The organism is Streptomyces sp. NBC_00239 (genome assembly GCF_036194065.1).
GTDB lineage: Bacteria > Actinomycetota > Actinomycetes > Streptomycetales > Streptomycetaceae > Streptomyces.
The window spans coordinates 2,748,167-2,805,837 of sequence record NZ_CP108095.1 but is presented as its reverse complement, the minus strand read 5'-3'; the positions used below and the strand labels follow the sequence as shown (position 1 = coordinate 2,805,837).

48 protein-coding genes and 3 riboswitches (2 of these 51 running past the window's edge) are annotated in these 57,671 nt (G+C 72.7%); of the genes, 30 read left to right on the top strand and 18 right to left on the bottom strand.

Features of this window, described 5'->3' with window-relative positions:
• Window positions 1-634, bottom strand: partial view of an ABC transporter ATP-binding protein gene (locus OG764_RS12170; protein WP_443055904.1) — the beginning only. 1,181 nt of this gene lie to the left of the window's left edge; the window shows 634 of its 1,815 coding nt (coding positions 1-634); its start codon is at window positions 632-634; the stop codon falls past the left edge of the window.
• Complete coding sequence (locus tag OG764_RS12165; RefSeq protein WP_328968437.1) at window positions 631-2,502, bottom strand: ABC transporter ATP-binding protein; 1,872 nt, start codon at window positions 2,500-2,502, stop codon at window positions 631-633. Before OG764_RS12165 ends, OG764_RS12170 begins: the two co-directional genes overlap by 4 nt.
• A 67-nt stretch (window positions 2,503-2,569) precedes the next feature.
• Between OG764_RS12165 and OG764_RS12160 the strand changes: the two genes are divergently transcribed.
• Window positions 2,570-3,793, top strand: a complete 1,224-nt coding sequence (locus OG764_RS12160; protein ID WP_328968436.1) for a hypothetical protein — start codon at window positions 2,570-2,572, stop codon at window positions 3,791-3,793.
• A 32-nt stretch (window positions 3,794-3,825) separates the two neighbouring features.
• Here OG764_RS12160 and glgX read toward each other — a convergent pair whose 3' ends face one another.
• The gene (gene glgX / locus OG764_RS12155; protein ID WP_328968435.1) at window positions 3,826-6,117 is read right to left on the bottom strand and encodes a glycogen debranching protein GlgX; all 2,292 of its coding nucleotides are present in this window, start codon (window positions 6,115-6,117) and stop codon (window positions 3,826-3,828) included.
• 324 nt (window positions 6,118-6,441) lie between these two features.
• Here glgX and OG764_RS12150 point away from each other — a divergent pair, with 324 nt between their 5' ends.
• From OG764_RS12150 to OG764_RS12115, 8 genes are all read left to right on the top strand, one after another.
• A complete protein-coding gene (locus OG764_RS12150; RefSeq protein WP_328968434.1) occupies window positions 6,442-7,662 on the top strand; it encodes a L,D-transpeptidase in 1,221 nt (406 codons plus the stop codon).
• Between the two features lie 143 nt (window positions 7,663-7,805).
• A complete protein-coding gene (locus OG764_RS12145) occupies window positions 7,806-10,070 on the top strand; it encodes a choice-of-anchor A family protein (RefSeq protein ID WP_328968433.1) in 2,265 nt (754 codons plus the stop codon).
• A 360-nt stretch (window positions 10,071-10,430) separates the two neighbouring features.
• Window positions 10,431-11,219 carry a L,D-transpeptidase family protein gene (locus OG764_RS12140; protein WP_443056206.1) on the top strand — a complete coding sequence of 263 codons (789 nt, stop codon included), beginning with the start codon at window positions 10,431-10,433 and terminating at the stop codon, window positions 11,217-11,219.
• Window positions 11,220-11,439: 220 nt separating this feature from the next.
• On the top strand, window positions 11,440-12,678 hold the full coding sequence (locus OG764_RS12135; protein ID WP_328968432.1) for a L,D-transpeptidase: 1,239 nt from the start codon (window positions 11,440-11,442) through the stop codon (window positions 12,676-12,678).
• Between the two features lie 153 nt (window positions 12,679-12,831).
• Window positions 12,832-13,599, top strand: coding sequence for an enoyl-CoA hydratase/isomerase family protein (locus OG764_RS12130; protein ID WP_328968431.1), 768 nt, complete (start codon window positions 12,832-12,834; stop codon window positions 13,597-13,599).
• 229 nt (window positions 13,600-13,828) lie between these two features.
• Window positions 13,829-14,335, top strand: a complete 507-nt coding sequence (locus OG764_RS12125; protein ID WP_328968430.1) for an ATP-binding protein — start codon at window positions 13,829-13,831, stop codon at window positions 14,333-14,335.
• A 406-nt stretch (window positions 14,336-14,741) separates the two neighbouring features.
• Window positions 14,742-15,524 (top strand): polysaccharide deacetylase family protein, encoded by a 783-nt coding sequence (locus tag OG764_RS12120; protein WP_443055902.1) that lies wholly within the window; start codon window positions 14,742-14,744, stop codon window positions 15,522-15,524.
• Window positions 15,521-16,708 carry a YVTN family beta-propeller repeat protein gene (locus OG764_RS12115; RefSeq protein ID WP_328968429.1) on the top strand — a complete coding sequence of 396 codons (1,188 nt, stop codon included), beginning with the start codon at window positions 15,521-15,523 and terminating at the stop codon, window positions 16,706-16,708. The genes OG764_RS12120 and OG764_RS12115 overlap by 4 nt, the downstream gene beginning before the upstream one ends.
• Before the next feature lie 75 nt (window positions 16,709-16,783).
• Here OG764_RS12115 and OG764_RS12110 read toward each other — a convergent pair whose 3' ends face one another.
• Both OG764_RS12110 and OG764_RS12105 read right to left on the bottom strand, forming a co-directional pair.
• The gene (locus OG764_RS12110) at window positions 16,784-18,022 is read right to left on the bottom strand and encodes a cytochrome P450 (RefSeq protein WP_328968428.1); all 1,239 of its coding nucleotides are present in this window, start codon (window positions 18,020-18,022) and stop codon (window positions 16,784-16,786) included.
• Window positions 18,003-18,800, bottom strand: a complete 798-nt coding sequence (locus tag OG764_RS12105) for a tRNA-dependent cyclodipeptide synthase (RefSeq protein WP_328968427.1) — start codon at window positions 18,798-18,800, stop codon at window positions 18,003-18,005. The genes OG764_RS12110 and OG764_RS12105 overlap by 20 nt, the downstream gene beginning before the upstream one ends.
• 257 nt (window positions 18,801-19,057) lie before the next feature.
• On the opposite strand from OG764_RS12105, the gene OG764_RS12100 reads away from it, so the two are divergent.
• The gene (locus OG764_RS12100) at window positions 19,058-19,270 is read left to right on the top strand and encodes an EF-hand domain-containing protein (protein WP_328968426.1); all 213 of its coding nucleotides are present in this window, start codon (window positions 19,058-19,060) and stop codon (window positions 19,268-19,270) included.
• Between the two features lie 41 nt (window positions 19,271-19,311).
• Here OG764_RS12100 and OG764_RS12095 read toward each other — a convergent pair whose 3' ends face one another.
• From OG764_RS12095 to gcvT, 10 genes are all read right to left on the bottom strand, one after another.
• Complete coding sequence (locus OG764_RS12095) at window positions 19,312-19,911, bottom strand: PadR family transcriptional regulator (protein ID WP_328968425.1); 600 nt, start codon at window positions 19,909-19,911, stop codon at window positions 19,312-19,314.
• Window positions 19,912-20,023: 112 nt separating this feature from the next.
• Entirely contained in the window at window positions 20,024-20,857 is an 834-nt protein-coding gene (locus OG764_RS12090) for an energy-coupling factor ABC transporter ATP-binding protein (RefSeq protein ID WP_443055901.1), read from the bottom strand.
• On the bottom strand, window positions 20,854-21,603 hold the full coding sequence (gene cbiQ, locus OG764_RS12085) for a cobalt ECF transporter T component CbiQ (protein WP_328968424.1): 750 nt from the start codon (window positions 21,601-21,603) through the stop codon (window positions 20,854-20,856). Before cbiQ ends, OG764_RS12090 begins: the two co-directional genes overlap by 4 nt.
• A 3-nt stretch (window positions 21,604-21,606) precedes the next feature.
• Window positions 21,607-21,981 (bottom strand): energy-coupling factor ABC transporter substrate-binding protein, encoded by a 375-nt coding sequence (locus OG764_RS12080; RefSeq protein WP_328968423.1) that lies wholly within the window; start codon window positions 21,979-21,981, stop codon window positions 21,607-21,609.
• A complete protein-coding gene (locus tag OG764_RS12075) occupies window positions 21,978-22,679 on the bottom strand; it encodes an energy-coupling factor ABC transporter permease (protein WP_328972966.1) in 702 nt (233 codons plus the stop codon). The genes OG764_RS12080 and OG764_RS12075 overlap by 4 nt, the downstream gene beginning before the upstream one ends.
• Window positions 22,680-22,709: 30 nt before the next feature.
• Window positions 22,710-22,932, bottom strand: a riboswitch (cobalamin riboswitch).
• A gap of 125 nt (window positions 22,933-23,057) precedes the next feature.
• On the bottom strand, window positions 23,058-23,609 hold the full coding sequence (locus OG764_RS12070) for an AMIN-like domain-containing (lipo)protein (RefSeq protein WP_328968422.1): 552 nt from the start codon (window positions 23,607-23,609) through the stop codon (window positions 23,058-23,060).
• A 187-nt stretch (window positions 23,610-23,796) separates the two neighbouring features.
• Window positions 23,797-25,179, bottom strand: coding sequence for an L-serine ammonia-lyase (locus tag OG764_RS12065; RefSeq protein WP_328968421.1), 1,383 nt, complete (start codon window positions 25,177-25,179; stop codon window positions 23,797-23,799).
• A gap of 292 nt (window positions 25,180-25,471) precedes the next feature.
• Window positions 25,472-26,728 (bottom strand): serine hydroxymethyltransferase, encoded by a 1,257-nt coding sequence (gene glyA / locus OG764_RS12060; protein ID WP_328968420.1) that lies wholly within the window; start codon window positions 26,726-26,728, stop codon window positions 25,472-25,474.
• A gap of 28 nt (window positions 26,729-26,756) precedes the next feature.
• The gene (gene gcvH / locus OG764_RS12055) at window positions 26,757-27,131 is read right to left on the bottom strand and encodes a glycine cleavage system protein GcvH (protein WP_328968419.1); all 375 of its coding nucleotides are present in this window, start codon (window positions 27,129-27,131) and stop codon (window positions 26,757-26,759) included.
• A 76-nt stretch (window positions 27,132-27,207) separates the two neighbouring features.
• Window positions 27,208-28,323: a glycine cleavage system aminomethyltransferase GcvT gene (gcvT, locus tag OG764_RS12050; RefSeq protein WP_328968418.1), complete on the bottom strand. Its 1,116-nt coding sequence runs from the start codon at window positions 28,321-28,323 to the stop codon at window positions 27,208-27,210.
• Window positions 28,324-28,367: 44 nt separating this feature from the next.
• Window positions 28,368-28,494: riboswitch (glycine riboswitch) on the bottom strand.
• Window positions 28,495-28,603, bottom strand: a riboswitch (glycine riboswitch).
• A 173-nt stretch (window positions 28,604-28,776) separates the two neighbouring features.
• Between gcvT and OG764_RS12045 the strand changes: the two genes are divergently transcribed.
• The 3 genes from OG764_RS12045 to OG764_RS12035 all read left to right on the top strand — a co-directional run bounded on the left by OG764_RS12045 (window position 28,777) and on the right by OG764_RS12035 (window position 31,388).
• Entirely contained in the window at window positions 28,777-29,529 is a 753-nt protein-coding gene (locus tag OG764_RS12045) for an AAA family ATPase (RefSeq protein ID WP_443055900.1), read from the top strand.
• Window positions 29,530-29,793: 264 nt separating this feature from the next.
• Entirely contained in the window at window positions 29,794-30,552 is a 759-nt protein-coding gene (locus tag OG764_RS12040) for an enhanced serine sensitivity protein SseB (protein ID WP_328972964.1), read from the top strand.
• Window positions 30,553-30,647: 95 nt separating this feature from the next.
• A complete protein-coding gene (locus OG764_RS12035) occupies window positions 30,648-31,388 on the top strand; it encodes an enhanced serine sensitivity protein SseB C-terminal domain-containing protein (RefSeq protein WP_328968417.1) in 741 nt (246 codons plus the stop codon).
• A gap of 26 nt (window positions 31,389-31,414) precedes the next feature.
• Here the strand turns inward: OG764_RS12035 and OG764_RS12030 are convergent, their stop codons facing one another.
• On the bottom strand, window positions 31,415-32,398 hold the full coding sequence (locus OG764_RS12030) for an ArsR/SmtB family transcription factor (protein ID WP_328968416.1): 984 nt from the start codon (window positions 32,396-32,398) through the stop codon (window positions 31,415-31,417).
• Window positions 32,399-33,082: 684 nt separating this feature from the next.
• Here OG764_RS12030 and OG764_RS12025 point away from each other — a divergent pair.
• The 8 genes from OG764_RS12025 (at window position 33,083) to OG764_RS11990 (ending at window position 42,200) form a co-directional block, all read left to right on the top strand.
• Window positions 33,083-34,078 carry an ABC transporter permease gene (locus OG764_RS12025; protein WP_328968415.1) on the top strand — a complete coding sequence of 332 codons (996 nt, stop codon included), beginning with the start codon at window positions 33,083-33,085 and terminating at the stop codon, window positions 34,076-34,078.
• Window positions 34,079-34,144: 66 nt separating this feature from the next.
• Window positions 34,145-35,926, top strand: coding sequence for an ABC transporter substrate-binding protein (locus tag OG764_RS12020; RefSeq protein ID WP_443055899.1), 1,782 nt, complete (start codon window positions 34,145-34,147; stop codon window positions 35,924-35,926).
• Window positions 35,927-36,051: 125 nt separating this feature from the next.
• Window positions 36,052-37,050: an ABC transporter permease gene (locus OG764_RS12015; RefSeq protein WP_328968414.1), complete on the top strand. Its 999-nt coding sequence runs from the start codon at window positions 36,052-36,054 to the stop codon at window positions 37,048-37,050.
• Window positions 37,047-38,144, top strand: a complete 1,098-nt coding sequence (locus tag OG764_RS12010; protein WP_328968413.1) for an ABC transporter ATP-binding protein — start codon at window positions 37,047-37,049, stop codon at window positions 38,142-38,144. The genes OG764_RS12015 and OG764_RS12010 overlap by 4 nt, the downstream gene beginning before the upstream one ends.
• Window positions 38,141-39,241, top strand: a complete 1,101-nt coding sequence (locus OG764_RS12005; protein WP_328968412.1) for an ABC transporter ATP-binding protein — start codon at window positions 38,141-38,143, stop codon at window positions 39,239-39,241. The genes OG764_RS12010 and OG764_RS12005 overlap by 4 nt, the downstream gene beginning before the upstream one ends.
• Window positions 39,242-39,358: 117 nt before the next feature.
• Window positions 39,359-40,015, top strand: a complete 657-nt coding sequence (locus OG764_RS12000; protein ID WP_328968411.1) for a trimeric intracellular cation channel family protein — start codon at window positions 39,359-39,361, stop codon at window positions 40,013-40,015.
• A gap of 69 nt (window positions 40,016-40,084) precedes the next feature.
• Window positions 40,085-40,939 carry a thioesterase family protein gene (locus OG764_RS11995; protein ID WP_328968410.1) on the top strand — a complete coding sequence of 285 codons (855 nt, stop codon included), beginning with the start codon at window positions 40,085-40,087 and terminating at the stop codon, window positions 40,937-40,939.
• Window positions 40,940-41,036: 97 nt separating this feature from the next.
• Window positions 41,037-42,200: a cysteine desulfurase family protein gene (locus OG764_RS11990; RefSeq protein WP_328968409.1), complete on the top strand. Its 1,164-nt coding sequence runs from the start codon at window positions 41,037-41,039 to the stop codon at window positions 42,198-42,200.
• A 328-nt stretch (window positions 42,201-42,528) separates the two neighbouring features.
• Here OG764_RS11990 and OG764_RS11985 read toward each other — a convergent pair whose 3' ends face one another.
• The gene (locus OG764_RS11985) at window positions 42,529-43,185 is read right to left on the bottom strand and encodes an N-acetylmuramoyl-L-alanine amidase (RefSeq protein ID WP_328968408.1); all 657 of its coding nucleotides are present in this window, start codon (window positions 43,183-43,185) and stop codon (window positions 42,529-42,531) included.
• Between the two features lie 64 nt (window positions 43,186-43,249).
• Here OG764_RS11985 and mnmA point away from each other — a divergent pair, with 64 nt between their 5' ends.
• Window positions 43,250-44,380, top strand: a complete 1,131-nt coding sequence (mnmA, locus tag OG764_RS11980; RefSeq protein ID WP_328968407.1) for a tRNA 2-thiouridine(34) synthase MnmA — start codon at window positions 43,250-43,252, stop codon at window positions 44,378-44,380.
• Between the two features lie 64 nt (window positions 44,381-44,444).
• Here mnmA and OG764_RS11975 read toward each other — a convergent pair whose 3' ends face one another.
• Window positions 44,445-45,407 carry an NADP-dependent oxidoreductase gene (locus OG764_RS11975; protein WP_443055898.1) on the bottom strand — a complete coding sequence of 321 codons (963 nt, stop codon included), beginning with the start codon at window positions 45,405-45,407 and terminating at the stop codon, window positions 44,445-44,447.
• 107 nt (window positions 45,408-45,514) lie between these two features.
• Here OG764_RS11975 and OG764_RS11970 point away from each other — a divergent pair, with 107 nt between their 5' ends.
• The 8 genes from OG764_RS11970 to OG764_RS11935 form a co-directional block, all read left to right on the top strand.
• The gene (locus OG764_RS11970; RefSeq protein ID WP_328968406.1) at window positions 45,515-46,504 is read left to right on the top strand and encodes a GlxA family transcriptional regulator; all 990 of its coding nucleotides are present in this window, start codon (window positions 45,515-45,517) and stop codon (window positions 46,502-46,504) included.
• Window positions 46,505-46,647: 143 nt separating this feature from the next.
• Window positions 46,648-50,040: a S8 family peptidase gene (locus OG764_RS11965; RefSeq protein ID WP_328968405.1), complete on the top strand. Its 3,393-nt coding sequence runs from the start codon at window positions 46,648-46,650 to the stop codon at window positions 50,038-50,040.
• A 233-nt stretch (window positions 50,041-50,273) separates the two neighbouring features.
• Window positions 50,274-50,618 (top strand): DUF1330 domain-containing protein, encoded by a 345-nt coding sequence (locus tag OG764_RS11960; RefSeq protein WP_328968404.1) that lies wholly within the window; start codon window positions 50,274-50,276, stop codon window positions 50,616-50,618.
• An 89-nt stretch (window positions 50,619-50,707) separates the two neighbouring features.
• Complete coding sequence (locus tag OG764_RS11955) at window positions 50,708-51,397, top strand: SDR family oxidoreductase (RefSeq protein ID WP_328968403.1); 690 nt, start codon at window positions 50,708-50,710, stop codon at window positions 51,395-51,397.
• Entirely contained in the window at window positions 51,394-52,377 is a 984-nt protein-coding gene (locus tag OG764_RS11950; protein ID WP_328968402.1) for a methionine synthase, read from the top strand. Before OG764_RS11955 ends, OG764_RS11950 begins: the two co-directional genes overlap by 4 nt.
• A gap of 22 nt (window positions 52,378-52,399) precedes the next feature.
• The gene (gene ligA / locus OG764_RS11945) at window positions 52,400-54,616 is read left to right on the top strand and encodes an NAD-dependent DNA ligase LigA (RefSeq protein ID WP_328968401.1); all 2,217 of its coding nucleotides are present in this window, start codon (window positions 52,400-52,402) and stop codon (window positions 54,614-54,616) included.
• A 282-nt stretch (window positions 54,617-54,898) separates the two neighbouring features.
• Complete coding sequence (locus OG764_RS11940) at window positions 54,899-57,091, top strand: putative bifunctional diguanylate cyclase/phosphodiesterase (protein ID WP_443055896.1); 2,193 nt, start codon at window positions 54,899-54,901, stop codon at window positions 57,089-57,091.
• Between the two features lie 96 nt (window positions 57,092-57,187).
• Window positions 57,188-57,671, top strand: partial view of a CAP domain-containing protein gene (locus OG764_RS11935; RefSeq protein ID WP_328968400.1) — the 5' portion only. Its footprint extends 224 nt past the window's final position; the window shows 484 of its 708 coding nt (coding positions 1-484); its start codon is at window positions 57,188-57,190; the stop codon falls past the right edge of the window.

The following is a 57,671-nucleotide window of genomic DNA, read 5'->3' as shown; positions in this document are numbered from 1 at the left end:
TGGACCGCTCCGAGTAGATCTCGCCCGAGCGCCGCCGGTAGGCCTGCACCAGCAGGTACAGCGGCACGAAAGAGAGCGCGGCCACCCCGCCCAGGCCCAGGTCCAGCCACAGCAGCAGAGCGGTGATGAACACGAACGACAGGATCACGCCCAGCAGTTCCTGGAGGCCTTCGCTGAGCAGCTCGCGCAGCGACTCCACGTCCGTGGTCGACCGCGAGATCATCCGCCCCGAGGTGTACCGCTCGTGGAAGTCGAGGCTGAGCGCCTGCGACTGCCGGAAGATCCGCCCGCGCAGGTCGAGCAGCACGTCCTGGTTCACCCGCGCCGCGGCCCGGATGTAGCCGTACTGGAAGCCGCCCGTGCCCAGCGCGCACAGCAGGTACCCGGCGGCGACGGCGATCAGCGGCCCGTGGTCGCCGACCCGGAAGGCCGGCACCCCGCGGTCGATGGCGTACGCCACCAGCAGCGGCCCGCCCTGCGCCGCGGCCTGCTGCAACAGCAGCAGCAGGGCCGCCAGCAGCACCCCGCCGCGCCGCTCGCGCAGCAGCGACCCGAGCAGCGCCCGGGTCGCCCCGGCGGGCGCCTCCAGTTCGTCCCGCTCGATCGCGTCGGAGCCTTGCGTCACCGCGCTCACCGTCCGTTCCCCCCACGTTCCGGTACCGGCCCGTCCGACCTGTCCGGCACGTCCGGCCCGTCCGAAGGGCCGGAGGAGCCCGACGGGTCCGACGAGCCCGACATCAGCCACGCGTACTCCGGGTTGTCCCGCAGCAGTTCCTGGTGCGTGCCCACCGCCGTGACCCGGCCGCCGGACAGCAGGGCCACCCGGTCGGCGAGCAGCACGGTCGACGGCCGGTGCGCCACCACCAGCGCGGTGGTGTCCGCGAGCACCTCCCGCAGCGCCGCCTCGACCAGCGCCTCCGTATGGACGTCGAGGGCCGACAGCGGGTCGTCGAGCACCAGGAAGCGCGGGTTGCCGGCCACCGCCCGGGCCAGCGCGAGCCGTTGCCGCTGCCCGCCCGACAGGCTCAGCCCCTGCTCGCCGACCTGGGTGTCGGCCCCGTCGGGCAGTGCGGCGACGAAGCCGGCCTGCGCGGTCTCCAGCGCCCGGTCGAGGTCGGGCCCGCCCATGCGGACGTTCTCGGCCACGGTGGCGGAGAACAGCGTGGGCTCCTCGAACGCCACCGACACCAGCTCGCGCAGCCGTTCGCGCGGCATGGCCCGGACGTCCTCGCCGTCCAGGGTGATCCGCCCGGCGGTCAGCTCGTGCAGCCGCGGCACCAGCGCGGTCAGCGTGGTCTTGCCGCTGCCCGTGCTGCCGACGATCGCGAGCGTCTCCCCGGGACGCACGTGCAGGTCGACGCCGTCCAGCACCGGAGTGCTGCCGGGGTCCGCGTCCGGGTACCGGAAGCGCACCCCCTCGAAGCGCAGCCCGCCGCCACCGCCCGCCTCCCCGGTCTCCGAGGCGTCAGGTCCGCCGGCGTCCCGCCCGTCACCGTCCGGCCCGGCGGTCTCCGGCAGTTCGTCGAGCACCTCGAAGTACCGCTGGGTGGCCGTCGCGGCCTCCTGGCACAGCGCCAGCAGGTAGCCGAGCGAGTCCACCGGCCACCGCAGCGCGAGCGCCGTCGACAGGAACGCCACCAGCGTGCCGGCCGACAGCACCCCGTCCGCGACCTGCACGGCGCCCAGCACCAGCGCGGCGCCGATCGCCAGCTCCGGCAGGGTGCTCATCACCCCGGAGATCCCCGCGAGTAGCCGCGCCTTGGTCAGCTCGGTGCCGCGCAGCTCCTCGGCCAGCGTCCGGAACGCCCGGGCCTGGCTGCGGTGCCGACCGAAGCCCTTGACGATCCGGATGCCGAGGACGCTCTCCTCGATGACCGTGGTCAGATCGCCCACCTGGTCCTGGGACTGCCGGGACACCACCGCGTACTTCCGCTCGAAGGCGCCCGCGAGGAGCAGCAGCGGCACCACCGGCAGCAACAGCACCAGCCCCAGCGTCCACTTCTGCATCAGCAGGATCACCGCGCCGACCACGATGGTGACGCCGTTGACGACCAGGAAGGTCAGCGGGAACACCAGGAAGAGCCGCAGCAGCATCAGGTCCCCGGTGCCGCGCGAGAGCAGCTGGCCCGAGGCCCACTTGTCGTGGAAGGCCACCGGCAGCCGTTGCAGGTGCCCGTACAGATCGCCCCGCATGTCCGCCTCGACCCGGGACAGCGGCCGGGCCACCAGCCACCGCCGGAAGCCGAAGAGCAGCGCCTCGGCGAGCCCGAGCAGCAGCAGGTACAGGGCACCGAGCCAGACGCCCGCGGTGTCCCCGTCGGCCACCGGCCCGTCCACGATCCACTTCAGGACCAGCGGGATGACCAGACTCAGACAGGACGCCACGACGGCGACGACGGCCGCGCCGAACCAGCGCCCGCGCACCGGCCGCACATAGGGCCAGAGCCGGAGCAGGGTCCGTATCGCGGACGGATGAGTGGAGGTTGCACCTATTGACGACATCAGGCGTGAGCTTACGATTCGCTCCTGACGCTGCCCAGCGAATATTCAGTGGACATCCGGGGGGACCATGAAATGGCTACGGCGTGCCGTGCCCGCACTGCTGCTGGCGCCGCTGCTGGCCGCATGCGGCGGCGACGAGGACCAGGGCGCCGCCGTGTTCGGCAAACCCCTCGCGCAGCAGCTGAAGGCGGCCGTCGCCGAGACCCGCGCCGCCGGGTCGGCCCGCTTCACCGCGACCGTCGAGTACAACTCGCCGACCACGACGGCCCGTCACCTCGCCACCGGCACCCTCGATTTCGCCCGCGGCACCGCGCAGGCCGAGTTGACCCGTGAGGTGCCCGCCGACTTCCCCGCGGACGCCGCGCCCCGCCTGGACCGCAACGGCGTCACCTACCCGCAGACCCTCGCCACCGCCGGCGCCGACGTGTACGCCCGCGGCGTCGACGGCGTCTGGCTGCACTGGCCGGCCGCCGCCCGGGCCGCCCTCGACCCCAAGGGCGACGCCGCCGTCTCGCTGCACGCCCCCGGCAGGGTCCTCCCGTTCGGCGGCACCCTCGCCGAACTCGTCGCCGCGGCCGTGCCGCAGCAGGAGCCGATCCGCCGCGAGGACGGCGGCCGGGAGTACGCGGCCACCGTGCCCCTCGGCCGCGCCCAGGACCTGCTGCCGTCCCGGATCGGCCCCAAGACCGACAGCAAGGCGTACCTGGAGGAGCCGCTGCCGCTCACCGTCGTCCTCGACGCCCGGGGCCGCCTCCTCTCCGCCGACGTGGACATGGTGCTCGTGCTGGAGCAGATGAACGGCAGCAGCCACCAGAGCATGCAGGGCCTGCCCGGCGTCACCGGCCTGCACGCCACCCTCACCATGGCCGGCTACGGCGAACCCGCCGGACACCGCAGCCCCGCCGGGCCGCGGACCGCGGACGCCCGCCGCTCCGCCACCGACACCTTCTCCCTGCGCAAGGGCACCTGCGCGGTGCCCACCGCGGGACTCGGCGACGCCACCCGGGTCCGCGTGGTCGGCTGCGACCGCCGGCACACGATGCGGTTCTTCGCCCAGGGCGCCACCGAGGACGCCGGGCAGGTCACGCCCGCGCAGTTCACCGAGAACACCTGCGCCGGCCCGTACGCACAGGTCCCCGCCGCCTGGCGGCGCGGCGCCGAGAAGGCGTACGGCCAGACGCTGCGGATCGACATGGGCTCCTTCAAGTTCCGCTTCGACGGGAACGGCGAGATCACCGGCCCGCCGCCGAAGACGGCCATGGACGTCGCCTGCTACGTCTCGACCCCCTGAGCCACAGGCGCCCGGCCACTTCCTCACGCCCCTCACGCCACGACCCGCAGGAACAGCACCGACCGGGCCGGGACCGTCACCGCGGTCCCGGCCCGCAGCACGGTCCCCGGCGCCGCCGCCTGGTCCTCGCGGGAGGTGTCCACGAGGAGTTCGTACCGCTCCGCCCACGGCGGACCCGGCAGCACCCACGACACCGGCCGGTCCGAGGCGTGCAGCAGCGCCAGGAAGCTGTCGTCCGTCACCTGCTCGCCGCGGGCGTCCCGGCCCGGGATGTCCCGCCCCGACAGGTACAGGCCCAGCGCCGCCGCCGGCGCGTACCAGTCCCGTTCGGTCATCTCCGCGCCCGCCGGCGTGAACCAGGCCAGGTCCCGCAGCCCGTCCGCGCCCTGCGCCCGCCCCGAGAAGAACGCCCGCCGGCGCAGCACAGGATGGGCGTGGCGCAGCGCGATCAGCCGGGTGGTCAGCTCCAGCAGCGGCCGCCAGGCCGGGTCGTCGGCCAGCGACCAGTCCACCCAGCCGGTCTCGTTGTCCTGGCAGTACGCGTTGTTGTTGCCGCCCTGGGTGCGCCCCAGCTCGTCGCCCGCGACCAGCATCGGCACGCCCGTCGACAGCAGCAGCGTCGTCAGCAGGTTCCGCAGCTGGCGCCGGCGCAGCGCCAGGATGCGCGGGTCCGTGCCCTCCGGGGGATCGCCCTCGACCCCGCAGTTCCAGGACCGGTTGTCGTTGGTGCCGTCCTGGTTGGCCTCCCCGTTCGCCTCGTTGTGCTTGCGCTCGTACGAAACGAGGTCGCGCAGGGTGAACCCGTCGTGCGCGGTCACGAAGTTCACGGAGGCGTACGGCCGCCGCCCGCCCCACGCGTACAGGTCGCTCGACCCCGACAGCCGGTAGCCCAGGTCCCGTACGTCGGGCAGCGCGCCCCGCCAGAAGTCCCGCACCGCGTCCCGGTACCGGTCGTTCCACTCCGTCCACAGCGGCGGGAACGCGCCCACCTGGTAGCCGCCCGAGCCCACGTCCCAGGGCTCCGCGATCAGCTTCACCCGGCGCAGCACCGGATCCTGGGCGATGACCGCCAGGAACGGCGAGAGCATGTCCACGTCGTGCATGGAGCGGGCCAGCGCCGCCGCCAGGTCGAAGCGGAAGCCGTCCACCCCCATCTCCGTCACCCAGTACCGCAGCGAGTCCGTGATCAGCCGCAGCACGTGCGGGCGGCCCGCGTGCAGGGTGTTCCCGCAGCCCGTGTAGTCCGCGTACCGGCGCTGGTCGGACTGCAGCCGGTAGTAGCCGCGGTTGTCGATGCCGCGCAGCGACAGGGTCGGGCCCAGCTCGCCCGCCTCCGCCGTGTGGTTGTAGACCACGTCGAGGATCACCTCGATGCCCGCCGCGTGCAGCGCCCGCACCATCCGCTTGAACTCGCCGACCTGCTGCCCGGCCGTCCCGGACGCCGAGTACCCGGCGTGCGGCGCGAAGTAGCCGATCGAGTTGTAGCCCCAGTGGTTGCGCAGCCCGCGCCGCAGCAGGTGGTCCTCGTGCGCGAACTGGTGCACCGGCAGCAGCTCGACCGCCGTCACCCCCAGCCGCGTCAGATGGCCGATCGCCGCCGGATGGGCCAGCCCCGCGTACGTGCCGCGCAGCTCCGGCGGCACCTCCGGGTGGCGCATCGTGAACCCGCGCACGTGCAGCTCGTAGATGACCGAGTCCGCCCACGGCGTCTTGGGCCGCACGTCGTCCGCCCAGTCGTCGTCATCGTGGACGACCACCCCCTTGGGCACGTGCGGGGCCGAGTCCCGGTCGTCGCGCACGGTGTCCGCGATGTACTGCTGCGGCCAGTCCCGGACGTGCCCGTACACCTCCGGCGGCAGCGCGAAGTCCCCGTCCACCGCCCGCGCGTACGGGTCCAGCAGCAGCTTCGCCGGATTGAACCGGGCGCCCGTCCACGGGTCCCAGCGACCGTGCACCCGGAACCCGTACCGCTGTCCCGGCCGCACCCCCGGCACGAAACCGTGCCAGATCTCGTGCGTCAGCTCCGGCAGCGCGCAGCGGGTCTCCGCCCCGCGCTCGTCGAACAGGCACAGCTCGACCCGCTCCGCGCCGCCGCCCGCCCACAGCGCGAAGTTGGTGCCCGCCACCCCGTCCGGGCCCACCCGGAACCGGGCCCCCAGGGGCGTCGGCGCGCCCGGCCACACTGGTCGGCCCGCCGGCTCCGGCACGGGTCCGGCTGCTCCGGCCGCCCCGGCCGGCCGCGTCCCGGCGCCGCGCCGCGGTGCGGGCGCGGCCGGGCCGTCCCGCACCGCCCCCGCCGTCTCCTGATCTGCTGCGCTCGACACCGTCCGGCCTCCCGCGGCTCTCGGTACCTGCGGGGGTCCAAGCGGTCTCGGGGAAGTGAGGCACGGCCCGGCGCCGCCCGGCACGCACTCTCGCCGCACCGGCCAAGACCCGAGTACGTCCCGTACGAGGGCCTTGGGCCGGCACGCCGATCGCACGCACCGGGCGACGCGGAACCGCACCCCACTTCCCCGAGGCCGCTTGGGGGCCGCGGCGTCCCGGCCGCGGCCCGCCCCCGTCTGATCGGTCTGGTCCTTCCCCCTGTTCTGCCCGCAACCGGGCCCGCACTCACGTTTCCCCCGGAGGGCCGCACTCGTTGCAGGTGCGTGAGCTATCTGAAGAGGCGGCTGCTGGCCGCCACGGTGGTGTGGGCGGGGCTCGTCGGCGGGGCGGCCGGGTGCAGCGGACAGAGCGCCCCCGGCGTCGAGGTGGAGATGCCGGGCAAACCGAGGTCACCGCGCGAGGCGATCCGCATCACCCCCGAGGACGGTGCGAAGGGGGTGCCGGCCGGCGGACCGCTCACCGTCTCCGTCCCCGAGGGCCGGCTGGAGCGGGTGGTCGTCACCAAGGTCGAGGACGCGCAGGCCGAGGAGGTCCCCGGCAGCATCGCCGGCGACGGGCTCAGCTGGAGTCCCGACCCGGCCGCCGGGAAGCTCGCCCTGGCCGCCAAGTACACCGTGGACGCGGTGGCCCTCGACGGCCACAGCCGCCGGCAGGCCCGCCACACCAGCTTCACCACGTACGTCCCCGAGGAGCGGTTCATCGGCTACTTCAAGCCCGAGAACCGCTCGACCGTCGGCACCGGGATGATCGTCTCCTTCAGCTTCAACCGGGCCATCCAGAACCGCGCCGAGGTGGAGCGCGCCATCACCGTCACCGCCGACCCGGAGACCGAGGTGGCCGGCCACTGGTTCGGCGACGAGCGCCTCGACTTCCGGCCCCGCCGCTACTGGAAGCCGGGCACCGAGGTCACCGTGACGATGAAGCTCCGCGACGTCGAGGGCGCACCCGGCTCGTACGGCATCCAGAGCAAGACCGTCCGCTTCACCGTCGGCCGGCACCAGGTCTCCACCGTCGACGCGGCCGCGCACACCATGGAGGTGCGCCGCGACGGGAAGCTGCTCTCCACCGTCCCGATCAGCGCCGGCGCGCCGAAGAACACCACGTACAACGGCAAGATGGTGGTCTCCGAGCTGTTCGACGTGACCCGGATGAACGGCCAGACCGTCGGCTTCGGCGGCGAGTACGACATCCCCGACGTGCCGCACGCCATGCGGCTCACCGCGTCCGGCACCTTCCTGCACGGCAACTACTGGGCCGACCCCGCCACCTTCGGCTCCCTCAACACCAGCCACGGCTGCATCGGCCTGCGCGACGACAAGGGCGGCGGCTCCGACACCCCGGCCGGCTGGTTCTTCGACCGCACCCTCGTCGGCGACGTCGTCGAGGTCGTCCACTCGAAGGACAAGACGGTCGCCCCGGACAACGGGCTGGGCGGCTGGAACCTCAGCTGGGCCGACTGGACGGCGGGCTCCGCGCTGACATGAGCGCACGTCAGGACACGCGCCGGAGCGCACGGAAGGGTGATTGTGTGATCGGAATGCCGTAGCGGGGAGTGTCGTCCCGCGGCCCTTCCCACCCCTCCGTCCAGCCTGTCAGGGCACAGCGGACAGGCTAGGGACGGAGCGAAATGACAGGTAGGACGGCGAGGGGCATCCCCCTCGGTCTCGCGGTCGCGGTGGTGCTGGCGGGGGTGACTCCGGTGTCCGCCGCCTTCGCCGCGCCGGCGGCCGTACGGGCGGCGGCGCCGCTTCCCGGCGGCCTCGGCCCGTGCGTGCCGGGCGACTGCCCGCAGACGTGGCCCGAGCCGAACAACATGGACCCCACCGGCACCGACAACGCCGTCAACGTCTTCGTGGGCGGCGACTTCCGCGTCCGGGAGCGGGCCGCGGAGGCCGAGGGCAAGGTCGTCGTCATGGGCGGCTTCGACATGGCGAAGGCGGCCGCCGCCAGCTCCGTCTACAACATCGGGATCGTCGGCGTCGGCTCCCAGGTCCGGCCGCCCGCCGGCTCCGACTTCCTCGCCACCGGCGGCAACGTGAGCGTCGCCCCCAACCAGACCCTCCTCGCCGACGGCGGCGTGGTGCGGTACGCGGGCACCCTCACCGGCAACGTCACGGGCACCAAGATCCCCGACGCCAACGCGGTCGCGCGCTACCGCGGACTGCGCGAGGAACTGACGGCGGCGAGCAAGTGCTACGCCCGGGTCGACGGGCGGCCCCGCCCGGCCACCGGCACCGTGGAGAACCTCGGCTACGAGACGCTGTTCACCGGCGACGGCGCCGCCTCGCTCCAGGTCTTCAACGTCACGGGCAACCTCGCGGGCCGCGGCGACGTGCAGCAGTCCCTGCGCTTCGCCAACATCCCGGCGAACGCGACCGTCCTGGTCAACGTGCTCGGCACCGCCCCGATCGTGAACACCTCCAGCGGCGTGCTCGCCGGGGTGTCCCGGGACAGGCTGCTGTGGAACTTCCCCGACGCCGCGACGGTGCGGCTGATCGGCACCGGCCAGTTCCAGGGCGCCACCCTGATCGCCGAGCCGGGCTCCGAGACCACCGTCCAGCTGCCCGGCATGAACGGGCGCTTCTTCACCTCCGGCAGCCTCACCCACACCAGCGCGGCCACCGGGGGCGGCGGCCAGGAGTTCCACTCCTACCCCTTCAACGGCGACCTGCCCGCCTGCGGCGGCCTCCCGCCCGTGACCGGCGACGTCAGCGTCCTGAAGGTGGACTCCGAGAGCGACGAGGTCCTGCCCGGCGCGGTCTTCGAGCTGTGGAAGGAGACCAACGGGACGCCGGGCCTGCAGACCGGCGCGACCGGCGGTGACACCAAGGTCGACGACTGCACCACCCCGGCGACCGGCGTCTGCTCCAGCTCCCAGGCGCTCGGCACCTACTACTGGCGGGAGACCGCCCCGCCGGCCGGCCACGACCTCCCCTCGGACCCGGTGTTCGGCCCGCTCGTGCTGACGGCGGAGAACGCCTCCGCGGGCGTGTCGGTCCGCGCGGCGAACACCGCCACCGTGGTGCCCCCGCCGACCGGCACGGTCTCCGTGCGGAAGGTGGACTCCGAGACCGGCGAGGCGCTGCCGGGCGCGGTCTTCGAGTTGTGGAAGGAGACCAACGGCACGGCGGGCCTCCAGCCGATCGGGATCAACGCCGACACCAAGATCGGTGACGACTGCACCACCCCGGCGGACGGCACCTGCACCCGCACCGTCCCGGTCGGCACCTACTACTGGCGCGAGACCACCCCGCCGGCCGGCCACGACCTGCCCGCGAACCCGGTGTTCGGCCCGCTGGTCCTGACCGAGCGGAACCTCGCGGTCGGGGTCGAGGTGACCGCGCCCAACGAGAAGACGACGAAGCCGCCGAAGCCCCCGTACACGGGCGGCATCAAGGTCGTGAAGAAGGACGCCAAGACCGGCCGGCCGCTGCGCGGCGCGGTGTTCGACGTGTGGCGCGAGACCAACGGGGTCGCGGGCCTGCAGACCACCGGGAACCGCCGCGACCGCCTCGTCGAGCCCGGTTGCGCGACCGACCGGCACGGCACCTGCACCTTCGACGGCCTGCCGGAGGGCGACTACTACCTCCGCGAGACCGACGTCCCGGAGGGCTACGTCCTGCCGCCCCGTCCGGTCATCGGCCCGCTGCCCGTCTCCAGGCACAACGAGGAGAGGTGGCTGACCGTGCACGTCAAGAACAAGCGCACCGAACACGGCAAGGGCAAGGACGAGCACGGGCGCGGCGAACACGGCGAGGGAGAGCACGGCGAAGGAGAGCACGGCGAGGGAGAGCACGGCCATGACGGCCAGGAAGGCGACCACGAGGACGGTCCTGAGGGCGGCCACGAGGACGGCCCGGAGGACGGCGGCTGGCGTGGCCACCGCCCCTGACCCGTCCGGGCCGGGTGCCCCTCGGTCCTGACCCGTCCGGGCCGTACGCGCGTCGGGCCTGACGCGCACGGACGGGCGCCCCCGGGGATCGGCCCGTACGGGCCGAGCGTGCGCCGGGCGAGTGGCGTCGTCACCGGATCGGCGCACGCGGGCGCGCCGCGCGGGGCCGGGCTCTGTTTGCTGAGAGGCAACGGAGCCCGGCCCCGCGGGCACGAGGAGACCACCATGGCGATACCCCCGATACCCCCGATACCCCCGACCCCCGCCGTATCCCCGCCGCCCCCGCACCGGGGACCGGCACCGGCGGCCCGGGCCCGGCCACGCCGGACGCCCCCGCTGCCGGCCGTGGCGGCGGCCCTGCTGGCCCTCGCCCCGGCCCTCGCGCTCACGCCGGCCGCCACCCCGCCCCGCCGCCCGGCCGCGACCGCGGCCCCCGCCCCCGACCGGACCGCGCCCGACCCCGCCGCCGCGCCCGACCGGACCGCGCCCGACCGGACCGGATCCGCCGGGACCGGCCCCGCCCGGCCCGCCGCCGCGCCCGCCCCCGCGGAGCCCGAGTGCACCGCCCGGACCGGCCCGTACCAGCGGGAGCTGGAGGAGTACCTGAAGCGGCCGGTGGACGGCCGGCAGTCCACGGCCGACTGCGTCGCCATCCGCACCTTCCAGCGCACCCACCGCCTCGACCCGGCCGACGGCTACCCCGACCTGCCGACCTACCGCACGGTGGTCGCCGTGAAGGCCCGCGCCAACCCGAACGCGGCCGGCCACTGCCCGGTCCGCCCGCACCGCGTGACCTGCGTGGACCTGGAGCGGCAACTGCTGTGGGTGCAGCGCGACGCCCGCGTCGTCTTCGCGCCCGTACCCGTGCGCACGGGCGGCGACGGGGACGAGACCCGGCCCGGCTGGCACGAGATCTACTGGCGCAACCGCGACCACGTGTCCACGCTGTACGAGGATTCGCCCATGCCGTACGCCCAGTTCTTCGACGAGGGCCAGGCCCTGCACGGCCGTCCCGGCGACTTCCTCGACAACGGCGGCTCGGCGGGCTGCGTCAACCTCACCGTGCCCGACGCGGCCCGGCTCTGGGACCTGCTCACCGAGGGCGACGCCATCTACGTGTGGGGCACCCGCACCGGCACCGACGACTGAACCGACGACCGCACCGACACCGCACCGCAGACCGCACCGACGACCGGTCCGCCGCCGCCCGCTGCGGCCGCCGCCGGGCCACCGCTCTCCCCGCCGCCGTTCCGCCCCAGTTGGGACGGAACGGTGACAACTCCGTTGCTTGCCGTGATCCTCCCGTGTGATTACCTGTCGACATGCGCGCGACTGCCCGCGCGCGGGGGACACGGGGAGAACAGACAACGTGAACGTGCAGCCGATACCGGCCGCGCCGCGCGCGCGGCGCGGCCGAGCCCGTACCGGGGCGGCCGCCCTCCTGCTGAGTGCGGCGCTGCTGCTCACCTCCGCCTGCAGCGGCGGCGGTGACACCGGAGGCGACAACGGCAAGGGCGGCGACGGCGGCAAGGGCGGTACGGAGGCCTCGCAGGCCGTCGTGACCATCGCGCCCGCCGACGGCGCCAAGGAGGTCGCCACCAGCGGCATCCTGAAGATCACCGCGGCCAACGGAAAGCTCACCACCGTCACGGTGGCGGACACCAAGGGCAACGCAGTGGACGGCAAGCTCGCGGCCGACGGCCGCAGTTGGGAACCCGCCCGGCACCTCGGCGCGGCGACCGAGTACAAGGTCCACGCCGTCGCCAAGGACGCCTCGGGCCGCGAGTCGGCGAAGGACGTCACCTTCACCACGCTCACCCCGAAGAACACCTTCATCGGCCACTACACCCCCGAGAACGGCGCGACCGTCGGCGTGGGCATGCCGGTCTCGATCAACTTCACCCGTGGCATCACCGCGCCCGAGGCCGTCGAGAAGGCGATCACGGTCACGGCCGAGCCGTCCGTGCCGATCGAGGGCCACTGGTTCGGCAACGACCGCCTCGACTTCCGCCCGGAGAAGTACTGGGCCGCGGGCACCGAGGTCACCGTCAAGCTGAACCTCGACGGGGTCGAGGGCCGGCCGGGCGTCTACGGGAAGCAGACCCGCACGGTGAAGTTCAAGATCGGCCGCTCCCAGATCTCCACCGTCGACGCGAGCACCCACCAGATGCAGGTCGTCCGCGACGGCAAGGTCCTCAAGAACGTCCCGATCACCGCGGGCGCCCCGGCCACGACCACGTACAACGGCCAGATGGTCATCAGCGAGAAGTACGAGGTCACGCGCATGAACGGCGCGACCGTCGGCTTCGGCGGCGAGTACGACATCGAGGACGTCCCGCACGCCATGCGGCTGTCCAACTCGGGCACCTTCGTGCACGGCAACTACTGGGCCGCCCCGGGCACCTTCGGCGAGACGAACGTCAGCCACGGCTGCGTCGGCCTGGAGGACCAGCGCGGCGGCGGCGACGGGAACGCCCCGGCGGCCTGGTTCTTCAACAACTCCCTCATCGGCGACGTGGTGGTGGTGAAGAACTCGAAGGACAAGGAGATCGCTCCGGAGAACGGCCTCAACGGCTGGAACATGCCGTGGTCGGAGTGGATCGCGTAACGACGCGGAGCAGGACGCGAGCGCGCCGGCCCGACGCGGGCGCGCCGCGAGCACGACGGGGGCCCGGAGCTGTGACGGACAGCACCGGGCCCTGCGCCGTACGGTGCTTTCCCGGGGGAGACCCCCGCAGCCCCCGGTACTAACCTTCCGGGCATGACCCTCTCTCTCGAAGTCTCCGAAGGCGTCGGCACCATCCGCCTGGACCGCCCGCCCATGAACGCCCTGGACATCGCCATCCAGGACCGGCTGCGCGAGCTGGCGGCGGAGGTGACCGAGCGCGCCGACGTGCGCGCCGTGATCCTGTACGGCGGCGAGAAGGTGTTCGCGGCGGGCGCGGACATCAAGGAGATGCAGCAGATGGACCACGCGGCGATGATCGCCCGGTCCCGCGCCCTCCAGGACTCCTTCACCGCCGTGGCCCGGATCCCCAAGCCGGTCGTGGCCGCCATCAACGGCTACGCGCTGGGCGGCGGCTGCGAGCTGACGCTGTGCGCCGACTACCGGATCGCCGCGGACAACGCCAAGCTCGGCCAGCCGGAGATCCTGCTCGGCCTGATCCCCGGCGCGGGCGGCACCCAGCGGCTGTCCCGGCTGATCGGCCCGTCCCGGGCCAAGGACCTCATCTTCACCGGCCGGATGGTCAAGGCGGACGAGGCGCTCGCCCTGGGCCTGGTGGACCGGGTGGTCCCGGCGGCCGAGGTGTACGAGCAGGCGCACGCGTGGGCCGCCCGGCTCGCGCAGGGTCCGGCGATCGCGCTGCGCGCGGCGAAGGAGTGCGTGGACGCGGGTCTGGAGGCGGACATCGACACCGGCCTGACCATCGAACGCAACTGGTTCGCGGGCCTGTTCGCCACCGAGGACCGCGAGCGCGGCATGCGCAGCTTCGTGGAAGAGGGCCCGGGCAAGGCCAAGTTCCTCTAGTACCCCCTGTGGGTGGCTTAGCCCCGGCTTAAGGGAACCTTAAGGAACAGTGGAGATCCACTCACGGTAATGATCGCAGGACGGTGTGTCACCGCAGGTCAGCGTCCGTTTTGCGGTGTGAAGATTGCCGACGGCATATGACATTTCGCCCCCTCGGAGCCCCTGGTTCCGGGGGGCGTTTTCGCGGGAGACGGCCCGCGGGAGCGGTCCGGCCGTCCATGATGGGTGCATGGCGGGCCTGGAAGGTGTGGAGCAACCGCGGCAGCGCAGCAGCGCTTCCGGCGTACGGATGACAGCGGCCCTTGAGGACGAACAGGGCCTGAAAGCGCTGGAGTTGTACGGAAATCCGGCGGAGGCGGAAGTGACGCTGCCATCCCGGCCGGAATCCGCCGGCACGGCCCGCCGGCTCGCCCAGACCGTGGTGGTCCGCCAGTGGGGGCTGTCGGCGCAGATCGCCGAGCACGCGGTCTTACTGGTCTCGGAGCTGGTCGGCAATGCGGTCCGGCACACCGGGGCCCGGTCCTTCGGGCTCCAGATGAAGCGGCGCCGCGGCTGGATCCGCATCGAGGTGCGCGATCCCTCGCGCGGACTGCCCTGCCTGCTGCCGGTGCACGAGTTGGACGTGAGCGGGCGCGGCCTCTTCCTGGTGGACAAGCTGTCCGACCGGTGGGGCGCCGACCTGCTGCCGCGCGGCAAGATCACCTGGTTCGAGATGCGGGTCGCCGACCGGCACTGAACGGCGCGGCGCACGTCGGGCCGCCCCGGGACATGCAGAAGCCCCCTGTCGCCGTGGTGGGGCGCGTCGGGGGCTTCGTGAGTGCGCCGAGGACCTGGGGGGGTGTGGTCCTCGGCGGCTGAGGCGACCTCGCTCGGGTCAACGGGAAGTCGTGGTTCCGACTATGGCAGACGAGCGCCGTGACGCCAAAAGTCCCTACTCGGACATAAGTGTGTAAATGGTAAGAGTTTCTAGCTAAAACCTAGGTGAGATGGGCCACTCGCCTACTAATCAATGAATAAATATTGAGTCCAGTGGGTGAATCGTTGATCACCTAGTGGACGGACTCCGCTCGGAAGACTTCGGGCGAACGTCCTGAATTGGGTCAATCATTACCTTTGGGGCACGCCGCCCCTTAAATGGGCGGGTGATCTGTCATCCAGACCGCCGGACCGCCCTGCGCGCCGGAGCGGCGGTCGCCGCCGGAACCCTCGCCGCCGCCTGCGGCGCGGGCCGTACGCCGGCCCCGCCCGCCGCCTCCGGACCCGCACGGCCCGCCGCCCCCTCCGGCCCGGCACCCGCAGCCGCCCCCCGGGCCTTCCCGGGGCAGCCCGCCGAGATCGACCACGGCCCGCGCGGCCGCCCGAAGGTGGCCCTCACCTTCCACGGCAACGGCGACCCCGGCACCGCCCGCGCGGTGCTCGCCGAAGCCGAGAAGGCCGGAGCGCGGCTGACCGTGCTCGCCGTCGGCAGCTGGCTCGACGCCCACCCCGCGATGGCCCGCCGGATCCTCGACGGCGGCCACGAACTCGGCAACCACACCCAGAGCCACCTGGACATCTGCGCCATGCCCGAGGCGCGGGCGTACGCCGAGATCACCGGCTGCGCCCAGCGGCTGCGCACCCTCACCGGGTCCATCGGCACCTGGTTCCGGCCGTCCCGGGCCCAGTACGCCACCCCCCTGGTGCGCACCCTGGCCCGCCGGGCGGGCTATCCGCACGTCCTGTCGTACGACGTGGACTCCCTCGACTTCACCTCACCCGGTGGCGCGGCCGTCGTCCGCAACGTCACGGGAACGGTCCGCGACGGATCGGTGGTGAGCCTGCATTTCGGCTACGCGGACACGGTCGACGCCATGCCACCCCTCCTCGACGAACTCGCGCGCCGCGGACTGCGCGCGGTGACCACCACGGAGCTGCTCACCTCATGACGACCACCCGCCTTCCCCGGAAGGCCACCGTGCTCCTGGCCGGACTGGTCCTCGCCGCCCTGGCCGGCTGCGGCGCCGCCGACAAGGGCAAGCCCGAGGCGCTCGGCACCAAGGGGGCGGCCCGCCCGGCCCGCGCCGTGCCCGTCGCGCCCCCGGGACTGGCCGGGATGCCTCCCGTACTCGACCCGAACGACGTGTACGCGGCGGACCGGCCGAACAAGCTGTCGCCCGTGGTCAAGGACTTCCCGTCCCGCGTCTACGTGCCCAACACCGGCTCGAACACGGTGTCCGTCATCGACCCGGCGACGTACAAGGTGATCGACACGATCCCCGTCGGAGTCCAGCCGCAGCACGTGGTGCCCTCCTGGGACATGAAGACCCTGTGGGTCAACAACAACCGCGGGCACACCCTCACACCCATCGACCCGGCCACCGGCAAGGCGGGCAAGCCCGTCGAGGTGCACGACCCGTACAACCTGTACTTCACGCCCAACGGCAAGTACGCGGTGGTCATGGCGTCGATGGACAAGGAGCTGGTGTTCCGCGACCCGCACACCATGGACCGCGTGAAGACGGTGCCCGTCAGCTGCTTCGGCGTCAATCACGCGGACTTCTCCGCGGACGGCCGGTACTTCATCGTGTCCTGCGAGTTCTCCGGCGAACTCCTCAAGGTCGACACGGAGAAGATGCAAGTCATCGGCCAGCAGAAGATTCCGTTCGAGGGCGCCATGCCGCAGGACGTGAAGATCTCCCCGGACGGAAAGACCTTCTACGTGGCCGACATGATGGCCCACGGCATGTGGGTGCTCGACGGAGAGAAGTTCACCACGCCCAAGCTGCTGCCGACCGGAAAGGGCTGCCACGGCCTGTACGTGAGCCGCGACTCGAAGGAGATGTACATCTCCAACCGGGGCGAGGGCACCGTCTCCGTCTTCAACTTCCCCGAGAACCGCCTCACGAAGAAGTGGGAGCTCCCCGACGGCGGCAGTCCCGACATGGGCGGGGTCTCCGCCGACGGCCAGGTGCTGTGGCTGTCCGGCCGCTACGACGGCGAGGTCTACGCGATCGACACGGTCACCGGCAAGCAGCTGGCCCGCGTCCCGGTCGGCGGCGGCCCGCACGGGCTCGCCGTGTACCCGCAGCCCGGCCGCTACTCGCTCGGCCACACCGGCATCTTCCGGTAGGCCGCGCGGCCGCCGCACGCATCGGCCGCGGCGGCGCCCCGGGGGTCCACACCACCCCCGGGGCACCGCCCCGGTTCACCAGGCCACCGGAAGCCGCTCCGGAAGCCGCTTGATGAATCCCGTGCGCCACACCAGGTTCTCCGCCGGCACCGCGAGCCGCAGCCCGGGGAGGCGCTCGACCAGCACCTCCAGGGCGATCTCGGCGTGCACCCGGCCCAGCGCGGACGCCGGGCAGAAGTGCCGGCCGGCGCCGAACGACAGGTGCGGGTTGCTCTCCCGCTCCAGGTCGAGGCGGTCGGCGTCGTCGCCGAACACCGCGGGATCGAAGTTGGCGCCCTCGACGAGCACGAGCACCAGCTCGCCCTCCTTCACCAGCACGTCACCGACCTGGACGTCGGCCGTCGCCAGGCGCGGCAGCCCGTCGCCGATCGACAGGTTCCAGCGCAGCAGCTCGTCCACCGCACGGCCCGTCCGCTCGGGGTGGGCACGCAGGTAGCCGATCAGCTCGGGCCGCTGGAGCAGCGCGAGCACGGCCAGCACCAGGAACGAGGACGTGGACACCGCGCCGGCGCCGAACAGCGAGACGGCCACCGTCGCGAACATGTCGTCGGTCAGGTGCGCCGACTCCGGGTCCGCCTCCTTCAGCGCGGCGAACCTGCCGAGCAGGCCGGTGCGTTCCGCTTCCGGCCGGGCCAGCTGGGCCCGCAACTGCTGCTCGAAGTAGCCGACGTCCTTGTACCAGTTGAGCGCGGAGTCGGCGAACGGCTCGGCCGCGGTCATGAAGGCCACGTCCAGCCCGGACATCAGGCGCCGCCAGTCCTCGAACGGCGCGCCCAGCACCTCGCAGTGCAGCGCCGCCGAGAACGGGTCGGCGAAACCGGCCCGCAGGTCGGCGGGACCGCCCTCGGCGGCCAGCGCGTCGAGCAGTCCGTGCGCGGTGGCCCGCAGGAAGTCCTGGAGCCCGGCCTGGCGCGGGTTGAGGGCCTTCATCACCGCGTTGCGCAGCCCGGCGCTGTTGATGTTGCCCATGTTGTTGACGACCTCGGGCGGGATCGTCAGCGCGTACTGGCGGGGGACGCCGGCGTTCGCGGTGTCCTTGAGGCTGAACCGCTCGTCCTCCAGCACCTGCTTGGCCAGCGCGTGGCTGCTCACCAGCCAGGCCGGGTCGCCGGTGAGCGTGCGCACCCTGGCGACCGGCGCCTTCTCGCGCAGCCGGGCGCACTCCTCGGGGAGCACGTCGCCGCGGCGGGAGAGGGGGAAGTCGATGAGGGGCTCGCCGTGGTTCTCCGGGGCCTCACGCTGCTCGACGCTCATCGGCGGTCCTTTCCACTGCTGCGGGTGTCGCGGGTGATGCGGGTGACGCGGGCGCCGTCGGGGTGCGGGGCGCGGCCGCCGCCTCCGGGCGTACGACGGCGTAGGCCTGGTTGCGGGTCGCGCGCAGGCCGCCGCCGCGGGCGTACAGCACCTCGGTCAGCGGCATGTTGACGTGGTAGGCGGACACCGAGGAGGGCACGTCCAGAATGCTCGGGGTGTCCACGAAGAAAGGCAGCTCGGCCGCGATGTAGTCGAAGCAGACCCGCAGCTGCTCGTCGGTGATCGACTCGCCCTCGGGGAGTTTCGATCCGACGAAATGGAGCGCCATCTTCTCGCAGTTCTTGCGAAATTCATCATCGCTTTCCAGGAAGTGCAGAACGCGACGGTGCAGCAGCTGGTAGACCTGATTGTCTGAGAAATCCGAGAGTGCTCTCACCCGGATCTCCGTGTGGGGTGTGAGTGATTCCTCCACCCCCTTGAGTATCCTGCGCCGGACCGCCTTTATCTCCTTGGCGGCCCGCTTCTCCGCGTGCTCGCGGCTGTAGCCGAATGCCGCGAACATCCGGTCCACGTGGAGGTCTGCGTAGACGAAGTCGACCTGCGCGAAGCGTTCGGTGGCCCACTGGGTGAGCCCTGCTATCCGGTCTGCGCTGAAGTAGCTGTTGCCCGGACTCACCCCGATGAGCACATGGTCGCCGTCTTCCCAAATGTGACGGCAGGTGCGGGTGAAGGGCAGGACCTCGAATGCGTCAAATGATGAGTCAGTACTGATCGTCACTTGTGTGATCGCCCTAGTTGCACGCTTGTCCCTGGGAGCCCTGCGCTCCTGGTGTGGCGGCAATGCCGGTAAGTTATCCCGTGGTGCCGGAGGGTGACAAGTGCAGTGTCCATTTCTTGGCTGGAATCATCGCTTCCACATTACGGAAGGGTAATTGGATATCTGTCGGGCGCTCGGGCGCGACCCCAGGGACCGCGCGGGCCGCGGACGCCGCTACCCTGAGCCGGTCAACAAGCACTAAGAAGGGGTGGATCCCAGTGGCGGACATCGAGAGCGCGCGCGAGACCTTCGGCCGGTTCGACGTGAACGGCGACGGCTTCGTGACGGCCGAGGAGTTCAAGCAGGCCATGGCCGAGATGGGCGACCCGTTCGTCACCGCCGCGGTCGCCGACGCGGTCATCGCCTCCAAGGACGCGAACCACGACGGCCTGCTGAGCTTCGACGAGTTCTGGGCCGCGCTGAACAAGTGACCAGCCCGGCCCCGGCCCCGGCGGCTTGAGGCCGCCGGGGGTCACGGTGTGCCCGTGGCCGGGCCGCCGTGCTCCGAGGCGTCCTCCACGGCGTCCCGCACGGCGTCCTCCATCGCGGACACCTCGGCGAGCGCCTCCTCCAGCCAGCGCAGCCAGAACGTCTCCAGACCCGTCCCGCCGTGCAGTACGAGCCGGCGCAGCCGGTCGTGGTCGGCGTTGCGCTCCGGCGGGAAGTCCCGCTCCTCGATCGCCTCGTACATCGCCAGCTGCCGCCGGTGCAGCTCCAGGTGGCGCCGCAGCTCGGCCGTGAGCCCGTGCGGGCCCACCACGCCGGCCGCCCGCAGCCGCAGCAGCAGCGGGTCCCGGATCTGCTTGGGGTCCTGGCTCTCGCCCACCCAGCGGCCCAGCTCCGCCCGCCCCGCGGGCAGCACCTCGAACTCCTTCTTCTGCCCCCGGCTGGGCTGCGCGCTCGGCAGCGCCCGGATCAGCCCGGCCTCCTCCAGCTTCCCCAGCTCGCGGTAGATCTGCTGGTGGGTGGCCGACCAGAAGTACCCGATCGACTTGTCGAACCGCCGGGTCAGCTCCAGCCCGGACGAGGGCTTCTCCAGCAGGGCGGTGAGGATGGCGTGCGGCAGCGACATGCCGCCATCGTAGGTCGGCCCCGCAGGCCGCCCCGGCCGGCGGGAGCCCCCGCCCGGCGGCCGGGCCCACCCTGCGGCGGCAGCGCCCGCCCGGCGGCCGGGCCGCCCCCGCCTACGCCGAGGCGGTGTGCCAGGCGGCCAGCGCCTCCGGGGTGCGCGGACCCGCGGCGTCCGCGGCCAGCAGGCCCCGGTCGCGCAGGAAGGCCGCGACCGCCGGCGCCCAGGCCGGCCGCAGCCGGGCCGCCGCCAGCAGCTCCGCGTCCGCCAGCAGCTCCGCCGCCGGCCCCACCCGCAGCCCGTCCGGGCCCAGCACGGCCGCGTCGTCGGCCCACCGCACCGCCAGCTCCACGTCGTGCGTGGACATCACCACCGTCGTGCCCAGGCCCCGCAGCCGCTCCAGGGTGGCCAGCAGCCGCTCCTGCCCGTCGGGGTCCAGGCCGGCCGTCGGCTCGTCGAGGATCAGCACCCGCGGCTGCATCGCCACCGCGCCCGCGATGGCCGCCCGCTTGCGCTGCCCGTACGAGAGCAGGTGCGTGGGGCGGTCCCGCAGGGCCGCGATGTCCAGGGCCTCCAGCGCCTCGTCCACCCGGGCCCGCACCTGCTCGTCCGGCAGCCCTAGGTTCAGCGGGCCGAAGGACACGTCCTGCTCGACCGAGGCGGCGAACAGCTGGTCGTCCGGGTCCTGCACCACCAGTTGGACGGCCGTGCGCAGCCGGGTCAGCCCCTTGCGGCCGTACGTCACCGGCTCGCCGTCCAGCAGCAGCCGGCCCGAACCGGGGCGCAGCCCGCCGCTGAGCATCCGCAGCAGCGTGGTCTTGCCGCTGCCGTTGCGGCCGAGCAGGGCCAGCGCCCGGCCCGCCGGGATCCCGAAGGACACCGCGGACAGCACCGCCGGGCCGTCCTCGTAGGCGAATCCCGCGTCGGCCAGTTCCACCAACGGCTTCACAGCCAGAGCCCTTTCAGTACGAGAGTCAGCGTGACGACCGAGCCGAGCAGGACGCCCGTCGCGGCCAGGAACCGCGCGGACAGCGCGGCCGGCGGCACCAGCACCCGCAGCGTGCCGTCGTAGCCGCGCCCGGCCAGCCCCGACTGGAGCCGGCCCGCGCGGTCGAAGGCCCGTACGAACACGGTCGCGCCCTGCCCGGCGAGCGAACGCCAGACCGCCGCCCGGCCGGTGTGCCCGAGCCGGGCCGCCTGCGCCCGGCGGACCTGCGCCAGCGAGTCCAGCAGCAGGAAGCCGATCCGGTACATCACCAGCGCCACGTCCACCACCGGCGCGGGCACCCCGGCCCGCACCAGGCGCGGCAGCACGTCGGAGACCGGGGTGGTGAAGGCGAACAGCAGCACGCCCAGCGATCCCGCCGAGGTCCGCAGCAGCAGCTCGGCGGCGTGCTGGGGTCCGCCGGGCGCCGCCGAGACCAGCCCGGCCGGGCCGCCCACCTGCACCAGCAGCGGCAACGCGCCGGTGAAGCAGAAGCCGAGCGGGATCCGGAAGGCCCGCCACAGCTGGCGCGGCGCGACCCCGGCCGGGCCCAGGAGGACCGCCAGGGTCGCGGCGGCGACGAGCGGGCCGCCCGGCCACGGCGGCAGGCACAGCGCGGCCGTGGTCAGGCCCAGCCCCAGCACGGCCTTCTCCAGCGGGTGCCGGCCCCGCCATCGACTGCCGTGGGCCGCCGCGTCGATGGGCAGCACCGGCTACGACTCCGCGGCCGCGGGAGCGCCCGCCTCGGCGGCCGGGGCGGTCGCGGCCTGCGCCTCGGCGGCCGTCCGGGCCGCCTCGCCCTGCCGGCGGCCGCGCCGCAGCCCGAAGTAGTACGCGAGCACGCCCGCGCCGAGCGCGGCCTGCAGGGCGAACAGCGCGGACTCGATCTCGCCGGACGGCGGTTCGTACAGCGGCGCGAACCACGGCTCGTAGTCCGGGCTCAGCTCCGTGATGGCCGCCTCGGCCTGCGCGTCGGCGCCCGTGAACGGCTCCTCCTTGCCGTCGCCGAGGCCGAGCGCCAGCGGCAGCACCGCCAGCGCGGCGACCAGGAGCAGCAGCAGTGCGTTGATCTTCGCGTTACGGCTCATCGGGCCGCCACCTCCTGCTCGTTCGCGGCGGCGGCCGGCTTGGCGAGCACGCCGAGCCGGATCAGGTCGCCCTTGCTGGACTGCGTCAGGAGCCGCATCACCAGCACCGTCAGCAGGCCCTCGCTGACCGCGAGCGGGATCTGCGTCACGGCGAAGATGCCGCCGAACTTCGCGAGCGCGCCCGCGAATCCGGTGCCCGGGTCCGGGAACGCCAGCGCCAGCTGCACGCTGGTGACGCAGTAGGTGACCAGGTCGGCGAAGAAGGCGCCGAAGAACACGGACACCATCAGCGGGGCGCCGGACCGGCGCAGCAGCCGGTACACCGCGTACCCCGCCCACGGGCCCGCGACGGCCATCGAGAAGACGTTCGCGCCGAGGGTGGTCAGCCCGCCGTGCGCGAGGAGCAGGGCCTGGAAGAGCAGGGTGATCGTGCCCAGCACCGCCATGATGGGCGGCCGGAACAGCACGGCGCCCAGGCCGGTGCCGGTCGGGTGGGAGCAACTGCCCGTCACCGACGGGATCTTCAGAGCGGACAGGACGAACGTGAACGCCCCGGCGGCGCCGAGCAACAGCGTGCTCTCCGGGTTCGCCCTGACCTCGCGGGTCAGGGCGCGGGCGCCGTGGACGACAAAGGGAGCGGACGCGACGCCCCAGGCGGCCGCGTGCAGCGGGGGCAGAAACCCCTCGGCTATATGCATGAGTGGGGGAGACCTCTCCAGCACCTCGTGGATGGACAACGCGCCCCGGCCGGTCTCCTGGCTCACGGGTACTGATGTCCTGACTCCGCCTTCCCGGGCCGCGCGGTCGCCCGTCGCAGCCCAGTGGCTTCCCGTGCGGGGCACCTCCCGGACAGAGTCTGGGGGAGAGTGGAGCCGGACTTCCCGTTCACAGTGGCGAGGGCCGCACCGGTTTCCCACCGGTTTCCCGAACACCAAGGCCCGATGACCCTAGTCGTCCCCGTACGCGCCGTACAACTCGCCCCCGGGGCCGCGCTCCCGCCGTGACCTGCCGGAACGCGGGAGGGGGCGGGCGCCGCGTACGGCCCCGCCCCCTCCCGCCCCGACGGGCCGGACCACTCAGCAGACGTTGGCGTGCTTGACGTCCATGACCCAGCGCTCCGGGTTGTGCAGCTTGAACGTCTTGTACTCGGGACGGGTGTTGAAGGCGGTCCCGAAGGTCACGTACCCCTCGAAGTCGCCGGTCATGGCGAGCCCCTTGAGCTTGGGCAGGTAGATCTTGATCAGCTTGGGGCCCTTGTAGACGGACTGGCCGGCGTCGTTGTGCGCCTGCGCCGGGTTCATCCTGATCTCCAGGAAGTACCGGCCGGCCAGCGGCACCTTGTTGCCGGAGCCGTCGTAGCGCAGCTCGCTGACCCGGGTGACCGTGGTGGTGGGTATGTAGCCCTTCACGTCGATCACGAGCCGGTCGTAGGTGCAGTGCCCGCCGAAGCGGGCGTTCACCACGAGCGGGGTCTGGGTCCGCGCGGTGGCCTGGGGCGCGGTGGTGGCCGGCGCCGCCGCGGGCGCGGCGGAGGCGGCGGCCGGTGCGGCGAGCGCGGCGCCGGCGGTGAGCAGCACTCCCGTGGCCACGGCCACGAGACGCTGACGGCGGATGGAACGGTGAGTCATGACGACCCCCGAATTCTCCTGAGGCGGGGACAATGCTGTCACCCAGGAAGACATTCCCACGGACCGGTTCGGTTGCACCATTCGGGGGAAACCGGGAGCGGCCCGGCCCCCTGAGGGGGACCGGGCCGCTCACCGGCACGTTCGCGCGGAAGGCCCGCGGAAACCCGCGTTCCGCGGGGTCAGGCGGTCAGCACTCGATGACGTTGACCGCGAGGCCGCCGCGGGCGGTCTCCTTGTACTTGACCTTCATATCGGCGCCGGTCTCCTTCATGGTCTTGATGACCTTGTCGAGGGAGACCTTGTGGCTGCCGTCGCCGCGCATCGCCATCCGGGCCGCGGTGACGGCCTTGACCGCCGCCATGCCGTTGCGCTCGATGCACGGGATCTGGACCAGGCCGCCGACCGGGTCGCAGGTCAGTCCCAGGTTGTGCTCCATGCCGATCTCGGCCGCGTTCTCCACCTGCTCGGGGGTGCCGCCCAGCACCTCGGCGAGCGCGCCCGCCGCCATCGAGCAGGCCGAGCCGACCTCGCCCTGGCAGCCGACCTCGGCGCCGGAGATCGAGGCGTTCTCCTTGAAGAGCATGCCGATCGCGCCCGCGGCGAGGAGGAAGCGGACCACGCCGTCCTCGTCGGCGCCCGGCACGAAGTTCATGTAGTAGTGCAGGACGGCCGGCAGGACGCCCGCCGCGCCGTTGGTCGGGGCCGTCACGACCCGGCCGCCCGCCGCGTTCTCCTCGTTCACGGCCATCGCGTAGATGGTCGTCCACTCGCTGCGGTGCATCATCGGGTCGCCCTCGGTGCGCAGCTGGCGCGCGGTGGACGCGGCGCGGCGCTTGACGCGCAGGCCGCCCGGCAGGATGCCCTCGCGGGACATGCCGCGCTGCACGCACGCCTGCATGACGCGCCAGATCTCCAGGAGGCCCTCGCGGATCTCCTCCTCGGTGCGCCAGGCCTTCTCGTTCTCCAGCATCAGCGAGGAGATCGACAGGCCGGTCTCCTTCGCCAGGCGGAGCATCTCGTCACCGGAGCGGAAGGGGTACTTCAGCACGGTGTCGTCGAGCTTGATCCGGTCCTCGCCGACCGCGTCCTCGTCGACGACGAAGCCGCCGCCGACCGAGTAGTACGTCTTCTCCAGCAGCGGGGCGCCGGACTCGTCGTACGCGAAGAGGGTCATGCCGTTCGCGTGGTACGGCAGCGACCGGCGGCGGTGCAGGATCAGCTGGCTGGGCTCGTCGAAGGCGATCTCGTGGACGTCCCCTATCTCCGCGCCCAGCAGCCGCAGCCGGCCGGTCTGCCGGATGCGCTCGACCTCGTCGTCGGCGCCCTCGACGTCGACGGTGCGGGGGGAGTGCCCCTCCAGTCCGAGCAGGACGGCCTTGGGGGTGCCGTGGCCGTGGCCGGTCGCGCCGAGCGAGCCGAAGAGCTCGGCCCGCACGGAGGCGGTCTGGGCGAGGACGCCGTCCTTCTTCAGGCGGTTCACGAACATCCGGGCCGCGCGCATCGGGCCCACCGTGTGGGAGGAGGACGGGCCGATGCCGATGGAGAAGAGGTCGAAGACGGAGATGGCCACGTCGGACTTCCTTGTCTGCTCGTGGGGTGGGGAGGGGCGGGAGATGCGGATGTGTACGGATTTTGTCCGACAGACGAGCCTAACCTGCTCAGGTGAACATCCGGTCTCGTCCGCCTGGTGCGCTGACGGAGGCGGCCGCGGCCGGCGCGACCCCTGGCGAGGCTGGGATTCGGCGCCTGCCAAGCCGGCGGGGCCGGGGTGGCGCCACCTCGGCCGGTCCGGGCCCGCTTACGGGCACGGAAAAGGGTCCGGCCCTGTGGAGAACACGGCCGGACCCCCTTCGGGCCGCCTGTTACAGCGACGGGTACAGCGGGTGCTTGTCGGCGAGCGCGGTGACGCGCGCCTTCAGCGACTCACCGTCGTACGACGGCTTGAGCGCCTCGGCGATGATGTCGGCGACCTCGGTGAAGTCCTCGGCGCCGAAACCGCGGGTGGCCAGGGCCGGGGTGCCGATCCGCAGACCCGAGGTGACCATCGGCGGCCGCGGGTCGTTCGGGATGGCGTTCCGGTTGACCGTGATGCCGATCTCGTGGAGGCGGTCCTCGGCCTGCTGGCCGTCCAGCTGCGAGTTGCGCAGGTCCACCAGGACCAGGTGCACGTCGGTGCCGCCGGACAGCACGTCCACGCCCTCGGCCTTGACGTCGTCCTGCACCAGGCGCTCGGCGAGGATCCGCGCGCCCTCCAGGGTGCGCTCCTGGCGCTCCTTGAACTCGGGCGAGGCCGCGACCTTGAAGGAGACGGCCTTGGCCGCGATCACGTGCTCCAGCGGGCCGCCCTGCTGACCCGGGAAGACCGCGGAGTTGATCTTCTTGGCGAGTTCCTGCGTGGACAGGATCACGCCGCCGCGCGGACCGCCGAGGGTCTTGTGCGTGGTGGTGGTGACGACGTGGGCGTGCGGCACCGGGTTCGGGTGCAGGCCCGCGGCGACCAGACCGGCGAAGTGCGCCATGTCGACCATCAGGTACGCGCCGACCTCGTCCGCGATGCGGCGGAAGGCGGCGAAGTCCAGCTGGCGCGGGTAGGCGGACCAGCCGGCGACGATCAGCTGCGGCTTGGACTCCTTGGCGAGGCGCTCGACCTCGGCCATGTCCACCCGGCCGGTCTCGTCGACGTGGTACGGGACCACGTTGTAGAGCTTGCCGGAGAAGTTGATCTTCATGCCGTGGGTCAGGTGACCGCCGTGGGCCAGGTTCAGGCCCATGATCGTGTCGCCCGGCTTCAGCAGCGCGAACATCGCGGCGGCGTTGGCCTGCGCACCCGAGTGCGGCTGCACGTTCGCGTGCTCGGCGCCGAACAGCGCCTTGATGCGGTCGATCGCGATCTGCTCGACCACGTCGACGTGCTCGCAGCCGCCGTAGTAGCGGCGGCCGGGGTAGCCCTCGGCGTACTTGTTGGTCAGGACCGAGCCCTGGGCCTCCATGACCGCGACCGGAGCGAAGTTCTCCGAGGCGATCATTTCCAGGGTCGACTGCTGGCGGTGGAGCTCGGCGTCGACGGCGGCGGCGACGTCCGGGTCCAGCTCGTGGAGGGAAGAGTTCAGAAGCGACATCGGTATCCCTTAATCCCTACGGTTCCGGTCAGCCCGCGAAGTCGGTGTACTCGTCGGCGGAGAGCAGGTCGGCCGGCTCCTCCGCGACGCGCACCTTGAAGAGCCAGCCGCCCTCGAACGGAGCGGTGTTGACCAGGGACGGGTCGTCGACGACGTCCTGGTTGGCCTCGACGACCTCACCGGTGATCGGGGCGAACAGGTCGCTGACCGACTTGGTGGACTCGAGCTCGCCGCAGGTCTCGCCCGCGGTCACGGTGTCGCCCACCTCGGGGAGCTGCGCGAACACGACGTCACCGAGCGCGTTGGCCGCGAACTCCGTGATGCCGATCGTCGCGACGCCGTCCTCGGCGACCGACACCCACTCGTGCTCCTTGGTGTAGCGCAGCTGCTGGGGGTTGCTCATGACCTGATTCTCCTGGATGCGGGGAAGTGCGAACGGACAGTGGTCTGACGGGGATCGTGCCGGCGGAGCCGGTAGGTCACTTCTGCCGCTTGTAGAACGGCAGGGCGACGACCTCGTACGCCTCATGCGTACCGCGGATGTCGATGCCGACGCCGGAGGTGCCGGGCGCGGCGTGGGCCGCGTCGACGTACGCCATGGCGATCGGCTTGCCCAGCGTCGGGGACGGGGCGCCGGAGGTGACCTCGCCGACGACCTCGCCGCCGACGACGACCGAGAAGCCGGCGCGCGGGACCCGGCGGCCCTCGGCGATCAGCCCGACCAGCTTGCGCGGCGCGGCGGCCGCGGCGCGCTCGGCGGCGGCCTCCAGGGCCGCGCGGCCCACGAAGTCGCCTTCCTTCTCGAACTTCACGACCCGGCCCAGACCCGCGTCGAACGGGGTCAGCGCGGTGGTCAGCTCGTGCCCGTACAGCGGCATGCCCGCCTCCAGGCGCAGCGTGTCGCGGCAGGACAGGCCGGCCGGGACCAGGCCGACGCCCTCGCCGGCCTTCATGAGGGCGTTCCACAGCTCGACCGCGTGCTCGGGCTTGACGAACAGCTCGAAGCCGTCCTCACCGGTGTAGCCGGTGCGCGCGATCAGCGCGGGGACGCCCGCGACGGTGCCCGGCAGGCCGGCGTAGTACTTCAGCCCGTCCAGGTCGGCGTCGGTGAGGGAGGCCAGGATGCCGGGGGACTCGGGGCCCTGGACGGCGATCAGCGCGTACGCGTCGCGGTCGTCGCGGACCTCGGTGTCGAAGCCGGCGGCGCGCTCGGTCAGGGCGTCGAGGACGACCTGCGCGTTGGAGGCGTTCGCGACGACCATGTACTCGGTCTCGCCGAGGCGGTAGACGATCAGGTCGTCGACGATGCCGCCGTCTTCCTGACAGATGTGCGTGTAGCGGGCGCGGCCGACACCGACCGTGGAGATGTTGCCGACCAGCGCGTAGTCGAGCGCCTTGACGGCCTCGGGCCCGGTGAGGGTGATCTCGCCCATGTGCGAGAGGTCGAACAGGCCGGCCTTGGTGCGGACGGCGTTGTGTTCGTCGCGCTCACTGGCGTACCGCAGCGGCATGTCCCAGCCCGCGAAGTCGGTCATCGTCGCGCCGAGCGCGCGGTGGACGGCGTCCAGGGCGGTCAGACGGGGGGTGTTCGTCATAAGGCTGGCTCTCCAAGGCAGGTCCGCGACGGGGCTGAGGACGTTCCTCCCCATCTGTCATCGGAACCTGAGAGGTTCATCACGACCGTACGTGCATACGGAAGCGACTTGCACCTTGGGTGGAGCCGTGCCGGTCTCGTGTCGACCGGTCGGCCCGCTTTTCAGATGTGCCTCGCCCGCGCGGTACGGGGCCTGAGAGATTCAAGGGAGGGACTTGCTCCTTCGGCGTCCGCGGCCGGTCCGGGGGACGGCGGCCGGGGAACTCTCCCGCGCGGATTCAAGCGGCCTTTATGAAGTTGGTCGTGCGGCGTGGCGCGCACATCATTGCACGCACCCGATCCGGGCCGGAACCGTGGGCGGCGCATTACCGTCTCTTTACACTCAGTGGGCATGGGGTCCAGGTGACCCGCCCCCAGCCACCGCTGGGAGGGGCCCCCAGGGGAGGCGATCACTGTGCGGAGATTCGGAGTCCTCGCGGGGACGAGCACGGCGGGCGCCGCGGCGGCCGCGGCCACGCCGGTCGGCGCTGCCGCGGTTCCGGCGCAGCCGGGCGTCCGCCGCCCGGAGGTGCTCGGCGGTCCGCTCGCCGCCGGCCGCCCCGCCGCCGCGGGCCGCGTCCGCGACCTGCGCGGCCTCGGCGGGCGCGGGCCCGGCCGGCTGTCCTTCGGGGCCGGCGACGTCGTCGTGGTCTCGGGCCTGCCCGGCAGCGGCAAGAGCACCCTCATGAAGCGGGCCGTGCCCGACGGCGGCATCGACTCCCAGGACGTCCGCGAGCGCTGGGAGCGCCGGATGCCCGCCCGGCTGCCGTACGGGGCCTACCGGCCGCTGGTGCGGCTCGCCCACTACGCCGGGCTGTGGCAGGCCCTGCGCTCCGGCCGGAGCCTGGTCGTGCACGACTGCGGCAGCCAGGCCTGGGTGCGCGCCCTGCTGGCCCGCGCCGCCCGCCGCCGCGGCCGCTCCCTGCACCTGCTCCTCCTCGACGCGACCCCCGCCCAGGCGCTCGCCGGGCAGGCGGCCCGCGGCCGCGGGGTCTCCGGGTACGCCTTCGACCGCCACCGCGGCACGGTGGCCCGGCTGCTGGACGACGTCGAGCACGGCCGGCTGCCCGCGGGCTGCGCCTCCGCGGTCCTGCTGGACCGGCCCGCGGCCGCCCGGCTGACCGCCCTGGACTTCGGGGCCCGGCCGGATCCCGCCGCCAGGGCTTAGGGTCGTGCGCGTCGGCAGCGGGGAAAGGGCGCGGTGAACATGCAGGACGGGACGCACGGCGGGGCCTACGGATACGGCGGCGCGCACGACGGCGCCGGACACGGCGGGGCGTACGGGGGGTCGTACGGCGGCGGTACGCAGGACGGCGGACCGTACGGCGGCGGACCGGCCGGCGGTGCCTACGGCGACGGCACCTACGGCGGCGGTACCTACGGCGAGGGTGCGTACGGCGGCGGCACCCACGCCGGCGGGCCGGGCGCCGCGGTGGACGGGGTGCTCGGCGGCGGGTCCGAGGCCGCGGGCTGGCCGGCCAACGAGCTGGAGGAGACCCTCGCGGCCTCCCTCGGCAACCCCTCGGCGGGCAGCAGGCTCCTGGAGGTGCTCGGGCGCAGCCGGGTGTGGGTGCCGCTGCCCGGCGGCGGCTCCCCGGACAGCGCCACCCTGAACCTGCCCACCATGGACATCGACGGCGCCGCGTACGTACCCGTGTACAGCTCCCAGGACCAGTTCGTGCGCTGCGCGGGCCCCCACATGCCCTTCGCGGTGGCCCCGGCCGTCGAGTTCGCCCGCGGACTGCCCCCGCAGCTGGGCATCGCCGTGAACCCCGAAGGCGCCGTCGGCATGCCGCTGCCGCCGCCCGCCGTGGCCGAACTGTGCCGGGCCGGCCGCAGCCCGCTCGACGGGCCGGCCACCGGCGGCCGGGTCCGCCTCTTCGAGCCCGACTGGCAGCAGGACCCGGTGGACTTCCTCGCCGCCGCGGCCGAGGAGTTCCGGGCCACCGGCGTGGTGGCCGCGGCCCACCGCTGCCTCGCGAGCATCGAGGGCGGCGAGCCGGTGCTCTTCGTGGGCGTACGGTTCACCGGCTGGGAGAACGCCGACACGAACGCCCCGATGGACGCCCTGTCCCGGGCGCTCGGCCGGGTACAGCCCCCGTGGCCGGTCAACCTCCTGCTGCTCGACGCCGCCCAGGACCCGGTCGGCGACTGGATGACGGAACACGTCCGCCCGTTCTACCTGCCGTAGCCGCCTTTAAGCTGGTTACATTTCCTGGCCGTGGCTGTGTTAAAGACAGCGGGCATGCGTCACGACGGGCGGACGAACACGAAGAGGGGTACCGGGTGAGTGCGTCAGGCACGGCCGCGGCAGGGCAGGTCGAGCACATGCTGCGCCAGGTGACGCCCGGGCGTTACGACAGCTACGAGGCGCTGCTGCACGCCCTCGCCGAGGGCAGCCTCTGGGTGCTGCTCTGGCACGGGCAGCCCGGCTCGCCGGAGGCCCAGTACGGCGCCATGGACGTGGCGGGCCTGGGCTACGTGCCCTGTGTGACCTCGTCCCAGGAACTGGCCGCCAGCGGCTGGGGACGCGCCTTCGAGGTGGTCACCGGCCGCGACATCGCGCGCGCCCTGTACCCGGACCGCTGGGGCATCTGGCTGAATCCGCACGCCCAGGGCGGCGGCGTCGGCGTCCCGTGGGCCGACCTGCGGCGGATCGCCACCGGACTGGACAGGATGCCGGCCGGACCGCTGCGGCTGTCGGAGCCGGCCATCGAACTCCCGCAGTTCTACGCGCTGCTCAGCCAGCACGCCCACCGCACCCCGGCGGTCCGCTCGCTGCGCCGCGCCTGGGTCCAGCCGGCCGTCGGCATCCCGTACCTGGCGATCGGGCTGGACCTGTACGACGGTTCCGGCGCGGCCGTGGAATCGGCCCGCGCGATGATGCGCCAGGCGGTGGCGGCGGTCCCCGAGGGCCTGCCGGTCTCCACGGTGGCGCTCGCCGACGAGCACGACCCGGTCGCGATGTGGCTGCGCGCCCAGGCCCGCCCCTTCTACGACCGCGAGGCCCACGCGCCCGCCTACTAGCCGGCCGCACCCGCCCCGCCGGGCGCTCACTCGTCGGCGGCCGCCAGCAGCCGGCTGGCCAGGGCGGTGCGCCGGTGCAGCATCCAGCGCCCCGAGCGCTGCGAGGTGACCAACCGGGACCGGCGCAGCACGCCCAGGTGCTGGCTGACGGCGGCGGCGCTCATGTTGAGGTAGGCGGCGAGCTGGGTGGTGGACGCGGGCAGGTCGAGGTGGACCAGCAGGGCGGCCCGGCTGCGCCCCAGCAGATCGCCCAGCGGCTCGGTGTCCGCCGCCCCCGCGCTCTCCTCCCACAGGGTGCCGATGCCGCGCGGCGCGTAGCCCAGGGCCGGCTGGTACGGCTCGTTGTGGAGCACGGACAGGTGCGGCCAGGCGAACACGCAGGGCACCAGGACCAGCCCGGTGCCGCAGGCGTCGCGGTAGGCCGTGTGCCCGGGCTTGTCGATGCGCAGCAGGTCGCCGGTGAACTCGGCCTGCGGGTGCAGGTCGGCGAAGACCCGGCCGAGGCCGCCGGCGGTCAGCAGGTGCGAGCGGTGGGCGAGGTCGGCCTCGTGCAGGGCCCGTATCCGGGGCCACACGGGGGCGAGCGCGGCCCGCCAGTAGGCCTCCAGGGTGTCCGCCAGCCGGACCAGCTCCCGCTCGGGGTCCTCGTACAGCGGGCGCAGCGGGCCGGGGAGCTCGGGCCGGCCGTCGCGGAGCTCGTCGAGGGAGCTGCGCACCTGCGCGGCGGGGGTGGCGGCGACGGCGGCCAGTTCGTCGGCGAGTTCGCCGGTCAGCCGTTCGGGCGGCGGGGTGAGGAAGTCCGGCAGGAAGCGCGGGCCGCACGCGAGGGCGAACAGCACCCGCAGGTCGAGGCCGGCCACCCGGGGCCGGGCGGTCGCGGCCCACGGCCGGTGCACGGCCGGCCGCCGGGTGCCGGCGAGCACGGGGATGCTGTGGACCAGCTCCTCCAGCGGTGACCGGGCGAACCGGATGCGGGTGAGATCACTGGTGGCGAGCCGTATCTCGATCACCGGCGGAGCATAGGTCGCCGTTCCGCGGGCGGCAACGGGCCCGGGGCCCCACGGCGTTGCCGGTGGATTAAGCGGTGCCGAAATCGTGGCGCCGGCCAGGCCCGCGACGGCACGGTGTGCATCGGGACGCGCTCGCACCCGGTCAGGGCCCCGGCCCGCCGCCGCAGCCGCACCCGCCTCTGGAGCACCACCGCACCACCGTCCGCACATCACCGCGACACCTTCGGGAGCACCCGTGAACCACAGCAGAGCCGGACCGCGAGCCGGGCCGGGAGCCGGCCCGGCGGGGGTCCGGACAGGGGGTCCGGATGCTGGGATGTCTGTCCGGATGTCGACCGTGCCGAAATGTCCGCGGGCCCAATTCACCTCGGCAAAAGACGGGTTGGGGCCAATGTCCGTTCCGCGCTGAACGCGTGCTCTTGCACCGCTGAGCTGCTCGTACCGTTCGGATAACGGAAGACAACAGGCCACATCACGGTTGCGCATCCATTCCCCGGCAGGTCTGGCGGGTGATCCGGAGCCCGTTGAAGACTCCCCCCACCGAAGGCCGGTCAATCCCGTAACCACCAGCTCTTCCGGTGCACTTCAGACGCAATTCGCACCATAGCGACACCGATGTGAACCAAGCCGCTACAGCGGCGGGCATGGGCCGGCCATCGTCGGCCGAGAGGGGTCCCCACCACGATGACGGCATCACTGCACGACACGAACACGGACGAGCCCGCAGCCGTTGCCGCCGCCGACCAGCCGCAGAAGGCGATCGAGGGGCGCTCGCCCTGGAAGATCGCCTGGTCCCGGCTCAAGCGCGACAAGATCGCGCTGGCCGGTGGTGTCGTCGTGCTCCTGCTGATCCTCGTCGCGATCTTCGCGCCGTTGATCGTCAAGGCCTTCGGCCATCCGCCGGAGGAGCTGCACGAGGACCTGCTCGACCCGCTGCTGGGCCTGCCGGCCGGCGACTACGGAGGCATCAGCAAGGACTTCCTGCTGGGCATCGAGCCGGTCAACGGCCGCGACGTCTTCAGCCGGATCGTCTACGGCGCCCGGATCTCGCTCCTGGTGGCCTTCCTGTCCGCCTTCGTGGCGGTCGGCCTGGGCACCGTCCTGGGCGTCATCGCCGGCTACTTCGGCGGCTGGGTCGACGCGGCCATCAGCCGGGTCATGGACCTGCTCCTGGCCTTCCCGCAGCTCCTGTTCATCATCGCGCTGATCTCGGTGATCCCGAGCCGGCTGTGGGGGTTCGAGGGCTCCGGCCTGCGCATCGCCGTGCTGGTCCTGGTCATCGGCTTCTTCGGCTGGCCGTACATCGGGCGCATCGTCCGCGGCCAGACGCTGTCGCTGCGCGAACGCGAGTACGTCGAGGCCGCGCGCAGCCTGGGAGCGGGCCGCACGTACATCCTCTTCCGCGAACTGCTCCCCAACCTGGTGGCGCCGATCACCGTCTACACGACGCTGATGATCCCCACCAACGTGCTGACCGAGGCCGCGCTCAGCTTCCTCGGTGTCGGTGTCAAGCCGCCGACCCCGTCCTGGGGGGAGACCCTCTCGACGGCCGTGCGCACGTACGAGGACGATCCGCTCTTCGTGATCTTCCCCGGCGTGGCGATCTTCATCACCGTGCTGGCGTTCAACCTCTTCGGCGACGGCGTCCGTGACGCCCTCGACCCCAAGGGTTCGCGCTAGTACACCGCAGTACCAACCGGAACATCGGCTCCAGAGGCCGGAACTACAACGGAGGTTGCGAGCATCGTGACTACCCACCGCATGTCGAAGCGCAGGCTTGCCGCCGGCACGGCCGTCGTGCTCGCTGCCATGCTGACGGCCACCGCCTGTGGCGGCGGCAAGGACGACGAGAAGGACCCGGCCAAGAACGGTGCCGCGGGCTTCAACGCCGGCATCAACCAGGTGGCCAACCCGTCGGACAAGAAGGGTGGCGAGCTGAAGTTCGTCGGCACCCAGGACGCCGACTCGTGGGACCCGCAGCGCGGCTACTACGGCTTCATGTGGGACTTCTCCCGCTACTACTCGCGTCAGCTGGTGTCGTTCAAGCCGGCCCCCGGCACGGGCAGCACCGAGCTGGTTCCGGACCTCGCCGCCGCGCAGCCCGAGATCGCGCCCGACGGCAAGACGTACAAGTTCACGCTGAAGGACAACGTCACGTGGGAGGACGGCACGCCCGTCACCTCGCAGGACATCAAGTACGGCATCGAGCGCACCTGGGCCCAGGACGTCATCTCCGGCGGCCCGGTCTACCTGATGCAGGTCCTGGACCCGAAGTCCGAGTACAAGGGCCCCTACAAGGACAAGTCGGCGGACAAGCTCGGCCTCAAGGCCATCGAGACCCCCGACGCGAAGACCATCATCTTCAAGCTCCCCAAGGCCAACGGCGACTTCCTGCAGATGCTGGCCATGCCGGCCGCGTCTCCGGTGAAGAAGGAGAAGGACACGGCCGCCAAGTACGGCCTGAAGCCGTTCTCCAACGGCCCGTACAAGATCGACTCGTACGAGCCCAACAAGAGCATGAAGCTCTCGCGCAACACGAACTTCAAGGCCGAGTCGGACACCATCCGCAAGGCCCTGCCGGACACCATCTCGGTCACGTTCATGGCGAACGCGGACGACATGGACAAGCGCCTGATGAACGGCGAGTTCGACGTCGACATCAACGCCACCGGCATCGGCCAGGCCGCCCGTGCCACCGCCCTGCGCGAGCACAAGGGCAACCTGGACAACGGCCAGACCGGCTTCATCCGCTACGCGGTCTTCCCGCAGACGGTCAAGCCGTTCGACAACATCGAGTGCCGCAAGGCCGTCATCTACGCGGCCGACCACAAGTCCCTGCAGACCGCCCGCGGCGGCCCGCAGGCCGGTGGCGACATCGCCCCCAACATGCTGCCGCTGGGCATCAAGGGCTCGGACGCGAAGTACGACCCGTACGAGGTCCTGACCAACGACGGCAAGCCCAACGAGGCCAAGGCCAAGGCCGCTCTGAAGGCCTGTGGCCAGGAGAAGGGCTTCAAGACCACCATCGCGGTCCGCAACAACAAGCCCGCCGAGATCGCCACCGCCGTCTCGCTGCAGAACGCCCTGAAGCAGGTCGGCATCGAGGCCGAGGTCGACCAGTTCGACGGCGCCCAGACCTCCGGCATCATCGGCTCGCCCAAGGTCGTCAAGGACAAGGGCTACGGCATCATCATCATGGGCTGGGGCGCCGACTTCCCGACCGGTCAGGGCTTCTCCCAGCCGCTGGTCGACGGCCGCTTCATCCTGCAGAGCGGTAACAACAACTTCTCCGAGCTGAACGACCCGGCGATCAACAAGCTCTTCGACGACGCCATCGCGGAGACCGACCCGGTCAAGGCCGGCGAGATCTACAAGCAGATGAACCAGAAGGTCTCCGAGGCCGCGGTCTACCTGCCCTTCGTCTACGACAAGACGATCTCGTGGCGCTCCACCCGCCTGACGAACGCGTACACGACCGACGCCTACAACGGCCGGTACGACTACGCCTCGCTCGGTGTCGTCAAGTAACACCCGTCAACAGTCAGTTCCAGTGCCACACCCGCTAGGCACGAAGGGCAGGTGATGGCCGCGGCGACGGCTTGGGGGTGCGCCCCAGAAGGGCGCACCCCCGGGCCGCAGCCAGGCCGAGCGCAGTGCTTGCATATCTCATCCGGCGTATCTTCGCCGTCGTCGTCATGCTGTTGGTCATCGTCCTGGTGACCTTCGGAATCTTCTTCCTCTTCCCCAAGATGATCGGTGCGGACCCGGCGCTCTACTTCGTCGGAAAGCAGTCCGACCCCGCCGCCATCGAGGGCATCCGGCAGAAGATGGGTCTCAACGACCCGATCCTGATCCAGTTCGGAAAGTTCGTCGTCGGGCTGGTGGCGGGCCGTACGTACGCCAACGGCACCGATGTCACGCACTGCGCCGCTCCCTGCTTCGGCTACTCCTTCAAGACCGAGCAGGAGGTGTTCCCGCTGCTGATGGACTGGCTGCCGGTGACCCTCTCGCTCGCCGGCGGCGCGGTCATCCTCTGGGTGATCGGCGGCGTCTCCACCGGCGTCCTGTCCGCGCTCAAGCGGGGCACGGTCGTCGACCGCTCGGCCATGGGCGTCGCCCTCGCCGGCGTCTCCCTCCCCATCTACTTCACGGGCGTGCTCGCCATCGCCCTGTTCTCGGACCAGCTGGGCTGGTTCGGCCGGCCCGAGGCGGAATTCGCGGACGATCCCGCGAAGTGGTTCAACGGCATGGTCCTGCCGTGGGTCTCGCTGGCCTTCCTGTACGCGGCGATGTACGCCCGGCTCACCCGCGCGACGATGCTGGAGGTCCTCAACGAGGACTACATCCGCACCGCCCGCGCCAAGGGCCTGACGGAACCCGTCGTCATCTCCAAGCACGCGATGCGGTCCACGATGACCCCGATCCTGACGGTCCTGGGCCTGGACCTCGGCGCCCTGCTCGGCGGTGCGGTGCTCACCGAGTACACGTTCTCGCTGCACGGCCTCGGCTACAGCGCGGTCCGCGCGATCAGCGACCACGACCTGCCGGTCATCCTCGGCATCACGCTGATCTCCGCCTTCTTCGTCGTAGCCGCGAACCTCATCGTTGACCTCATGTACGCGGTGATCGACCCCCGAGTGAGGCTGTCATGACCGACGCGACCAAGACCGGGGCCGTCCACGAGCCGGTGACCGGCTCGGCCCCCGGCAGCGCCTTCCTGGACGTCCGCGACCTCAAGGTGCACTTCCCGACCGAGGACGGCCTGGTCAAGTCCGTCGACGGGCTCTCCTTCACGCTGGAGAAGGGCAAGACCCTCGGCATCGTCGGCGAGTCCGGCTCCGGCAAGTCCGTCACCTCGCTGGGCATCATGGGCCTGCACCGGGTCGGCCAGTACGGCCGCCAGCGCGCCCGGATCTCCGGCGAGATCTGGCTCAACGGCCGGGAGCTGCTCTCCGCCGACGAGGACGAGGTGCGCAAGCTCCGCGGCCGGGAGATCGCGATGATCTTCCAGGACCCGCTGAGCGCGATGCACCCGTACTTCACCATCGGCAAGCAGATCGCCGAGGCGTACCGGGTCCACCACAAGGTCGACAAGAAGGCCGCCCGCGCCCGGGCGATCGAACTCCTCGACCGGGTGGGCATCCCCGAGCCGCACAAGCGCATCGACAGCTACCCGCACGAGTTCTCCGGCGGCATGCGCCAGCGCGCGATGATCGCGATGGCGCTGGTCAACAACCCCGAGCTGCTCATCGCGGACGAGCCGACCACCGCCCTGGACGTCACCGTCCAGGCGCAGATCCTGGACCTGATCCGGGACCTGCAGAAGGAGTTCGGCTCCGCCGTCATCATGATCACGCACGACCTCGGCGTGGTCGCGGAGATGGCCGACGACCTGCTCGTCATGTACGGCGGCCGGTGCGTCGAGCGCGGCTCCGCCGAGAAGGTCTTCTACGAGCCCCGGCACCCGTACACCTGGGGCCTGCTCGGCTCGATGCCGCGCATCGACCGCGACCAGACCGAGCGGCTCATCCCGGTCAAGGGTTCCCCGCCCAGCCTCATCAACATCCCCAGCGGCTGCGCCTTCCACCCGCGCTGCCCGTACGCCGACGTGCCCAAGGGCAACGTGACCCGTACGGTCCGCCCGGAGCTCGTGGAGCAGGACGGCACCCGGCACTGGTCCGCCTGCCACATGTCGCAGGAGGAGCGGACCCGGATCTGGACCGAAGAGATTGCGCCGAAGCTGTGACCGACACGAACAAGACGGCCGCGGCCGTCATCCCCGAGCAGACCGACTCCTCCCCGGAGCCGCTGCTGAAGGTCACCGGCCTGACCAAGCACTTCCCCATCACCAAGGGGCTGCTGCGCCGGCAGGTCGGCGCCGTGAAGGCGGTCGACGGTCTCGACTTCGAAGTGCACCGCGGGGAGACCCTCGGCATCGTCGGCGAGTCCGGCTGCGGCAAGTCGACCATGGGCCGGCTGCTCATGCGGCTGCTGGAACCGACCGGCGGCAGCATCGAGTTCGAGGGCAAGGACATCACCCACCTCGGGGTCGCGGGCATGCGCCCGCTGCGCCGTGACGTGCAGATGATCTTCCAGGACCCGTACGGCTCGCTGAACCCGCGCCACACGGTCGGCACGATCGTCAGCGCGCCGTTCAAGCTCCAGGGCGTCACGCCCGAGGGCGGCCTGAAGGCGGAGGTGCAGCGGCTGCTGTCGCTCGTGGGCCTCAACCCCGAGCACTACAACCGCTACCCGCACGAGTTCTCCGGCGGCCAGCGCCAGCGCATCGGCATCGCGCGCGCCCTGGCCCTCAAGCCGAAGCTCGTGATCGCGGACGAGCCGGTCTCCGCGCTCGACGTGTCGATCCAGGCGCAGGTGGTCAACCTGCTGGACGACCTCCAGGACGAGCTGGGCCTGACGTACGTGATCATCGCGCACGACCTGTCGGTCATCCGGCACGTCTCGGACCGGATCGCGGTCATGTACCTCGGCAAGATCGTCGAGCTCACCGACCGCAAGTCGCTGTACGAGGCGCCGATGCACCCGTACACCACGGCGCTCATGTCCGCCGTGCCGGTGCCGGACCCGCGGCGGCGCGGCGTCAAGAGCGGGCGCATCCTGCTCAAGGGCGACGTGCCCTCGCCGATCGCGCCGCCGAGCGGCTGCCGCTTCCACACCCGGTGCTGGAAGGCGACGCAGATCTGCAAGACGCAGGAACCGCCGCTGGTGGCGCTGAAGACGGGCCACCAGGTGGCCTGCCACCACCCGGAGAACGCGCCGGACCAGGCGCCGGGCGACCCGGCCCTGCCGGAGGCGGCCGAGGCGATCGCCACGTCCGAATAGCCTGACACGCTCTCCCGCGGCGGCGGGGCGGAACCTTTCCGCCCCGCCGCCGCGCCGTGCTTCCGGCCCGCCCGGCGGGTGGTCCGGGGGCCGTGGAGCGCCCCGCACAATTGGGGGGTGGTCCACGATCTCTTCCCCCCGGACGTCCAGCACGTGCTGGACCTCGCGGGCATCTTCGTCTTCGCGACCGCCGGCGCCCTGCTGGCGGTCCGCAAGAACTTCGACGTCTTCGGCATCGCCGTCCTCGCCCTGGTCACCGCCCTCGGCGGCGGACTCTTCCGCGACCTGGTGATCGGCGCGGTGCCGCCGGCCGCCTTCGGTGAGCTCAGCTTCTTCGTGACGCCGCTGGTCGCGGCCGTGCTCGTCTTCTTCCTGCACCCCGAAGTGCAGCGGATCAACCGCGCGATCAACGTGTTCGACGCGGCCGGCCTCGGGCTCTTCTGCGTCACCGGCACCACCAAGGCGTACGAGTACGGGCTCGGCCTGACGGCGTCGGCCGCGCTGGGCCTGACCACCGCCGTCGGCGGCGGCGTGCTGCGCGACGTGATCGCCAACGAGGTGCCCGCCCTGCTGCGGGACCGGGAGATGTACGCGGTGCCGGCCCTGGTCGGGTCCGTGATGGTGGCCGTCTGCATCGGCTTCGACCGGCTCAACGCCGTGACCGGCGGGATCGCCGTGGTCACCACCTTCGTCCTGCGGCTGCTGGCGATGCGCTACCACTGGCGGGCGCCGCTGGCGTGGAACCGCCGCTCCAGCGTGGCCGAGGAGGCCTGAGCCGCCGGGTCGGGGCTGGTCAACAAGAAAAGCTACCGCTTAGTAGTAAGCGGGTGTAGCGTCGTACGCATGACCCAGGCAATCCAGGCAACGATCGGCGACAGCGAATTCGACCGGGACACCAGCGTGAGGCCGCGCGGCGCGGCCGAGCCCGGTGTCTTCGACGCGGACCTGTCCGCCGGGTGGACGATCATCAGCGCGGTCAACGGCGGCTACCTGGTGGCGCTGGTCGGCCGGGCACTCTCCGAGTTCCTGCCGCACCCCGACCCGGTCACCGTCTCGGCCCACTACCTGAGCGCCTCCGTGCCCGGCCGCGCCGTCATCCGCACCGAGCTGGTGCGCGCCGGCCGCACCCTCTCCACCGGCCAGGCCTCGCTGTTCCAGTACGACGAGAACGGCGCCGAGGTCGAGCGCATCCGCGTGCTGGCCTCGTACACGGACCTGTCCACGCTGCTCGACGAGGTCCGCACCACCGCCGCCCAGCCGGACATCCCGCCGTACGAGCACTGCCTCGGCGCGGACGCGGGCGGCGCCCCCATCCCGGGCAGCTCGGCCATCGTCGACCGGCTGCGGCTGCGACTGGACCCCACCACCGCCGGCTGGGCCGTCGGCGCCCCCTCCGGGCGCGGCGAGATGCGCGCCTGGTTCGCGCTGGCCGACGGCCGCGACGCGGACCCGCTGTCGCTGCTGCTCGCGGTCGACGCACTGCCGCCCACCGCCTTCGAGATGGGCCTGATCGGCTGGGCCCCCACGGTCGAGCTGACCACCCACATCCGCTGCCGTCCGGCCCCCGGACCGCTCCGCGTCGCCATCACCACCCGCAACCTGGCGGGCGGCTTCCTGGAGGAGGACGCGGAGATCTGGGACACCGACGACCGCCTGGTGGCCCAGTCCCGCCAACTCGCCCGCGCCCCGCGCACCTGACGGGGCCGGCGCCCGAGCGGTACGGGACCGGCCGCCGGAGGTGGCCGGAACCCGGCCGTACACCCGGGCCCGGCGGCAACCGTAGAATCGGGGGATCATGGCCTACCTCGACCACGCCGCGACCACTCCGATGCTGCCGGAGGCCGCCGAGGCGATGACCGCCCAGTTCGCCGTCGCCGGCAACGCGTCCTCCCTGCACGCCGCCGGCCGCCGGGCCCGCCGCACCGTGGAAGAGGCGAGGGAAGCCTTCGCCGACGCCATCGGGGCGCGCCCCAGCGAGGTGGTCTTCACCGCGGGCGGCACCGAGGCCGACAACCTCGCCGTCAAGGGCCTCTACTGGGCCCGCCGGGACGCCGACGCCCGCCGCACCCGGGTGCTCGCCAGCCCCGTCGAGCACCACGCGGTGCTCGACGCCGTCGACTGGCTGGCCGCCCACGAGGGCGCCACCGTCGAATACCTGCCGGTGGACCGTCACGGGCGGGTCCACCCCGAGGCCTTCCGCGAGGCGGTCGAGCGCAACCCCGACGACGTGGCACTCGCCACCGTCATGTGGGCGAACAACGAGATCGGCACCGTCCTGCCGGTCGCCGAACTCGCCGCCGTGGCCCGTGAGTTCGGCATTCCGATGCACTCCGACGCGGTGCAGGCCGTGGGTCAGCTCGACGTCCGGTTCGGCGCCAGCGGCCTCGCCGCGATGACGGTCAGCGGCCACAAGATCGGCGGCCCCTACGGCATCGGCGCGCTGCTGCTGGGCCGTGACCAGACCCCCGTGCCCGTCCTGCACGGCGGCGGCCAGGAACGGCACGTACGCTCCGGCACCCTCGACGTGCCCGCCATCGCCGCCTTCGCGGTGGCCGCCACCCTCGCCGCCGAACGGCGCGAGACCTTCGCCCGCGAGGTCGGCGCCCTGCGCGACGAGCTCGTCGCCGCCGTCCGCGCCGCCGTGCCGGACGCGGTGCTCGGCGGCGACCCGCACGACCGGCTCCCGGCCAACGCCCACTTCAGCTTCCCCGGCTGCGAGGGCGACTCCCTCCTGCTGCTCCTCGACGCCCAGGGCATCGAGTGCTCCACCGGGTCGGCCTGCACCGCGGGGGTGGCCCAGCCCAGCCACGTCCTGCTCGCCGCCGGCACCGATCCCGATCTGGCGCGCGGCACGCTGCGTTTCTCCCTCGGCCACACCTCGACCAAGGAGGACGTGGCCGCGCTGGCCGCCGCCATCGGCCCGGCCGTGGAGCGCGCCCGCACCGCCGGCCTGACCTGACCGCCCCCGGCGGCCCGGACCCGCGCCGAGCCCGCGCGCGCCTGGAGGTGCCCTCCCGGCCTCTCTGGCGGCCGGCAACCTCCAGCCTCGCCGGCGTTTGAGGCGCGGGGTTTGGGGCGGAGCCCCAAGCAACCCGGCTGACGCCGGGCACCGGGCTCCGCCCGGACCCGCTCCTCAAGCGCCGGAGGGGCTGAATGGTGCGACGGGGTTGCCGGGCTCTGCCCGGACCCGCGCCTCAAACGCCGGCGAGGCTGGATGTTGCCCCTCAGGGCGTCGGTGCCGCGAAGGTGTGCCCCTCAGGGCGTCGGTGGCCGGCGAGGGGCGCGCGTCAGGGGGCGGTGGTCGGCAGGCGGGTGCGGATCAGGCGCAGGTAGCGGTCCCAGTCCCAGTGCGGGCCGGGGTCGGTGTGGTCGGCTCCCGGCACCTCGTCGTGGCCGATGATGTGCCGGCGGTCGACGGGGATGCCGTACCGCCGGCAGATGTCCGCCGCCAGCGCCGCCGACGCCGCGTACATGGCGTCGGTGAAGTCCTCGCGGCGGTGCACGAAACCCACGTGCTCGATGCCGACGCTGCGCTCGTTCACGCTCCGGTTGTTCGCGTGGAACGCCACGTCCAGTTCGCGCACCATCTGCTCGACGTGGCCGTCGCCGCGGACGATGTAGTGCGCCGACGCCTTGTGCCACGGGTTCTGGAAGGCGTCCACGGCGGAGGCGAAGCCGCCCTGGGTGACATGCACCACGATCCGGTCCACCCGGTAGTCCCGGGGCCGGTCGGCCATCCGCCAGTTCGCCGGGGAGGCGGAGGTCCAGCGGGCCCCCTTGTGGTCGATCGCGCCGGCCTCGCGGGGCGCGGAGACGCCGGGCAGCAGCCAGTAGCCCCGCGATATCCGGTCCCGCTCGGTCACCGCGGCGCCCGCGAGCACGCCCAGGCCCGTGATGAGCAGCAGCCGTCTGGCCGGTCCGCGCTTCTTGTCGCCCACGCGCATCACCCCCTGCCGGAGAGAACGCCCGTGCCCCCCGGCCGGTTCCCCCCGTACCCTGGTGGGTGCCATGACTGAGAACCCGCAGCGTCCCCGCCCCCTCCGCGTCCTTGCCGCCATGTCCGGCGGCGTGGACTCCGCCGTCGCCGCCGCCCGCGCCGTCGAAGCCGGACACGATGTGACCGGCGTCCACCTCGCGCTGTCCGCGAACCCGCAGTCCTTCCGCACCGGAGCGCGCGGCTGCTGCACCATCGAGGACTCCCGCGACGCCCGCCGGGCCGCGGACGTCATCGGCATCCCGTTCTACTGCTGGGACCTGGCCGAGCGCTTCCGCGAGGACGTGGTCGAGGACTTCGTCGCCGAGTACGAGGCCGGGCGCACCCCCAACCCGTGCCTGCGCTGCAACGAGAAGATCAAGTTCGCGGCGCTGCTCGACAAGGCCCTGGCGCTCGGCTTCGACGCCGTCTGCACCGGCCACTACGCCACGATCGTCGAGAACCCGGACGGCTCGCGCGAGCTGCACCGCGCCTCCGACATGGCCAAGGACCAGTCGTACGTGCTCGGCGTCCTCGACGAGAAGCAGCTCGCCCACGCGCTCTTCCCGCTCGGCGACACGATCACCACCAAGGACGAGATCCGCGCCGAGGCCGAGCGCCGGGGCCTGGCCGTCGCGAAGAAGCCCGACAGCCACGACATCTGCTTCATCGCGGACGGCGACACGCAGGGCTTCCTCGCCCAGCGCCTCGGCAAGGCCGAGGGCGACATCGTCGACGAGGCGACCGGCGAGAAGGTCGGCACCCACGAGGGCGCGTACGGCTTCACCATCGGCCAGCGCAAGGGCCTGCGGATCGGCCGCCCGGCCGCCGACGGCAAGCCGCGCTACGTCCTGGACATCTCGCCGGTGAACAACACCGTCACGGTCGGTCCCGTCGAGGCCCTGGACGTCACCGGCCTCACCGCCATCAAGCCCCGCTGGTGCGGCTCCACGGCCGCCGCCCCGGGCACGTACACGGCCCAGCTGCGCGCCCACGGCGGCGAGACCGAGGTGCACGCCGAGGTCGTCGACGGCGAGCTGCGGGTCACCTTCACCGAGCCGGTCCGCGGGGTCGCCCCCGGCCAGGCCATCGTGCTCTACGACGACACCCGCGTGGTCGGCTCGGCCACCATCGCCACGACGGTCCGGGCGACCGCGGGCGTGTAGCCGGGCGGCCGCGCCCGGCGCCGCCCGGCCGTCCCGGCGCCCTCAGGGCGCCGACGAGGTGCCCTCACAGCACCGACAGGACGATCTTGCCGGTGGTGCGGCCCTGCTCGCCCAGCTCGTGGGCGCGGGCGGCCTCGGCGAGCGGGATCACGGTGTCCACCAGCGGCTTCAGCTCGCCGCGCTGCACCAGCGCGGCGATCTCCCGCAGGCCCAGGTGGTCCGGCTCCACCAGCACCCACTGGGCCAGCACGCCACCGGTCTCGGCCGGGACGTCGCCCGGCCCGGGCAGGGTGATCAGCCGGCCGCCGGCCCGGAGCACCTTCAGGGACCGCTGCGCGGTCTCGCCGCCGAGCCCGTCCAGCACCACGTCCACGTCGGACACCTCGTCCTCGAAGCGCACGGCGCGGTAGTCGATCACCTCGTCCGCGCCGAGCGAGCGCACCAGGTCGTGCTTGGCGGCGCTGGCCGTGCCGATCACGTACGCGCCGCGCGCCTTGGCGATCTGCACGGCGAAGTGCCCGACGCCGCCGGCCGCCGCGTGCACCAGCACCCGCTGCCCGGGCCGCACGTCGGCCGTGTCCACCAGGGCCTGCCAGGCGGTCAGCGCGGCCAGCGGCAGGGCCGCCGCCTCCACGTGCGTCAGGGACGCCGGCTTGGGCGCGAGGTGCCGGGCCGGGGCCACCACGTACTCGGCGTATCCGCCCGCCTGGCGGGGGAACAGCGGCATTCCGAAGACCTCGTCGCCGGGGCTGAAGACTCCCACGCCGGGGCCGACCGCCTCCACCGTGCCCGACACGTCCCAGCCGACCGCCGGCAGCGGGCCCCACTCGATCAGCGCCCCGCTGGCGCGGGTCTTCCAGTCCACCGGGTTCACGCCGGCCGCGTGGACGCGGACCAGGACCTCGCCCAGACCCGGCTCGGGGCGGTCGAGCTCGGCCACGGTCAGGGTCTCGGGTCCGCCCCACTGGTTGACGACGACGGCGCGCATGGTGATCTCCCAAAGGATCGATGAATCAATGGATTGCATGGTTTTCTGATGATTTCGGCTGGTTTCCCCGGCCGGTGGGACCAGCATGGCCGAGTGCGCGGCCGAAGTGTTGTGGCCGGATGGCCGCCATGTGACAGAATCTGGCCATGGAGTCCGTCCCGTACGTCCCGCACCGTGTCGCCGTCCTCGCGCTCCCCGGGGTCCCCCCGTTCGAGCTGGGGATCCCCTCCCGGGTCTTCGGCAGCGCCGTCGACGGCGACGGCCGGCCGCTCTACGAGGTCACCGTCTGCACCTCCGACGGCGGCCCGGTGCTCAGCGACGCCGGGTTCACCGTCCAGCCCGCGGCCGGCCCCGAGGCCCTGGCCGCCGCCGACACCGTGATCGTCCCGCCCACCCACGCCATGCCCGAGCTCGGCGAGGGCGGGCCGCTGCCCGCCGAGGTCACCGCGGCCATCGCGGGGATCCGGTCCGGCACCCGGCTGGTGTCCATCTGCACCGGGTCGTACGTGCTCGCCGCCGCCGGACTCCTCGACGGCCGGCCCGCCACCACCCACTGGAACCTCGCCCCCGAGTTCCGCCGGGCCTACCCCAAGGTCAAGGTCGACGAGGAGGTCCTCTTCGTCGACGACGGGGACGTGCTGACCTCGGCGGGCGTGGCCGCCGGCGTCGACCTCTGCCTGCACCTGATCCGCCGGGACCACGGCGCCGCCGTCGCCAACCGGGCCGCCCGGATGTGCGTCGTACCCCCGTGGCGGGACGGCGGCCAGGCCCAGTACATCGACCGGCCGGTCCCCGAACCCGCCGTCGCCACCACCGCCACCACCCGCGGATGGGCCCTGGAGCGCCTCGGCGAACCGCTGTCGCTGGCGCAGCTCGCCGGGCACGCGCGGATGAGCGTGCGCACCTTCACCCGCCGCTTCCGCGAGGAGGTCGGCCTCACCCCGGTCCAGTGGCTCACCGCCCAGCGCCTCGAACTGGCCCGCCAGCTCCTGGAGTCGAGCGACCTGCCGGTGGACCTGGTGGCCCATCGGGCGGGGTTCGGTTCGGCCAACTCGCTGCGCCAGCACATGCGTGCGGCGTTCGGCGTCTCGCCCATCGGCTACCGCAAGACCTTCCAGGCCCGGGCCGCAGCCTGACGCCCGGGGGCGCCCGCGGAGGCCGTCCGTCCGGCCCGCCCCGTCACTTCACTCCCAACTGTCATATTCGGACACGTTGTTGAGCGATTCGCACACCCGGGTGATACTGCCCGTTCCGGGGGGCGAGCCCCGTCCCCCGCGCGATGACCTCTCAACCGGGGGATGACTTGCGTAAAGAACTGAAGCGGGCGGGTGCGGCCGGTGTCGCCGCGGCCGCCGCAGTGGCCCTCCTGGCGGGACTGACCACCCCGTCCGCGGCCCAGACCGTCCGCACCGCCGATCCCTTCGCGGCCGCCGCTCCGACCACCGCGGCCGCGGGCAAGGGACTCACCCGCATCACGCTCGTCACCGGCGACCGCGTGGTCGTCGACGCCAAGGGCCGGGCCGTCGGCCTCGAACGGGCTCCCGGCCGGGCCCGGATACCCGTCTCCGTGCAGCACGACCGCGGCCACACCAGCGTCGTGCCCGCCGACGCCCGCCGGCTCATCGCCGACGGCACCCTCGACGCCCGGCTCTTCGACATCACCGAGCGCAGCCGCCCCGAGTACCGGGCCGCGCACGGCGACCGGCTCCGGCTGATCGTCGGCTACCGGGGCGCCGCCCCCGCCGCACGGGCCGCGCTGCACTCCGCGGGCGACACCGAGGTCCGCCGCACCTTCACCTCGATCGGCGCCGAGGCCCTCAGCGCCGCACCGCGGGACGCGGCCGAGGTCTGGGAGGCCCTCACCGACCGCGGCGGCGCCGGCAGCCGCACCGCCGCCGCCGGCATCGCCCGGATCTGGCTCGACGGGATCCGCACGGCGAGCCTCGACAAGAGCACCCGGCAGATCGGCGCCGACAAGGCCTGGGCCGCCGGATACGACGGCAAGGGCGTGAAGATCGCCGTCCTGGACACCGGAGTCGACGCCGCGCACGCCGACCTCGCCGGCCAGGTGCTCGCCGAGAAGAACTTCTCCTCCTCCGCCGACGCCAAGGACCGCTTCGGCCACGGCACGCACGTCGCGTCCATCGCCGCCGGCACCGGCGCCGCCTCGGGCGGCACGTACAAGGGCGTCGCCCCGGGCGCCAAGCTCCTCAACGCCAAGGTCCTCGACGACAACGGCTCCGGCGACGACTCCGGCATCCTCGCCGGCATGGAGTGGGCCGTCGCCCAGGGCGCCGACGTCGTCAACCTCAGCCTCGGCGGCGGCGACACCCCGGAACTCGACCCGCTCGAAGCCGCCGTGAACAGGCTGAGCGCCGACAAGGGCGTGCTGTTCGCCATCGCCGCCGGCAACAACGGCCAGGGCGGCCCGGGCACCGTCTCCTCCCCGGGCAGCGCCGACGCCGCGCTCACCGTCGGCGCCGTCAACGTCGCCGACAAGCTGGCCCCGTTCTCCAGCATCGGCCCGCGGGTCGGCGACGGCGCCATCAAGCCCGACGTCACCGCCCCCGGCGTCGCCATCACCGCGGCCGCCGCGCCCGGCAGCGTCATCGAGCGCGAGGTGGGCCAGAAGCCGCCCGGCTACCTGACGATCTCCGGCACCTCGATGGCCACCCCGCACGTCGCGGGCGCCGCCGCGCTGCTCAAGCAGCAGCACCCGCAGTGGAAGGGCGACCGCCTCAAGGGCGTCCTGACCGCCTCCACCAAGCCCGGCGCGTACAGCGCGTTCCAGCAGGGCAGCGGCCGGATCGCGGTCGACCGGGCGATCCGGCAGAGCGTGGTCGCCGAACCCGTGTCGCTGTCCTACGGCGTCCAGCAGTGGCCCCACCAGGACGACAAGCCGGTCACCAAGGACCTCACCTACCGCAACCTCGGCAGCGCGCCCGTCACCCTCGACCTCGCCGTCGCCACCACCGGCCCCGACGGCAAGCCCGCCCCGGCCGGCTTCTTCACCCTCGGCGCCCGGAAGGTCACCGTCCCCGCCGGCGGCACCGCCACCGTCGCCCTGACGGCCGACACCCGCGGCGACGACAACCGGGACGGCGCCTACAGCGCGTACGTCACCGCGACCGGCGGCGGCCAGAGCGTGCGCACCGCGGCCGCCGTGGACCGTGAGAGCGAGTCCTACGACGTCACCGTCAAGCAGATCGGCCGCGACGGGAAGCCCGCCGCCTACTCCGGCAGCACCCTGATCGGCCTGTCGGGCCCCGCCTCCCAGCGGCGCTTCGAGGGCTCCGACGCGTCCGGCACCTTCACCCTGCGCGTGCCCCGCGGCGGCTACCTCCTCGACGCCATCTTCATCAACAACCTCGAGGACATCCGGGCCGGCGTCGACTGGATCGCCCAGCCCCGGCTGACGGTCCGCGGCAACACCACCCTGACCGTGGACGCGCGCACCGCCCGCCCGGTGGACATCACCGTCCCCGCGGCCGGAGCCAAGTCCCTTTTCGCCTCCCCGAGTTACTGGGTGCGATCGGGCGCCAACGAATTCGGGTTCGGCTGGTGGCTCGACTCGTACGAGGGCTTCCGCACCGGCCACCGCGGCCCCGACGCCGACTTCGGCACGCTCACCCAGCAGTTCGACGCCCACTGGCAGAAGGGCGCGTCCGACGAATACCACGCGGTGCTCGGCGGCCCCGTCCGGCGCCTGGCCAACGGCTACACCAAGCACCTGCGCGCCGCCGACCTCGCCACCGTGACGGTGGACCAGGGCGTCGCGGCCGCCGGCAAGGAAGGCGCGCTCAACGCCCTCGGCTGGCTGCCCGCCCCCACGGGCGCCTCGTCCGTCTCCATCCCGCGCCCGCTGCCCACGACGGCCACGATGCACCTGTCCACCCTGGCCGGGGTGCGGTGGGACACCCGCTTCGAGCAGTCCGCCGGCCGTGACGCCGACGGCTTCCCGATCGTCGAGGCGCAGTACGGCACCGACAGCCCGAAGGCCTACCAGGGCGGCAAGAGCTACCGGGAGCGCTTCAACACCGGAGTGTTCGGGCCCAAGGTCGGCAGCGGACTCGGCGTCCTGCGCCACCGCAACACGATCACCGGCCTCCTGCCGCTGTTCGCCGACGGCTCGAACCACAGCGGCGCGAGCAACTACACCAAGGCCGAGACGGTCCTCTACCGCAACGGGGTGCCCGTCGGCCGCAGCTCCACCCCGCCGCAGGGCGAGGACAGCTTCACCGTGCCGGCCGGCGACGCCGCCTACAAGCTGACCGCCAAGGTCGACCGCAGCCCGCTGCTGTCGATGGTCTCCACCCGGGTCCAGGCCAGCTGGTGGTTCCGCTCGCAGAAGACCGCGAAGGCCGAGCAACTGCCGGTCTCCGTCGTCCGCTTCCGCCCGGAGCTGGCCCTCGACAACACCTCCCCGGCGGGCCGCACCGTCACCGTCCCGCTGACCGTCCAGGGCCCCGCCAAGGGCTCCGGCCTGAAGTCCCTGGCCGCCTACGTCTCGTACGACGACGGCTACACCTGGAAGGCCCTGACCGTCACCGACGGCCGGGTCTCCGTGAAGAACCCGGCCAAGGGCAAGCGGGTCTCGCTGCGCGCCGTGGTCGTGGACCGGGGCGGCAACAAGGCCGACCTGAGCATCATCGGCGCCTACTGCACCGGCTGACCGGACCGGCCGACCGGACCGACTGACCGGACCGGCCGACCGGCACACCTCGGCGGGCCCGCCGGAGCTCCTGCTCCGGCGGGCCCGTCCGCGTCCCCCGCCGGGTCCCGGACCGCCCTTACCCCGGACGTAATCGACCCCCCGGCCGCGGCCCGGCAGGATCGGACCACAGCCGGAACGGAGCCGCCCGCACGGCGGCCACCGCGGCCCGACAGGATTCGGAGCACACCGCCATGACCGCATACGCGATAGCCCACCTGCGCCCCCGGCAGATCAACGCCGAGGTCCTCGACTACATGGAGCGGGTGCAGGGCACCCTCGACCCCTTCGGCGGCCGGTTCCTCGTCCACGGCGCCGTGCCCGAGGTGATGGAAGGGCCCTTCGAGGGCACGGTCGTCGTCGTGGCCTTCCCGGGCATCGACGAGGCCCGCGGCTGGTACGCGTCGCCCGCCTACCAGGAGATCCTGCCGCTGCGCACCCGCCACCTCGACGGCGAGGCGATCCTCGTGGAGGGCGTCCCCGCGGACTACGACCCCGCCTCGACGGCCGACCGGCTGCGGGCCGCCGCCGGGCTCTGACCCGGCGGGGCGGCGGCCCGGCCCCGGGTACGGCGGCCGGGCCGGGAGGCGCGTACGCGGGGCCGCGTACGGGTGCGAGCATGGGCGGTATGGCTACTCACCTGATCACCGGTGCCGGGTCCGGCATCGGCGCCGCCGTCGCGGCCCGGCTGCACGCCCGCGGCGACGACCTCGTCCTCCTCGCCCGCGATGCCGGCCGCGGTCGCCAGCTCGTCGAGCGGTACCCCGGGGCGCGGGCCCTCGTCGGCGACCTCGCCGACCCCGACCGGCTCTCGTGGGCCTTCTCCAAGCAGGCCGTTCCCGAGCGGATCGACTCCCTGCTGCACATCGCGGGGATCGTGGACCTCGGACCGGTGGGGGAGCTGCGGCCCAAGACCTGGCACCAGCAGCTCAACGTGAACCTGATCGCCCCCGCCGAGGTCACCCGGCTGCTGCTGCCCACCCTGCGCGCCTCGCACGCCGACGTGGTCTTCGTGAACTCCGGCGCGGGACTGCGCGCCCACGCCGACTGGAGTGCCTACGCCGCCTCCAAGCACGGGCTCAAGGCACTCGCCGACTCCCTCCGCGAGGAGGAGAAGGCCCACGGGATCCGCGTGACCTCCGTGTACCCCGGGCGCACCGCCAGCCCCATGCAGGCCAAGGTGCACTCCCAGGAGGGCAAGGACTACGAGCCCGCCGCCTGGATCGACCCCGAGTCCGTGGCGACGACCATCGTCATGGCCATCGACCTGCCGCGCGACGCCGAGGTCAACGACCTGACCGTCAGGCCCGGCCGATGAGCGCGGGCGCCACCGGCGTCGGCTCGCTGCCCGGCGGCGACGCCCGCGAGGCCGCCAAGACGGTGACGGGCTCCTTCGAGGAGTTCCCGTACCTCGCCGAACTGCCCGCCCGCGGCCCCGGCGCCGACATGATCGGCCGTTCCCTCGGGCTGCTGGTCGACATGTACGCGCACGTCGAGCCGAGCGGCTGGCGGATCAGCGACCGACCGGGCCGGGACTCGAAGCGGGCCCGGTCCTGGCTCGGCGAGGACCTCGACGCGCTGGAGGAGTTCACCCAGGGGTACACGGGGAAGCTCAAGATCCAGGCCGTCGGGCCGTGGACGCTCGCCGCCGCCCTGGAACTGCACGGCGGCGAGGCGATGCTCCAGGACGCGGGCGCCTGCCGGGACCTGGCCGGATCGCTCGCCGAGGGCCTGCGCGACCACCTGGCCGACGTCCGCAAGCGCATCCCCGGCGCCGACGTCGTGCTCCAGCTCGACGAGCCCTCGCTGACCGCCGTCCTGCTCGGACGGGTGCGTTCCGCCAGCGGCTACCGGACGTACCGGGCAGTGGACCGGCAGGTCGTCGAGGGCGCGCTGCGCGAGCTGTTCGCCGTCCACGACGGGGACGTCGTCGTCCACTCCTGCGCCCCCGAAGTCCCCTTCGGGCTGCTGCGCCGGGCCGGCGCAGCGGGCGTGTCGTTCGATTTCTCGCTGCTCACCGAGCGCGAGGACGATGCGATCGGCGAAGCCGTCGAAGGCGGCACGAAACTCTTCGTCGGAGTGGTGCCCGGCACCGACGGCCCGTTGTCGGACCCGGCCGGTAGCGTCATGGGTGTCAGGAAGCTCTGGCGCAGGCTGGGCCTGGCCCCGGGGACTCTCGCCGAGTCCGTCGTGGTCACTCCGTCGTGCGGTCTGGCGGGCGCTTCGCCCGCCTACGCCCGCGCGGCGCAGGCCCACTGCGTCAAGGCGGCGAGGTCGCTCGCCGACAACCCTGAGTGATGGTTCAACGGGAGGACAGGGCATGGCAGCCGAACAGAAGCAGGGCGACGGGACGACCGTGGAGACGGGCGCGCAGACGCCCGCCGACGTGCGCGAGCAGCACGCGCTGCTCGCGGAGCAGGTCGAGGAGCACCGCTTCCGGTACTACGTGAACGACCAGCCGGTCGTCAGCGACGCCGAGTTCGACAAGCTGCTGCGCTCGCTGGAGGCGCTGGAGGAGCAGTACCCGGAGCTGCGCACCCCGGACTCGCCCACCCAGAAGGTGGCCGGGGCGTACGAGACGGACTTCGCCTCGGTAGAGCACCGGGAGCGGATGCTCTCCCTCGACAACGCCTTCGACGACGAGGAACTGGCCGCCTGGGCCGAGCGGGTGGCCCGGGACGTGAACACCCCGGACTTCCACTACCTGTGCGAGCTGAAGGTCGACGGCCTCGCGGTCAACCTGACGTACGAGAACGGGCGGCTGACCCGGGCCGCCACCCGCGGCGACGGCCGCACCGGCGAGGACATCACGCCCAACGTCCGCACGATCGCGGAGATCCCCGACCGGCTCAAGGGCGACCGGATCCCCGCCCTGGTCGAGATCCGCGGCGAGGTCTTCTTCCCGATGGAGAAGTTCGAGGAGCTCAACGCGCGGCTGGTCGAGACCGAGGGCAAGCCCTTCGCCAACCCGCGCAACGCCGCGGCCGGTTCGCTGCGGCAGAAGGACCCCAAGGTCACCGCGAGCCGCCCGCTGCACATGGTCGTCCACGGCATCGGCGCGCGCGAGGGCTTCGAGATCGAGCGCCAGTCGCAGGCGTACGAGCTGCTGCACGAGTGGGGCCTGCCCACCGCCCGGCACAACAAGGTGGTCTCCTCGCTCGGCGAAGTCCGCGCGTTCATCACGGAGTTCGGCGAGAACCGGCACTCGGTGGAGCACGAGATCGACGGCGTGGTCGTCAAGCTGGACGAGATCGCCCTCCAGGGCCGGCTCGGCTCCACGGCGCGCGCCCCCCGCTGGGCCATCGCCTGGAAGTACGCCCCCGAAGAGGTCAACACCAAGCTCGTCGACATCAAGGTCGGCGTCGGCCGCACCGGACGCGTGACCCCGTACGCGCAGGTGGAGCCGGTCACGGTGGCCGGTTCCGAGGTCGAGTTCGCGACCCTGCACAACCAGGAGGTCGTCAAGGCCAAGGGCGTCCTCATCGGGGACACCGTCGTGCTGCGCAAGGCGGGCGACGTCATTCCCGAGATCCTCGGGCCCGTGGTGGACCTGCGGGACGGCAGCGAGCGCCCCTTCGAGATGCCGACCCACTGCCCGGAGTGCGGAACGGAGCTGAAGGCGATGAAGGAGGGCGACATCGACGTGCGCTGTCCCAACGCCCGTACCTGTCCGGCGCAGTTGCGCGAGCGGCTCTTCTACCTGGCCGGCCGTGCCTGCCTGGACATCAAGAACTTCGGGTACGTCGCTTCGGCGGCGCTCACCCAGCCGCTGGAGCCCTCGGTCCCCCCGATGGCGAACGAGGGCGACCTCTTCGGCCTCACTCTGGATCAGCTGCTCCCCATCACCTCCTACGTGCGGGACCAGGACTCGGGTCAGCCCAAGATCGACCCGAAGACCGGCGAGCCGAAGATCGTCACCTTCTTCGCCAACAAGGAGGGCGAGCCCAAGGCCAACACGCTGGCCATGCTCGCGAACATCGAGGTCGCCAAGAGCCAGCCGCTCGCGCGTGTCATCAATGGCCTGTCGATCCGTCACGTCGGCCCGGTCGCGGCGGCGGCGCTGGCCCGCGAGTTCCGCTCGATCGAGCGGATCGAGCAGGCGACGCAGGAGGAACTGGCCGCGACCGACGGGGTGGGAGCGATCATCGCGGCCTCGGTGAAGGAGTGGTTCGCCGAGGACTGGCACCAGGAGATCCTGCGCAAGTGGCGGGAAGCCGGGGTCCGGATGGAGGAGGAAGGTTCCGGCGAGGAGGAGGGGCCGCGCCCGTTGGAGGGGCTGACCGTCGTGGTGACCGGCACCCTGAAGGACCACACCCGAGACGGCGCGAAGGACGCGCTGCAGAGCCGCGGCGCCAAGGTCACCGGATCCGTCTCGAAGAAGACCTCCTTCGTGGTCGTGGGCGAGAACCCCGGATCGAAGTACGACAAGGCGATGCAGCTGAAACTGGCCGTACTCGACGACGCGGGCTTCGCCGTCCTGCTGGAGCAGGGACCCGAGGCCGCGCGCGAAGCCGCGCTTCCGGTTGAGGGGGAATAGTGCCCGCACAGAGCTAGCCAGCGACCCGTCAACTGTCGGATCATCAGATGGGCGACGGGGGGCCCGGTCTGCTCTCACCCGTTCGGCGGATACCGTACTGATGAGGATGGCTGGGTCGCATTCGGGCAACCGCCGCCGACCGCTGCCCCTGGATGCCTCCCGCGGCCTACTGTTGAGGGGTGCGCCTGTCGTGCACGGCTGCGTGGTGCAATTCCAGTCGTGATGGCATGACATCGGGGCCATCGCGTGGCATCGGCATCGCCGGCTGTGAGAGGGACGGGCATGAAACCCACCGAAAGCGCCGACCCGTCACCTGAAAGCGGCGGGAACCTCCCCGCCCTGCGGGGTCGACGGCTCGGCGTCCTGGGATCCCGGATGCCCGAGACCCACCCGCTCGACGCCGGGGCCGGGCGGCGCGCCGTGCTGCCGCTCGCCGTCATCACCACCGCCACCGTGGTCCTGGTCGCCGGAGTGGCCCGGGCCATCGGCGAGGGCCACGCGCTGTTCCCCGGCGCCACCGTCGGCTGGTCCCTGGCCCTGCTCACCGGCATCATCGTCGGCCACCTCGTCGCCCTCGGCCGGGACCGCTGGTGGGGCGGCACCGGCTCCGGCGCCGCCCTCACCCTGGGCGTCCTGCTGCTCTACGGCTGGGTGCCCGCCGGACTCGTCAGCCTCTCCGTGGTCTCCCTGGTCGGCGCCGCCCGCCGGCACCGCTGGCGGCAGGGCCTCCTGCACGGCGCCGCCGACGTCCTCGGCATCGGCGCCGGCGCCCTCGTCCTCGCCGTCTTCGGCGACGCGCCCGCCGTGGAAGCCCCCTGGCTGCCCAGCGGATGGGGCGCCGACGCCGTCCCCGAGGTCGTCCTGGTCGCCCTCGCCTACCTCACCGTCACCCGGGTGCTGCTCTGGTGCGCACTCGCCCCGCGCGGCGGCGGACTGCCCACCGTCGCCCGCACCGCGATGATCCGTCAGGCCCTCGTCGCCGTCGCCCTGCTGGGCATCGCCCCGCTGATCTGCGTGGTCGCCACCAGCATGCCGGTGCTGCTGCCGCTGTTCGCCGTACCGCTCATCGCACTCGACTCCACCCTGTGGATCGCCCGCGCCCGCGCCGAGGAACAACTGCGCGACCCGCTCACCGGCCTGCCCAACCGGCAATGGCTACTGGAACGCACCTGGACCGCCCTCGACCAGGCCGAACGCCTCGGCACCCGGTCCGCCCTCGTCCTGATCGACCTCGACCGCTTCCGCGCCGTCAACGACACCCTGGGCCACCTGGCCGGCGACCGGCTGCTGCTCCAGATCGCCGAGCGGCTGCGCCTGGCGCTGCCCCGGCACGCCGAGGCGGCCCGGCTCGGCGGCGACGAGTTCGCCGTCCTGCTGCCGCTCGCCGACTCCACCACCAGCGCCCAGCGGATCGCCCGCCATCTCGTCGCCGAGCTCAGCTCCCCGCTCGACCTCGACGGCCTCACCCTCGTCCTGGAGGCCAGCGCCGGCCTCGCCGTCTTCCCCGACCACGCCCTCGACGCCGAAGGGCTGCTGCGCCGCGCCGACGTCGCCATGTACCAGGCCAAGCGCGATCGCACCGGCGTCGAGGTCTACGAGTCCAAACGGGACAGCAACACCCCCGACCGGCTCGGCCTCCTCGGCGACCTGCGGCGCGCCCTCGACGCGAGCGAGGTCGAGCTCCACTACCAGCCCAAGGTCCGCTTCGACGGCCAGGTGGCCGGACTGGAGGCCCTGGTGCGCTGGGTGCACCCGGAGCGCGGCCGGGTCCCCCCGGACGAGTTCATCGCCATCGCCGAGACCTCCGGCCTGATGCCGCACCTGACCGAGTACGTCCTGGAGACGGCGCTCGCCCAGGTCGCCCGCTGGCGCGCCCAGGGCCTGAAGGTGCCGGTCGCCGTCAACGTCTCCCCGCGCGACGTCCACACCCCCGGCTTCGCGGGCGCGGTCGCGGCCCGGCTGGCCCGGCACGGGGTGCCCGCCGGCGCCCTGCAGCTGGAGATAACCGAGCACGTGCTGCTGGAGGACCCGCAGCGGGCCGCCGACACGATGGCCGGGCTCACCGGCCACGGCGTGAAGATGTCCCTCGACGACTTCGGCACCGGCTACTCCTCCCTGGTCCACCTGCGCCGGCTGCCCGTCAGCGAACTGAAGATCGACCGCTCGTTCGTCGCCCGGCTCGCGGTCGACGCCCAGGACGCGGAGATCGTGCGCTGCACCGTCGACCTCGCCCACTCGCTCGGCCTGCTGGTCGTCGCCGAGGGCGTCGAGGACGACGAGACCTGGGAGCGCCTGCGAGACCTGGGCTGCGACGCCGTACAGGGCTGGCTGGTCGCCGCCGCCATGCCGCCGGCCGAGGCCACCGCCTGGCTGCTCGCCCGCGGCGAGCGCGGCTGGCGCCGCCCCGCCGACATCACGGCGGAGCTCGCGGCCGCGGCCGCCGCGGAGAGCGCCGACCACAGCCCTCTGGCGTAACGATCACGCGGGGCCGCCGAAAAGTGTTATCCGCGGCCCCGCGGGCGGTCTCCCTCTGTAGCCGGACATTCCGGCGCACACAGAGAACGGAGTCCCATGACCGAGCACGACGCCCGTGACCGCTCCCTGCCCGCCGCCCCCGCCCCGGCCGCGGCCCCCGCGCGCCCGGCCCGCCACCGCAGGTCCCGGGGCCCGGTGACCGCCCTGTCCGTCGCCGCCCTCTCCGCGGCCGTCACCGCTGCCGCCTTCGCCTGGCCCGCCGCCGGCCAGGCCACCACCGCCGCCACCGACGCCCCGCCCGCGCCCGCCGCCGCGGCCGCGCTCGCCGGAGCCGGCGCCGCCATACCCGGGGCGGGGTCCGCAGCCGACCGCGTGGCCGAACGCGCGGCCGCAGCCGCCCCCGCCGTCTCCGCCAAGGCCGCCGCGTACGCCAAGAAGGTCATCGCCCTCGCCAACGCCGAGCGGGCCCGCGCCGGCTGCGCCCCGCTGCGCACCGACAAGCGCCTGATGGCGGCCGCCCAGGCGCACGCGAACGACATGGCCAAGCGCAACTACTACTCCCACACCAGCCCCGAGGGCC

Excerpts from the sequence above, each read along its gene's own strand:
- OG764_RS12165 (WP_328968437.1), bottom strand. The coding sequence starts at position 2,502 with ATGTCGTCAATAGGTGCAACCTCCACTCATCCGTCCGCGATACGGACC.
- OG764_RS12160 (WP_328968436.1), top strand. The coding sequence starts at position 2,570 with ATGAAATGGCTACGGCGTGCCGTGCCCGCACTGCTGCTGGCGCCGCTG.
- OG764_RS12145 (WP_328968433.1), top strand. The coding sequence starts at position 7,806 with ATGACAGGTAGGACGGCGAGGGGCATCCCCCTCGGTCTCGCGGTCGCG.
- OG764_RS12130 (WP_328968431.1), top strand. The coding sequence starts at position 12,832 with ATGACCCTCTCTCTCGAAGTCTCCGAAGGCGTCGGCACCATCCGCCTG.
- OG764_RS12125 (WP_328968430.1), top strand. The coding sequence starts at position 13,829 with ATGGCGGGCCTGGAAGGTGTGGAGCAACCGCGGCAGCGCAGCAGCGCT.
- OG764_RS12115 (WP_328968429.1), top strand. The coding sequence starts at position 15,521 with ATGACGACCACCCGCCTTCCCCGGAAGGCCACCGTGCTCCTGGCCGGA.
- OG764_RS12110 (WP_328968428.1), bottom strand. The coding sequence starts at position 18,022 with ATGAGCGTCGAGCAGCGTGAGGCCCCGGAGAACCACGGCGAGCCCCTC.
- OG764_RS12095 (WP_328968425.1), bottom strand. The coding sequence starts at position 19,911 with ATGTCGCTGCCGCACGCCATCCTCACCGCCCTGCTGGAGAAGCCCTCG.
- OG764_RS12080 (WP_328968423.1), bottom strand. The coding sequence starts at position 21,981 with ATGAGCCGTAACGCGAAGATCAACGCACTGCTGCTGCTCCTGGTCGCC.
- OG764_RS12075 (WP_328972966.1), bottom strand. The coding sequence starts at position 22,679 with ATGCATATAGCCGAGGGGTTTCTGCCCCCGCTGCACGCGGCCGCCTGG.
- OG764_RS12070 (WP_328968422.1), bottom strand. The coding sequence starts at position 23,609 with ATGACTCACCGTTCCATCCGCCGTCAGCGTCTCGTGGCCGTGGCCACG.
- glyA (WP_328968420.1), bottom strand. The coding sequence starts at position 26,728 with ATGTCGCTTCTGAACTCTTCCCTCCACGAGCTGGACCCGGACGTCGCC.
- gcvH (WP_328968419.1), bottom strand. The coding sequence starts at position 27,131 with ATGAGCAACCCCCAGCAGCTGCGCTACACCAAGGAGCACGAGTGGGTG.
- gcvT (WP_328968418.1), bottom strand. The coding sequence starts at position 28,323 with ATGACGAACACCCCCCGTCTGACCGCCCTGGACGCCGTCCACCGCGCG.
- OG764_RS12025 (WP_328968415.1), top strand. The coding sequence starts at position 33,083 with ATGACGGCATCACTGCACGACACGAACACGGACGAGCCCGCAGCCGTT.
- OG764_RS12010 (WP_328968413.1), top strand. The coding sequence starts at position 37,047 with ATGACCGACGCGACCAAGACCGGGGCCGTCCACGAGCCGGTGACCGGC.
- OG764_RS11995 (WP_328968410.1), top strand. The coding sequence starts at position 40,085 with ATGACCCAGGCAATCCAGGCAACGATCGGCGACAGCGAATTCGACCGG.
- OG764_RS11990 (WP_328968409.1), top strand. The coding sequence starts at position 41,037 with ATGGCCTACCTCGACCACGCCGCGACCACTCCGATGCTGCCGGAGGCC.
- OG764_RS11985 (WP_328968408.1), bottom strand. The coding sequence starts at position 43,185 with ATGCGCGTGGGCGACAAGAAGCGCGGACCGGCCAGACGGCTGCTGCTC.
- mnmA (WP_328968407.1), top strand. The coding sequence starts at position 43,250 with ATGACTGAGAACCCGCAGCGTCCCCGCCCCCTCCGCGTCCTTGCCGCC.
- OG764_RS11975 (WP_443055898.1), bottom strand. The coding sequence starts at position 45,407 with ATGCAATCCATTGATTCATCGATCCTTTGGGAGATCACCATGCGCGCC.
- OG764_RS11970 (WP_328968406.1), top strand. The coding sequence starts at position 45,515 with ATGGAGTCCGTCCCGTACGTCCCGCACCGTGTCGCCGTCCTCGCGCTC.
- OG764_RS11965 (WP_328968405.1), top strand. The coding sequence starts at position 46,648 with ATGACCTCTCAACCGGGGGATGACTTGCGTAAAGAACTGAAGCGGGCG.
- OG764_RS11960 (WP_328968404.1), top strand. The coding sequence starts at position 50,274 with ATGACCGCATACGCGATAGCCCACCTGCGCCCCCGGCAGATCAACGCC.
- OG764_RS11955 (WP_328968403.1), top strand. The coding sequence starts at position 50,708 with ATGGCTACTCACCTGATCACCGGTGCCGGGTCCGGCATCGGCGCCGCC.
- OG764_RS11950 (WP_328968402.1), top strand. The coding sequence starts at position 51,394 with ATGAGCGCGGGCGCCACCGGCGTCGGCTCGCTGCCCGGCGGCGACGCC.
- ligA (WP_328968401.1), top strand. The coding sequence starts at position 52,400 with ATGGCAGCCGAACAGAAGCAGGGCGACGGGACGACCGTGGAGACGGGC.
- OG764_RS11940 (WP_443055896.1), top strand. The coding sequence starts at position 54,899 with ATGAAACCCACCGAAAGCGCCGACCCGTCACCTGAAAGCGGCGGGAAC.